At 44.3% G+C, this 51585-nt stretch carries 40 protein-coding genes (1 of these 40 running past the window's edge); 11 read left to right on the plus strand and 29 right to left on the minus strand.

What is annotated here, in order from left to right:
- Nucleotides 1-378 carry the start of a hypothetical protein gene (locus ACFQ21_RS10230; protein ID WP_377578593.1) on the minus strand. It extends 471 nt beyond the left edge of the window, so the window shows 378 of its 849 coding nt (coding positions 1-378); it begins with the start codon at nt 376-378; its stop codon lies beyond the left edge, outside the window.
- A 421-nt stretch (nt 379-799) separates the two neighbouring features.
- Here ACFQ21_RS10230 and ACFQ21_RS10235 point away from each other — a divergent pair, with 421 nt between their 5' ends.
- Both ACFQ21_RS10235 and ACFQ21_RS10240 read left to right on the plus strand, forming a co-directional pair.
- On the plus strand, nt 800-1603 hold the full coding sequence (locus ACFQ21_RS10235; RefSeq protein WP_377578595.1) for a Hachiman antiphage defense system protein HamA: 804 nt from the start codon (nt 800-802) through the stop codon (nt 1601-1603).
- Nucleotides 1590-4550, plus strand: a complete 2961-nt coding sequence (locus ACFQ21_RS10240; protein ID WP_377578597.1) for a DEAD/DEAH box helicase — start codon at nt 1590-1592, stop codon at nt 4548-4550. Before ACFQ21_RS10235 ends, ACFQ21_RS10240 begins: the two co-directional genes overlap by 14 nt.
- Before the next feature lie 60 nt (nt 4551-4610).
- Here ACFQ21_RS10240 and ACFQ21_RS10245 read toward each other — a convergent pair whose 3' ends face one another.
- The 4 genes from ACFQ21_RS10245 to ACFQ21_RS10260 form a co-directional block, all read right to left on the minus strand.
- Nucleotides 4611-5864 (minus strand): hypothetical protein, encoded by a 1254-nt coding sequence (locus ACFQ21_RS10245; RefSeq protein WP_377578599.1) that lies wholly within the window; start codon nt 5862-5864, stop codon nt 4611-4613.
- On the minus strand, nt 5765-7768 hold the full coding sequence (locus ACFQ21_RS10250) for a hypothetical protein (protein WP_377578601.1): 2004 nt from the start codon (nt 7766-7768) through the stop codon (nt 5765-5767). The genes ACFQ21_RS10245 and ACFQ21_RS10250 overlap by 100 nt, the downstream gene beginning before the upstream one ends.
- A gap of 340 nt (nt 7769-8108) precedes the next feature.
- A complete protein-coding gene (locus ACFQ21_RS10255) occupies nt 8109-8630 on the minus strand; it encodes a hypothetical protein (protein ID WP_377578603.1) in 522 nt (173 codons plus the stop codon).
- A gap of 68 nt (nt 8631-8698) precedes the next feature.
- Entirely contained in the window at nt 8699-9184 is a 486-nt protein-coding gene (locus ACFQ21_RS10260; protein WP_377578605.1) for an Lrp/AsnC family transcriptional regulator, read from the minus strand.
- Between the two features lie 128 nt (nt 9185-9312).
- On the opposite strand from ACFQ21_RS10260, the gene ACFQ21_RS10265 reads away from it, so the two are divergent.
- On the plus strand, nt 9313-10680 hold the full coding sequence (locus tag ACFQ21_RS10265; protein WP_377578607.1) for an MFS transporter: 1368 nt from the start codon (nt 9313-9315) through the stop codon (nt 10678-10680).
- Nucleotides 10681-10799: 119 nt separating this feature from the next.
- On the opposite strand, the gene ACFQ21_RS10270 is transcribed toward ACFQ21_RS10265, so the two are convergent.
- The 9 genes from ACFQ21_RS10270 to ACFQ21_RS10310 all read right to left on the minus strand — a co-directional run bounded on the left by ACFQ21_RS10270 (nt 10800) and on the right by ACFQ21_RS10310 (nt 19416).
- Nucleotides 10800-11207 (minus strand): VOC family protein, encoded by a 408-nt coding sequence (locus tag ACFQ21_RS10270; protein ID WP_377578609.1) that lies wholly within the window; start codon nt 11205-11207, stop codon nt 10800-10802.
- 41 nt (nt 11208-11248) lie between these two features.
- Entirely contained in the window at nt 11249-11971 is a 723-nt protein-coding gene (gene pgl / locus ACFQ21_RS10275) for a 6-phosphogluconolactonase (RefSeq protein ID WP_377578611.1), read from the minus strand.
- Complete coding sequence (zwf, locus tag ACFQ21_RS10280) at nt 11971-13500, minus strand: glucose-6-phosphate dehydrogenase (protein ID WP_377578613.1); 1530 nt, start codon at nt 13498-13500, stop codon at nt 11971-11973. The genes pgl and zwf overlap by 1 nt, the downstream gene beginning before the upstream one ends.
- 44 nt (nt 13501-13544) lie before the next feature.
- Complete coding sequence (gene gndA / locus ACFQ21_RS10285) at nt 13545-14960, minus strand: NADP-dependent phosphogluconate dehydrogenase (protein ID WP_377578615.1); 1416 nt, start codon at nt 14958-14960, stop codon at nt 13545-13547.
- Nucleotides 14961-15025: 65 nt separating this feature from the next.
- Nucleotides 15026-15469 (minus strand): RpiB/LacA/LacB family sugar-phosphate isomerase, encoded by a 444-nt coding sequence (locus tag ACFQ21_RS10290; RefSeq protein ID WP_377578617.1) that lies wholly within the window; start codon nt 15467-15469, stop codon nt 15026-15028.
- 772 nt (nt 15470-16241) lie between these two features.
- Nucleotides 16242-16868, minus strand: coding sequence for a class I SAM-dependent methyltransferase (locus tag ACFQ21_RS10295; RefSeq protein WP_377578619.1), 627 nt, complete (start codon nt 16866-16868; stop codon nt 16242-16244).
- A 42-nt stretch (nt 16869-16910) separates the two neighbouring features.
- Nucleotides 16911-17117, minus strand: a complete 207-nt coding sequence (locus ACFQ21_RS10300) for a hypothetical protein (protein WP_377578621.1) — start codon at nt 17115-17117, stop codon at nt 16911-16913.
- Between the two features lie 84 nt (nt 17118-17201).
- Nucleotides 17202-17888, minus strand: coding sequence for a hypothetical protein (locus ACFQ21_RS10305; RefSeq protein ID WP_377578623.1), 687 nt, complete (start codon nt 17886-17888; stop codon nt 17202-17204).
- A 106-nt stretch (nt 17889-17994) separates the two neighbouring features.
- Nucleotides 17995-19416 (minus strand): glycoside hydrolase family 125 protein, encoded by a 1422-nt coding sequence (locus tag ACFQ21_RS10310; protein ID WP_377578625.1) that lies wholly within the window; start codon nt 19414-19416, stop codon nt 17995-17997.
- 282 nt (nt 19417-19698) lie between these two features.
- Here ACFQ21_RS10310 and ACFQ21_RS10315 point away from each other — a divergent pair, with 282 nt between their 5' ends.
- Both ACFQ21_RS10315 and ACFQ21_RS10320 read left to right on the plus strand, forming a co-directional pair.
- Nucleotides 19699-20061: a hypothetical protein gene (locus tag ACFQ21_RS10315; protein ID WP_377578627.1), complete on the plus strand. Its 363-nt coding sequence runs from the start codon at nt 19699-19701 to the stop codon at nt 20059-20061.
- A gap of 203 nt (nt 20062-20264) precedes the next feature.
- Nucleotides 20265-21530, plus strand: coding sequence for an MFS transporter (locus ACFQ21_RS10320; RefSeq protein ID WP_377578629.1), 1266 nt, complete (start codon nt 20265-20267; stop codon nt 21528-21530).
- A 53-nt stretch (nt 21531-21583) separates the two neighbouring features.
- On the opposite strand, the gene ACFQ21_RS10325 is transcribed toward ACFQ21_RS10320, so the two are convergent.
- From ACFQ21_RS10325 to ACFQ21_RS10335, 3 genes are all read right to left on the minus strand, one after another.
- The gene (locus tag ACFQ21_RS10325; protein WP_377578631.1) at nt 21584-22162 is read right to left on the minus strand and encodes a cupin; all 579 of its coding nucleotides are present in this window, start codon (nt 22160-22162) and stop codon (nt 21584-21586) included.
- A gap of 63 nt (nt 22163-22225) precedes the next feature.
- Nucleotides 22226-22462, minus strand: a complete 237-nt coding sequence (locus ACFQ21_RS10330; RefSeq protein ID WP_377578633.1) for a PLD nuclease N-terminal domain-containing protein — start codon at nt 22460-22462, stop codon at nt 22226-22228.
- An 84-nt stretch (nt 22463-22546) separates the two neighbouring features.
- Nucleotides 22547-23407: a DUF4261 domain-containing protein gene (locus ACFQ21_RS10335; RefSeq protein WP_377578635.1), complete on the minus strand. Its 861-nt coding sequence runs from the start codon at nt 23405-23407 to the stop codon at nt 22547-22549.
- Between the two features lie 134 nt (nt 23408-23541).
- Here ACFQ21_RS10335 and ACFQ21_RS10340 point away from each other — a divergent pair, with 134 nt between their 5' ends.
- Entirely contained in the window at nt 23542-23826 is a 285-nt protein-coding gene (locus ACFQ21_RS10340) for a hypothetical protein (protein WP_377578637.1), read from the plus strand.
- 614 nt (nt 23827-24440) lie between these two features.
- Nucleotides 24441-24806: a DUF1987 domain-containing protein gene (locus ACFQ21_RS10345; RefSeq protein ID WP_377578639.1), complete on the plus strand. Its 366-nt coding sequence runs from the start codon at nt 24441-24443 to the stop codon at nt 24804-24806.
- Between the two features lie 46 nt (nt 24807-24852).
- Here ACFQ21_RS10345 and ACFQ21_RS10350 read toward each other — a convergent pair whose 3' ends face one another.
- Nucleotides 24853-25161 carry a GNAT family N-acetyltransferase gene (locus tag ACFQ21_RS10350; protein WP_377578641.1) on the minus strand — a complete coding sequence of 103 codons (309 nt, stop codon included), beginning with the start codon at nt 25159-25161 and terminating at the stop codon, nt 24853-24855.
- 223 nt (nt 25162-25384) lie between these two features.
- Here ACFQ21_RS10350 and ACFQ21_RS10355 point away from each other — a divergent pair, with 223 nt between their 5' ends.
- The 3 genes from ACFQ21_RS10355 to ACFQ21_RS10365 all read left to right on the plus strand — a co-directional run bounded on the left by ACFQ21_RS10355 (nt 25385) and on the right by ACFQ21_RS10365 (nt 28942).
- Nucleotides 25385-27754: an ABC transporter permease gene (locus ACFQ21_RS10355; protein WP_377578643.1), complete on the plus strand. Its 2370-nt coding sequence runs from the start codon at nt 25385-25387 to the stop codon at nt 27752-27754.
- 96 nt (nt 27755-27850) lie between these two features.
- Nucleotides 27851-28318, plus strand: a complete 468-nt coding sequence (locus ACFQ21_RS10360) for a hypothetical protein (protein ID WP_377578645.1) — start codon at nt 27851-27853, stop codon at nt 28316-28318.
- A 267-nt stretch (nt 28319-28585) separates the two neighbouring features.
- A complete protein-coding gene (locus ACFQ21_RS10365; protein ID WP_377578647.1) occupies nt 28586-28942 on the plus strand; it encodes a DUF4180 domain-containing protein in 357 nt (118 codons plus the stop codon).
- Nucleotides 28943-29086: 144 nt separating this feature from the next.
- Here ACFQ21_RS10365 and ACFQ21_RS10370 read toward each other — a convergent pair whose 3' ends face one another.
- The 8 genes from ACFQ21_RS10370 to ACFQ21_RS10405 all read right to left on the minus strand — a co-directional run bounded on the left by ACFQ21_RS10370 (nt 29087) and on the right by ACFQ21_RS10405 (nt 44075).
- Complete coding sequence (locus ACFQ21_RS10370; protein ID WP_377578649.1) at nt 29087-30475, minus strand: glycoside hydrolase family 76 protein; 1389 nt, start codon at nt 30473-30475, stop codon at nt 29087-29089.
- 169 nt (nt 30476-30644) lie between these two features.
- Nucleotides 30645-33632: an MBG domain-containing protein gene (locus ACFQ21_RS10375; RefSeq protein WP_377578651.1), complete on the minus strand. Its 2988-nt coding sequence runs from the start codon at nt 33630-33632 to the stop codon at nt 30645-30647.
- A 401-nt stretch (nt 33633-34033) separates the two neighbouring features.
- Nucleotides 34034-35965, minus strand: a complete 1932-nt coding sequence (locus ACFQ21_RS10380; RefSeq protein WP_377578653.1) for a sialate O-acetylesterase — start codon at nt 35963-35965, stop codon at nt 34034-34036.
- Nucleotides 35966-35975: 10 nt separating this feature from the next.
- Nucleotides 35976-38183 carry a glycoside hydrolase family 97 catalytic domain-containing protein gene (locus ACFQ21_RS10385; RefSeq protein ID WP_377578655.1) on the minus strand — a complete coding sequence of 736 codons (2208 nt, stop codon included), beginning with the start codon at nt 38181-38183 and terminating at the stop codon, nt 35976-35978.
- Between the two features lie 15 nt (nt 38184-38198).
- Nucleotides 38199-39251 (minus strand): aldose epimerase family protein, encoded by a 1053-nt coding sequence (locus ACFQ21_RS10390; protein ID WP_377578657.1) that lies wholly within the window; start codon nt 39249-39251, stop codon nt 38199-38201.
- A gap of 1 nt (nt 39252) precedes the next feature.
- Nucleotides 39253-41604: a glycoside hydrolase family 95 protein gene (locus ACFQ21_RS10395; protein WP_377578659.1), complete on the minus strand. Its 2352-nt coding sequence runs from the start codon at nt 41602-41604 to the stop codon at nt 39253-39255.
- Nucleotides 41605-41726: 122 nt separating this feature from the next.
- Nucleotides 41727-43058, minus strand: a complete 1332-nt coding sequence (locus ACFQ21_RS10400; RefSeq protein WP_377578661.1) for a sugar porter family MFS transporter — start codon at nt 43056-43058, stop codon at nt 41727-41729.
- A 135-nt stretch (nt 43059-43193) separates the two neighbouring features.
- Entirely contained in the window at nt 43194-44075 is an 882-nt protein-coding gene (locus tag ACFQ21_RS10405) for an AraC family transcriptional regulator (RefSeq protein WP_377578663.1), read from the minus strand.
- Between the two features lie 86 nt (nt 44076-44161).
- Here ACFQ21_RS10405 and ACFQ21_RS10410 point away from each other — a divergent pair, with 86 nt between their 5' ends.
- Entirely contained in the window at nt 44162-47506 is a 3345-nt protein-coding gene (locus tag ACFQ21_RS10410; protein WP_377578665.1) for a DUF5107 domain-containing protein, read from the plus strand.
- 61 nt (nt 47507-47567) lie between these two features.
- Here the strand turns inward: ACFQ21_RS10410 and ACFQ21_RS10415 are convergent, their stop codons facing one another.
- The 3 genes from ACFQ21_RS10415 to ACFQ21_RS10425 all read right to left on the minus strand — a co-directional run.
- A complete protein-coding gene (locus ACFQ21_RS10415) occupies nt 47568-48587 on the minus strand; it encodes a LacI family DNA-binding transcriptional regulator (protein WP_377578667.1) in 1020 nt (339 codons plus the stop codon).
- Nucleotides 48588-48684: 97 nt separating this feature from the next.
- On the minus strand, nt 48685-50988 hold the full coding sequence (locus ACFQ21_RS10420; RefSeq protein ID WP_377578669.1) for a T9SS type A sorting domain-containing protein: 2304 nt from the start codon (nt 50986-50988) through the stop codon (nt 48685-48687).
- 123 nt (nt 50989-51111) lie between these two features.
- A partial coding sequence (locus ACFQ21_RS10425; protein ID WP_377578671.1) for a GH36 C-terminal domain-containing protein occupies nt 51112-51585 on the minus strand: 474 nt, incomplete at its 5' end.

The raw sequence follows: 51585 nt of genomic DNA on the forward strand, positions 1-51585 counted from the left end.
TGAGATATTTATAAAAATCCCTAATGGGTAGTTAAGTTTCTCGAACATCAAATCAAGTTTTTCGAAGTCTTCCTTAGCGTCCTTCTCCCCTGCCTTTAACTTTATTTGAATGGCAGCGAAGTTTCCTTCTGTCCGAGACTCGTGAGCATTTTGTTGAAATGGAGTGTGAATAATAATATCAGGCCTTATTCTTATTCCATGAGCTTTAAATCTCTTTTGATATTCTTCTTCAATTACATGTTGGTCTGGAATAATGCCTTTTAAAGTTTGGGCAAGTCGTGCATTTAATTCTCCTTGGAATCCGCGTTCAGTTTCAAAAAATCTTGGGTGAGAAATTGAAGAGAGCGTCTCTTTAAATATGTCGAGGAATTTATTCATAAGTATTTGAGATATAATAAAGATACTTAAACATAACACAAAGTTACGGGGCTTGCGGAATAGAAAGCTGCAAGGGTTCGCTACGCCTGCTCGCAAAAAAATCTCCACCCCCCCCTCCTTCCAGCCCACATTCACGGGTAGTATTTTTTTACGGCAGCCCTTGCACCTTTCTATCCGGTCCCGTGAGCGGGTGTCATGTTTAAATATATATTTCGTGTCAATGTTGGCGGCTGGTGGCTGCTGCTTGGCGTTTGGCGTTCAGGTTCTCCGTTTGCATTTCGCGTGTGGCGTTCAAGCCCACGTGAGTATTTGCTCAGGTTCTTGTGGCTTGAGGTTGCAGTTTCAGAGCTCCCTTTTTAGGGGGCTCTGAGATAGAAGTTCGTATTTTGGTTTAAATTTGAGAAGGTCACACAATAAAAGTATGCGACACGTAAGTTGGCTGGAACAAGTCGAAACCATTGATACCGGGGATCGAAAACGAGTTTTGGTTTTTAGGTACAATCATGTTAATGATAATGATATTCTAGATGAGTGGGCTAAGCATTTTAGAAATCATTATTGCAGCGATACGGAAATTGATAGTGAGGCTTCAGCAACTGGCATGTCAAAGTCAGACTACCTATTGAATATCAAATTTCCTAGCCGTACTGATGCTCCTGGCCCCAGTGTCAGAGCTGGAGACTTTGGCGAGATACTTGTCGCAGATTATCTTCAATTCGTATTAGGCTATGATGTGCCTAGAACGAGATATGAGTTCAAATCAATAAGAAACGAAAGTACCAAAGGAATTGATGTGGTCGGATTTAGGCTGGCAAATCCAAGCGAAATTACAAATGCCGATGAGTTATTCACTTTTGAAGTGAAATGTTCATTGACCTCTAGCAACAATGCAACTCTTCAAAACGCTATTGATGATTCAAAGAAAGACTTTGAAATAAGAAAAGCTGAATCATTGGCTGCAATGAAAATTAGACTTCGAGCACAGAGTAATTTATCCAAAATTGCTTTAGTCGAAAGATTTCAAAATCAGATTGATAGGCCATATCGGCAAAATTCTGGTGCAGCTGCTGTTGTTGCTAATCATGTTTGGTCTCAAGAAATTATAATAAAAGCTACAGCCAAAGAACATCCGAATAGAAGCAGGTTGACTCTAATAGTGATTAAGGGTGATCAATTAATGAATTTAGTTCACAATTTATACGACAGAGCTTGTGATTTCACCTGAAGCCGAAGCAATAAGATTACTTGCTGTAACTCGATCAAAATCCAAGATGTTCGAGTACCATGTCCCTGAAAATAGACATATCCAAGTATCATCATCAGTAAGCAATTTAGTCGACCTAGGGATAGGTATTTTGGGCGACCAAAATTCAGACAACAATGGTGTCCAGCAACCTAACTTATTATTTTCAGCAAGATATTTTGACTCATTAAATGGTTCGCAAATTCAGTCCAATGACGGACCATACTTAAAATTATTGAGTGCCATTGCGTATTACTTGGGGGGCTTTCCTGGCAGTACACATGTGATGCTTAGGGACACTCAATCCCTCAATATTGATGCATCGGGCATCGAGAACTTAATTCTAAGGGTTCTTAGAAAAGACCGCATTGCACTTGATCTGGATCCTGATAATTCGCTAAGTAGTTTCATTTCAATCGCTAATGAAAGTTTCACTCGTTTCCTAGATACTGGAGATACAGAAGAAAATTTGAGAACAACTTTTTCAAAACTTAGGGATGCGGCTTTGCACGATGGGAATGACCGCGAATTGTTTTTAGCGGATGTTCTACAAGTACTCATCGGCAAATACCTGGAGCACTCGATTTGGCTTTCTCTACCATCATTTTCAGGTGCCGAAAAGCAACTATGGTCGCCATATATTTTAAAGCAAAATGCAATAAAAGAATTATGGCCTGCCCAAATGTTGCTTGGGTCAAATGGGGTTTTTAACGGGTCATCAGCGGTTGTTCAAATGCCAACCAGCGCTGGTAAGACTAAATCAGCAGAACTAATTATTCGGAGTGCAATCTTAAAGGGCAGATCAAAAGTTTCAGTAATTGTTGCTCCCTTTAGGGCGCTATGTCAAGAAATATGTAACTCACTTATAGATGAGTTTCAGGGCGAACCTAACGTAAAAGTTAGTCTCGTCTCTGATGTTATGCAGGACGATTTTACTATTGAACTGCAGGAATTATTTTACGTGATAATTCTTACCCCTGAGAAGCTCGATTTTATTCTAAGGCACAACCCTGAGTTTTCAAATTCAATTGGTCTGATAATTTTTGATGAAGCTCATTTGTTTGACGATCCATTTAGAGGACCAAAGTTCGAGATGTTGCTTGCAAGTTTAAAATCAAAACTATCCCCGCAAATCCAGAGAATTTTAATATCAGCTGTAATGCCAAACTCTGAAGAGATAGGTAGTTGGTTTATTGGTGATCAATGTAAAAACGTTATTGCAAGAGATTTACATCCAACTGCAAAAAGCACCGCCTTTGTGAATTGGCTAGGTCAAAATGGCCAATTATCCTTTAGAAATGAAAGTGATGTGAATCGTGAGGATTTTTTCGTTCCGTTTCTGCTGTCGGAGCAGCAGCTTACATTAAAAGGAAGGGAAACAAAGGAACGATTTTTTCCAGTAAAGAATGACCCAGGGTCCATCGCTCTCTCACTTGGTTGCCGACTTGTGCAGAGTGGGTCGGTCGCAATTTTCTGCGGTCGAAAGGATTCAGTTTCTTCTTTGTGTTCGGTTGTCGTTGATGCTTTTGACAGAGATGCTACCATTGCAAATCCGGCTGATTTTGGTGATGAAATTGAACTTTCAAGACTTCAACGATATATAAAAAACACCCTTGGCGATCATCTGGATTATCATAAGGCATCATTACTAGGTATCTTACCACACCACGGAAGTACTCCACAAGGTTTACGGCTTTCCGTTGAGTATGCCCTTCAAAAGGAGCACTCAAAGTTTGTTATTTGTACAAGCACCTTAGCTCAAGGAGTTAATCTTCCGATACGTTACCTAATCGTAACCACTGATAGACAAGGTGAAGATGAAATCAAAACAAGAGATTTTCATAATTTAATTGGAAGAGCGGGAAGAGCGCTGAAGTATACAGAAGGGACAACAATTTTTGCCAATGATAGCATTATTCGAGAGGCATGGCGCCTTAGCCACACCAAAGAGTTGCTAGATCCCTCGAATTCGGAAATGTGCCTAAGTCGTCTCTCAATTCTAGTTGAGCCGCGTCCTGATGATGAAACGCAGGCATCTTTCTATGACCGAAATAGACGGGTGGTTGAAGCTGAGGTTGGTTTATTTCTACTTCAAGTACTAAGTGAAATAAGAGCAAACGAAAGTATCACTGAAAAAGCTAAAATACTTGCCGAGAATACTTTGGCATATTTTCAAGCAGATGTTGAAGGTAAACAAGCTCTGGTCAATTATTTCGTTGATCGAGCACATCAAATTGCCGAGCAGGAGCCATCGGTCGAAAAGAGGGTAATCTTTTCTAAATCTGTTCTGAGCTTATCTGACACTCAAGATGTTCATAACTTTTTAGAGGAAAGAGTTGACGAGATAAACCTAGTTAATAGTGCAGAAGAATTATTGGAACGATTATGGCCGATTATCCATGTCAAGAATGAAGATTTTCCTAAAAAAATTGAAAGTACAAGATTGCTAGCAGCAAGTATTCTTTGGATCAAAGGTTCCGGGTTTGCTGAAATATTTAACCTATTGGAGGATGAAGATTTTTCAAAGGCAACTGCGAAGCGAAAAAGGAGACCGAATGTAGATATTATAGTTTCACTTTGTGAAAATTTGATAGGATTCCGATGTTCACTGGTTGTCGGTTCATGCCTAGAGATTCTTCAACTTTTTGATAGATACAACAGAGAAAAAGACTCAATATTCAAGCAACTCCAAAAGATGCTTCGCTATGGGATTAAGCAAAGGCTTGAAATAAAGCTATACGAGTTGGGTTTCTCAGATCGTAACCTTGTCGTGGAACTAGCTGGAATTATTTCCGATGACCTCGCGGGGTTGGAGCTAAGCGCTTTGCAAAATTCTTTTAGAACGAATCTAGTTTCAATCTCTGAGGTAATTAGTACCAAATATCCAGCATACTTTACTAAGAAACTAAACGATTTTTTAGCCGAATAGCTGAATTGAATACACTAGTCTAACTCACTTGACTCCGATGCCGCTAACTAGTATTTCAAACTATTTCTGAAATCTGTCTTCAATTCTTGCAATTGCCTTAATGGCAGCCTCACCTACTTCAGTATCCGTATATTGTTTGAGTAAAGAAGTATCAAGTAAGTTACCCACTTCCCCCAATCCATAGATAGAGTGAATAAGAATTTTGTTTTTTTCCGGCCACTGAAAGTATTGCTTTTGAATATCTGGACGAGATATTGCATTTCGATAAATCTCCGCAAAATTTTCAGGAAACATAGCACTGACATGCATCACAACATTGCGGTCTTTTGCAAGTTGTGCAATACTTAGGTTATTCGCGTCACGACAAACCATAATTACGCCAGCCGATGCTCCCGCTTCATGATCTAACAATACCTTCCAGGCATTCTCAGTGCTTTGGAATCTTATATCAGAGGTTAAATCTCGTCTGTTCAGCCAATACAAAATTTCAGCATAAGATTTGAGTGCCTTAGAAGGAGCATCTGTTAAGGAAGCATTCGCCAAAACTATACTCTTGCCAAGCCAACCTAATATGACGTGGGCAGCCAAATAGGTTTCGATAGCTTCCTGCGGCATATTTGATTGTTTTGAAGGAAGCTTGCAAAATGGAATATAACTATCGGCTGTCGAAGGGTCCTCAAAGACCGCCAATCTATAGAGTGCAGTTGGCAGGCCGAATACATATTCTCGCACTGCTGCACCCTTAACTGCCATATGATACAATTTTTTGGCATCGACTTCTGAGAGCTCATTAAGTACTTGCCAGTATGCCCCATAATATGGATGGTCAAATGTTCTTTGATGGAACGAGAAGGCTTCATTCTGATTTTTTGGATCATTCTCGTCATTAAAGATGCTTATCAATTCATTTCGAACAACATCTTGATACTGGAGCTCATCGTTTTCGAGTGCGCCAAGCGAATGTAGAGCTTCCATAATTGAAGTCGGCATCAGGAAGTTTTCTTTCTCTATTTCTAGTAGGTTGTTTAGCGCATCGATCAATTCTTCACGCTGCTCTATTGAGTATCCGTCAGAATAATGCGCGGCATCAATCAATGCATTTTTTAGATGATACGGAAAATACTTCCAACGCTCTTTTATCCACACCGATAATACTGGCGCCAATAGAGTTTTCCATGCTTGGTTTCTAAACCTGAACAGCCGGACTAATTCGATCAATAAATACAACTGGCCATTCGTAAGATCATTTGCATCAATCCTTTTTTTACATACTCCAGCAGAAGTGGTGATGGAATTAATTCCATCATACTCCATCCCCCGTTATTAAAATTTTTGGCAATCATTGAGGCTGATGTCTCTATAGAAGAGTAGAAGCGCAGATACGCTTCCTGAAACATATCCGAACGGAGAGAAATTCGTTTTTCAATTGCTTCGGGTCTAAGTCTTGTGAATTCTCGACTCAAAACTTCATCTGTTTGTTGAAAAACTTCAAAAATCTCATGAATACATTTACCATTTACTAAGACAAGTGGAAGAGCATGGATAAAAGTAATTTCCTGTTGGGTCCAAGGGTAGGCTGAGTTTTCATGAATCAAAACCCTAAACATGAATGTTTCTACCGCAGACGGGCCAGGTTTCTTCTCTGCGGTATCAGTGATTTTAAAACTTAGATTGGCGATTTCCATTTTCACCTTGGAGAAAAGTTCAATGCACTTTTGTTGTGCCCATTGCTTGGCATATCCACCGCAATCTCCATCAAGGCATGCCTCAATAACATTGAAATCCTGAGTTGCCGCCAAAACAGAATCGAGTAGCGGATAGTCATCGATTGCTCCTAAAATCAACACACGTTGCTCATTGTGTTTAGGTAAAGACAACGCTTTTATTAACTTTTTCAAATCTCCATTTGCATCCCTGACAACTGCCTCTGCTGCAAAGGCATTGAAAAACAATTCATGGCCAAAGTACACTCGACCTGCGCGATTTACTAGTAGCCCAGAGTCAAACAAGTAACCAGTATTTTGCTGAACCGACATAAGCCGGTCAAAATCACGCGCAGATAAACTAAACGTGATTCGATCGTAAAGAAATTTCGCAACGGATGAAAGTGCGGTTATCCCTAGTTGAGTGTTCTTACCAAGTCGATGACGAGCATAAAGATCAAATATTTCAAAGCGACTAGCTTCAAGGGAGATTACACTTGCGACTTCACCGATCAGCTTGGCCTCCAATCCAGTTTTAACAGCTGCAAGCAGAGCATCAGTACGGTCAAGATTAGGCAAGCTCGAGTTTCGCCTGGCAATTTCTTTTTTTATATCTATACTTGGCGCGGGAACTTCAATTTCTAAGAAGTTGAGTTCATCAAGCCCCTTAACAGAGTGCTGCGTTGTAATAATTACCCGTGCCTGATGTCGGTTTACGAACGCTAAAATCCAAAGATTAAGTTTCACAGCAAGGTTAGGCGGGCATTCATTGTATCCGTCAATGATTAACACAATCTTTTTTTCAAGAACCGTGCAGGCTTCGTCTACTTCCCTTAAAGTAAGTGTTGTCAGACTCGATCTTTTTTCAACATCCTGATCAATCTGATTTACGAATTGAATCGCTTCGATTAAAAGCGGGACATTTCCTTGTTGCACAATTTTCATTGCAACAGCTTTAGCGAATAAACTCTTGCCTCGGCCCGATCCACCAACAATTTGAATGTTATTCTCTAACAGTTCAGCAATTCTTTCGTTGGTTATGAGGACTGGTTCATGATTTATAATGTAATCGCCCGTGACAAATAATTTTGTTGACTCCTCGTACGCATAGATAATTTCAGCACTGTGCTTTTGAATAATTAAATGAGCCTTTTCTTGACTCATCCTTGCATTTTGTAGCTCATTATTGTTCTCGTGTGCCCTCTTGATTCGTTTAAGTTCCTGAGCAGAGTAAGTAACCTCCTGTTGATCTATTTTATCATGGCAGTTTGCGCAAACCAGAATAAGATTGTCATATTTGTTTAACTCCTTTTTTGTTGGTCCAGGCATTCCACGCGGACCATCAATGGATATAGCATTGATGTGAGCAATTTTAGCAATACTTACTACTTTGCCTCCCTCCGAGTGAGGAAGTTCTATTATAGTACACTGACATAGGGCGCAGCGATTCCCTGATCTTGCAAAAAGAGCTTTTACGGTTGTTTGAGGGATGGAAGGGCGTAGCGATCCTGACATCTTTATCTAATTTCCCTTTCAATTTAGCAGGTTTGTCCAATTAGCTTTCGTTTTTTTTGTTCTGAAGGCTCTTTAGCGCAACAGCAACACACATTGTGCAGGCCACACATGCCAACGCGAAAACCAAAGCCTACCCAAAGAGTGTCGCTGCCCCAGCCCGGTGGTGAATGATGAAGATTGAGTTATTGAAAGCCAACGCTAAAAAACTTTCTATGAAGATTCCGGTAAGCCCGGATGCCTAAGCTATGTTAACATAACGCTCGCCATTATATAACTAAAGCCCCACTAAATTCCTGCACAGCTCAACCATCCCATCTATTTGTATCTCGCATCAACCAAGTTAATCCCAATCACCCCAGGAGTCACCGCCATCACCATCGTCAAGGCCAGTTGTTGCTACTGGAAGTTTTGCATAGAGGCCGGCACTCTGATGTTTTTGGCCACGGAAAAAGCGCATCCTATAATCTAAACCTAAGTAGTAATTGATCCAAGCCGTACCCTGAAGCCCAAGTTTCGCGCCATCGCCTCCACCAACCTGTAATACCGGGCCCACAGAAATACCCGCGACACCAATGCCGGTTTGCAGCTCTGAGTAAAATCTTGTTGTTTTTCTTCGATCGAATTCAATTCCGAAATCGACACTGTGAGGGAATTGGGAGACATTCCAGTATGCTCCCTCTATGGCGAAAGACACGGTTGGCTTTCCACGCCCAAAGTTCGCATGCAGCATAGGGCCAACCGTCCAAATCTCTTGCGCCAGAACATTCGAATTAACAATGAATAACAAGGCGGTAATAATTAGTATTTTACGAGAGACCATTTGGCTGTGATCTACAGCATCTATACCCACTTTATACTTCATTTTTTGATTAAGATAGTATTCTTCATAAGCGTCAACACACACATTGTAACCCCTCGCAAGGTCTAATTTTACAGTATCTGATGCGTCTGCTTTAAAATATCCATTACAAAAATGCTTTTGAATTGGCCAATGCCTTTTACGCCACTGAGTTCGTTGACGTAAAAGTCGCGGTAGCTTTTCATGCTGCTGGCAACAATCTTGAGCATGAAATCAAATTCGCCTGATACGTTATAGCATTCAATTACTTCCGGAAATTTTGTAACGGCTTCGATAAACTCTTTACCAGTCTTTTTGTTGTGAACGTTCAGCGAAACGTAGCAGATAACCATGATACCTTTATTCACGAGTTCGTTGTTCAGCAGCGCTACATATTGACGGATCACACCGCTGTTCTCGAGTCGCTTGATGCGCTCGTGGATTGGTGTCGCGCTCAGGTGTACACGCGATGCTATGTCGCGCACCGTAAGCTTGGCATCTTCCTGTAGCAACCGTAGTATCTGTATATCCGTTGCATCCAGTTTAACCTCGTCTGTAGTGTCTTGTTCTTTTTTCATATTTCTGGAGAGTGATCGTCAAGCATTCTGTTCTTTAAAATTAATAAAAACAATAGGAATATCCTGAAAATACCACAATCCTCGGAAGGTCTGTTCTGTTATATTAATTTTGACCGAACATCGGAATTATGGACAGTCGTAAGAAAATAATCCTCCTGGTGGCATGTACAGCCGTTTTATTTGAAGCGCTCGATATAGCGATCATCAATCTTGCCATGCCGCTTGTACGTGCTGATTTTGGTTTGGACAACAGCACGGTGCAATGGCTTCAGACAGTATATATACTTTCGTATGGTGGCTTTATGATTGTTGGTGGTAAACTCGCTGATCTTGCCGGCCGAAAGAAAATCTTTATGATTGGAGCCGCGCTGTTTTTGACCACATCGCTGGGAGCTGCGCTGTCATTTACCTTTGAGCAACTTATGATGTTCCGACTGGTGCAAGGTATTGGCGCTGCCTTTGTTATGCCGTCTGCACTCTCTATCATCACGCACACTTTTGAAGAAGGTCCTGCGCGCAGCAAAGCCATTGGTATATTCAGCGCGTTTGCGGCAATTGGTTCCGGTACGGGGCTTTCTGTCGGAGGAATTATTGCTACGTATAGCGGATGGCAAGGTGTATTTTTTATTAACGTGCCAGTGATCGCAATTACCTTGTGTATAGGATACATCTATATACCGGCAGATGCACGTGTGCAGCAAAAGAATCGTGCTGATATATTTTCGGCCGTAATACTCACACTGGGTATTATGCTACTCTCCTACTTCGTACATGAACTGATGCATTTTGGTGACTATCCGGTTATGATGACCGCCATGCTGCTGTGCATTATTGCAGCGATGTATATCTTCATCTCCCGGAATCAAAAACGTAAAGATCCGCTGATCGACTTTTCAATCTTTCGTTCTGCCCTCCCCTTGCAGGGAAATATAGCGTCTGTTTTTCTGGGGGCTTTCTTTACCAGTTATCTTTTTATACTGTCACTCGTGCTTCAGCAGAATATGCAGTATGACACCGCAACGGCCGGGCTATTGCTTTTACCTTTCAGTATACTTTCGGTGATGGTGGGAAAATTCCTGATACCGGTGCTCGTTCGCAAGATGCCTGTTCAGCAATCATCGCTATTGGGAATGAGTACGATGTTGCTCGGAGGTATATTATTGATTGTTGTTCTGACGACAGGCTATCCGCTGATTATTCTGCTGCTTTCGGTAGCGTGTGTTACGGGCATTGGCATTGCTGTGACCTACACAAGTCTTACCGTTATGGCGATGCATGGTATACCGCAGCAACATCATGGGCTGGCATCCAGTGTGGCAACTACGGCTTATTTCTTTGGTGGTGGTTTGGGGCTTTCGATTCTCGGGCCCTTTCTCGAACTCAGTGTAAGTGAAGGGTCTATAAATATACTCCCGGCTATATGCCTCACGTTGTTTGCCGCTGCGGGTGTGATGTATTTACTTTTGAATAAGCGTGCTGTAGCTATAGCAGCGTGATGAAACCCAATTGCACAGACCCCACAAAGGAGACCACAAAGTTCGCCGAAGAGATTTCCGTCACATGCAACCTGGATTAACGATTAAATGATAACTGATAACCCTTAACGAGGCCAACACTAATCCGCCCGATTCTTCGGACAAACGATCTCCCAAAGGTGCCCGTCAGGATCTTTAAAGTAGCCGGTATATCCCCACGCTTCTTCTTTTGCAGGACTGGGTATAGATCCGCCTGTATTCAACGCTCCCTCTAATATAGAATCAACTTCTTCCTTGCTATCAACAGCGCAGGAAAGTATACATTCTACCGAACTATGAGACAGGTGGGGCTCCGCCTGTGCCAATGTAGAGAACGATGCGAATTGATTTCGTTCGATCAGGAATAAAGAAAGTCCTCCGTCTAACTCAATCGCGATGATGCCTTCATTGATGCCCGGTGTGGGCAAGCCAAGACCATCGCGATAAAAAGTCAGTGATCGTTGCAGATCACTGACGGGTAATGATATTACATTTATTTTGGGTTGCATGCTTAAACTATATATTGAGGGTTACAGATATAGTATAAATGTTATTTGCGTATCCGGCCGGCAGCGGCTTCATCGAGGAACCAGTGTAAGGAACCTCCGTTTGGACGGATCAGTTGCGCAGGATATTCCTGTATATTCTGCCCTCCCTCCAGCACATGCTGAACAGCTTCAGCTTTCGATGGCCCATATACCAGGAATGCAATGGTTGCAGCCTGATTAATGCAGGGAGCTGTAAGCGTTATGCGATTCATTTTTACTTTATCGATATATAGCGCCTTTACCAGCGAATCCTTCTCCTGCAATACACTGGTATGTGGAAAGAGAGATGCCGTGTGTGCATCATCCCCGAGTCCTAGTAACACAAGATCAAATCGTACAAGACTATTAACAAAATAGCCTTGCAGATCTTTCTCATAATCCAAGGCAGCTTCTTCCGGAACGAGCTCTGTTTTCATACGGAAGATTTGTCCGGGAGAGATTTGTAATGCATCGAAGAGCGCTTTCTTTGCCATCAGAAAATTACTATCTGGATGATCAGCCGGGACATAGCGTTCGTCTCCAAAGAAGAAGAATACTTTAGTCCAGTCGATTTGCTTTCGATATCGATCAGACGCCAGCAACTCAAACAGCTTTTTAGGAGAACTTCCGCCCGAGAGCACAAATGAAAATCTTCCCTGTTGCTGAATCGCTTCGTTTGCCTTGGTTACAACAAAATCAGCGAGTGCAGTTAACAGTGTATCTGCATCGGTATATATATGCTTCATTATTTCTTTCGATCGTTCTTTAGCGGAAGAGTAAACCAATGGAAACCATCCTGCGCGATTAATGCTTCAGCAGTTTCCGGTCCCCATGAATCGGCAGAGTAATTTGGAAAGCTGAGACTTTTCTTTCCACCCCATGCATTCAATATAGGCATGAGTAGATCCCAGGCAGCTTCTACCTGGTCGCCACGCATAAAGAGTGTCTGATCTCCCAGCATGGTGTCCAGTAACAATGTTTCGTATGCTTCCGGGGTATCGCCGGTATAGGTACCGTTGTAATCGAATATCATATCCACCGGATTCAGCGTCATATCGAGTCCCGGACGTTTGGCCTGAACCTGCAAACGAACACTCATCTCCGGCTGTATACTGATGATCAAACGGTTTTGCTGCCATCCTTCAATGGCTTCAGACGGGAATATCATGTGCGGCACATCTTTGAACTGAATGGTGATAACGGATGATGACTGATGCATGCGTTTACCCGTGCGCAGGTAAAACGGAACACCATGCCAGCGCCAGTTGTCGACAAAGAATTTTATCGCTGCAAATGTTTCTGTATTTGAGTTTGGATTTACGCCTTGCTCCTCGCGGTAGCCCAGCACTTCTTTACCTTCAATCCAGCCCTTGTTATACTGACCGCGAACAGCATTCTTCTTAATGTCTTCCGGACTGAATTTACGCATCGAATGCAAAACGTCTACTTTACAATCGCGTACTTTATCGGCTTCAAAACTTACCGGTGGTTCCATCGCTACGAGGCAAAGCAATTGAAGTATATGATTCTGGATCATATCACGCAAAGCTCCTGCATCATCGTAATAACCACCACGACTACCCATACCGAGCTGTTCGGTTACCGAGATCTGCACGTGGTCGATATAGTTCCGATTCCACAGCGGTTCAAAGACTGAGTTGGCAAATCGAAAAGCCATAATATTTTGTACAGTCTCCTTGCCTAAGTAATGATCGATGCGGTATATCTGTTGCTCGGAGAATACACTTCCCAATAATTGATTGAGTTTACGCGCAGACTCGAGATCATGTCCGAACGGTTTTTCAATCACGATGCGTGATCGTGTCGTGTCTTCGGCCAGTTTATGCTTCGCTATATTTTCAGCAATCGTGCTAAAGAAACGTGGCGCTACCGCGAGGTAGTAAATCACGTTTGGATCCGTACCGGCCTCTTCACGAAAAGCTGCTATACGTCTCGATTGTTCCTCATACGTTTTGGTATCGTTGATATCGGATACCTGGAAGAACACATGCTGAACGAAAGCATTCCATTTTTCAGGCTGCGGCTTTCCGCTTCTCGAGAACTGGTTTATATCCTTCAATAATACTTCGCGGAATTGATCATCGGTAAACGCGGTGCGTCCCATGGCCACAATGGAAAAGTGACTCGGCATCCAGCCATCTACAAAAAGATTGTAGAGAGCCGGCACGAGTTTACGCGAGGTAAGATCACCGGTGCCACCGAAGATGAAAAATATAGCGGGCTGTGCCTTGATAGAATCTGTTGTTGCGCTCATTAACGATACGTTGGTGTTGTACTGTATATATAGGTGTTAAGCGTTTATTTGGCGAACCATTGAGTATGGAATACCCCCTCTTTGCCAATGAGCTCGTAGGTGTGCGCACCGAAGTAATCGCGTTGTGCCTGAATCAGGTTCAATGGCATGCGCTCGCTGCGGAATGCATCAAAGTAACTCAGCGATGCTGTGTACGCTGGTATCGCTATGCCGGCAGCGGTTGCTGCTGATACAACGGTACGCATACCCGCCAAAGCTCCGTTTACTTTCTGGGCTATACCTGCATCCAGCAACAAGTGTGGCAAGGTTGTACTTTTCTTGTACGCCTGGTATATATCTTCCAGGAATGTGGAACGGATGATACAGCCACCACGCCAGATCAGCGCGATCTCGTCCATCTTCAGGTTATAGCCATACTCCGCAGAAGCCTGCGATAACAAGTGCATACCTTGTGCATAAGCAATGACGGTGCTGAAATATAGTGCCTGCTCAAGTGATTGAATGAACTGTGCCTCGTCAACATTCAGCTTCAGTGAACCACTTTTATAAAGTGCTGATGCATCAGTACGCAGCTTTTTATACTTTGACAAGTCGCGCATGGATACCGCTGTATCGATCGTTGGGATCGGCAATTGTAAATCCATCGCTACCTGCGATGTCCATTTGCCGGTTCCTTTTGAGCGTGCTTCGTCTTTGATATCATTCAGTAACAGGTGATCAGCACCTGGTTCTTTGAATGCAAATATATCGCGCGTGATCTCCACGAGAAATGACTGCAATCTACCTTCGTTCCACTGACGGAATGTTGAATGAATTTTATCGCCTGGCAGTTCGAGTCCTTTTTGCATTACTTCGTACGTTTCTGCGAGAAGCTGCATCAAGCCATACTCGATACCGTTGTGTACCATCTTTACAAAGTGACCGGCTGACCCGGGACCTATATACGTAACGCAAGGATCGCCTTTTACTTTTGCAGCGATAGCTTCAAATATAGGTTGAACAACTTTATAGGCATCCGGATTACCACCCGGCATCATACTCGGACCTTTGCGTGCACCTTCTTCACCACCTGAAACGCCCATTCCGAAAAAGTGAAGTCCTTTGCTCTTCAGTTCTTCTGCCCGGCGATTTGTATCTGTAAAGTGTGAGTTACCTCCGTCAATAATCAGGTCACCGGCATCCAGCAACGGGGCGATCTCCGCTATAGCGCTATCAACAATTTTTCCGGCCGGTACCAGCAGCATTACCGCGCGTGGCTTCTGCAGGTTATCAACAAACTCTTTCAACGATGTAAATCCCTTTACATCACCTTTTACAGCTTCTTTACCCAGCATGGATACTTTGACAGGATCTTTATCGTAACCAGCCACTTTAAATCCGTGGTCTGCCATGTTCAAAAGAAGATTGCGGCCCATGGTGCCAAGACCGACCATGCCCAAGAGATAAGAATTATCTTGCATTGTTATAGAAATAAAATATTATGTGATACAGATTTATATACGTATGATTTATACAGTTCAGTTCGCTACTTCTCCAGTTGCTTTACTTTGTTAAGCCTGCGCTGATGGCGCTCGGCAGCGGTAAATTTAGCTTTCAGAAAAGTGTTTACAAGTTCTTTCGCCATTTCATCGCCGGTAACGCGGCCACCCAGGCATAGCAGGTTCATATCATCGTCTTCAACACCCTGGTGTGCCGAGAAGTGATCGTGTATCAATGCCGCCCGAACTCCGGGTACTTTATTTACAGCGATGGATGCTCCTACACCACTGCCACACACTGCTATACCACGCTCTACTTCACCGGTAGCAACTGACTTCGCCAGAGGAATAACAAAGTCCGGATAATCATCGGTGTCATCACGCTCGGTGGCGCCAAAGTCTTTGACCTCATGTTGTTGCGCCTGCAGAAATTTTTTAATCACTTCCTTTAGTGCAAAACCTCCGTGGTCCGCAGCGATGCCTATTTTCATTTTGAGTTTGTCATTGGTTTGGAGTCACAAATATTGCGGGTTTTAAATTAAGCAAAGGTTTGGATTCCATCATTATAGTTGGAATTTTTGTAAAAATATAGCCGCTTTGGTACGTAGTATTGGAACTATTTGCAATACGACTGATACCCTGCACAACACGCTATATTTCCAAATCAGACAAGAAAAAATGTGAATATGACACGTGCGTGGTGGTGTCTATAACCTCACTTCGAGCGTGGGCTTTGAGTTCATGTGCCTTACTCACTGCGAGAAAGTCCTGCGTTGAAGCAATGTGAGCATCACGTAAGTATATATTTCATACGTTGCTGTGCTTTGAAGGAAAGCCTTGGGGTTTCTCGCGGGTAAAGTACATTTCCAGGGAAGAATGGCTCGCTTGAAATGACGACTATAGATAAAGAAGTTTAGCAAGCGGGTTTCTTGCAGGAGGGGCGAATTCTATTGGAAATATGGCTCGGCCGACATGATGATTACTTTGTTTAGGCAAGCACTTGATCAGATCTGATGGTTCCACACGATCGAGTATCCTCCCTTCGCGCCTGATCACGGCATATACTTGTGGAGAATGACGTGACGCTCGTTTCCTGTCGTAACGATCGAACAGCCATATCCTGCCATCCTTCTTGTATATAACTATATCGTTGTGATGCAGTTGACTCATTTTGCTGATGACGTACTCAATATTGATCCAATTTATTCTGTAGTATCTACCGAACTATACATACTCGCTTGAAATACGCGAATGAATGATCCATCAGTTCTTCCGGAAAAGTATGGTCAGGATGCGCGGTATGGAATTCCGGTCATCGTCATCGAAGTATTCATCGAAACTGGAAACGGTAAGTCCATGAGTACGAGCGGCCTGAATAAAATCAGATACATGGTGATTGAAGCACGGAACTATATGTGTACCCGCTTCGGTATCAAACCTAGCCTTCGATCCGGAGTATTGTTTAAAGGGATGGAGTTCGCCTATATACAGGTACCCCCCGGACTGTAGTACACGTGCCGCTTTTTCGAAGATTGGCTCCAGGTGCTCGATATGCTCCAGCACCAGGCTGAACACTACCAGGTTGTACACGCCTTCTGCAAATACCCACTCCGTTGTAATATCGGCTTGCCGGAAGGTTACGCGATCGGTTTGTACCTTTGCCTTCGCTTTGGCAAGCATCTCTTCCGAAAGATAAACGGCGGTAATGTGTTTTGCTTTTTCAGTCAGCCATCGTGTATTCTTTCCTGTGCCACAACCTATTTCGAGGCAGCGGTCAACGTCAATCGCGTGAAGCGTTTTCCGAAGCGATTTCGCTTCCAGATCACGCGTCTTGTTTTGATTGGTATCGTATTGTGATGCCCACGCGTTGTAAGCTTGCTGTACATTCATAGCGTTAATCTTTTGGCCTCAGCTTTATGCTACCTGGTATACTTACTTATCCGATAAACCTCTTCCTACATTTCCATCCCCTACTCCTTCGTCTTCATCTTCATCCGTATCGCTATATTCAAGTGAATTGTCATCCTCATCCGGCAAGCCTGAAAGTTCTTCGTGCTGTAGGGACTCCAGATTCTCTTCGAATGGTTTTGCTTCCTGATCTTTCTCTGTACCCTTTCCTTTTCCTTTAGCATCCGTCATAACCCTACCTGTTTACAGAATAAAACTACCGGGTATATTTATACTTTCCAAAAGTACACAAGCGCGATTATGCTTTGACGGGCACTAGTCTTTCAACGGTTCAAAGTGTTTATCGAGAATCTCAATCACTTCCCGCTTGAAGAGTTGCTTGCTTCCCTCGATCACATCCAGGTGGTTAACTTCAATGAAGTGAAGCATCTGTCCGTAATCTGTGCGCTTGGTAAAGAAGTAATCGCGAAGCTCATCAATAATGTAATGCATCTTGTCGCGCTCGTTCAGTTCTTCATAGTACTGACCTTTAACAAAGTTTTTCAAACCAACCTCGGTGAGAATTTTACTGATAAGCATCTGCCGGGTATTTTGTACGAGGTTGATGTGATCGATGCGGTATGTTTCCAGCGGATCGAACTCAAGCTGTACTTCACTCAAACACAATTGTATATACTGATCAATCTCGGCAAAGAATATAGCCGAATCTATATGACTGTTTTCCTTTTCAAGAACCTGCTGAAATGCAGAACGATAACGCTCCAGATTTATACCGGCATGTTGCAGTTCAATCAGTTTACTTTTAATCTGCAACGCTTTCTGTGGCGATACTTTCGCATTGAAACGGTGCTGGATATATTCTTCCAGACCTTTCTCTGCCAGCAACCTTGCGATGAGACTTTTACGTGCATCCTGCAAAATCTCACGCACTTGCAGAGGCACCAGGTTCATGTCCCAATCCTCTATTTTCCGTACTCCGTTGAATGTTTTTACCGTTCTCATACCTCTAATTATTTTAGATATACAAACGTATAAAAACTAATTTAATTAGTAAATAAAAAGCTGCATTAATTTAACAATGCAGCTTTGAATGATGAATTGCGTGTTATCAGGCCAGCAGGTGCGGCTTCTGTTTATAGACTGTCCATACAAATTCACCGAAGATCGTGTTTGCCCATGCAAACCACTTGCGCGTAAATTTCTGCGGATCATCTTTGTGAAACGATTCGTGCATGAAGCCTGTACCACCATGTGTGGCTTTCAGCGTATGAAGACAATCTTTAATCTCCTGGTCGTTTGTGCTGGTAAGACCTTTCATGATTATACTCAATGGCCAGATCATATCGATACCGGCATGTGGTCCTCCTATACCCGATGCAGCCTTTCCTTTAAAGAAGAAAGGATTGTCGTCTGAAAAGAGGAACTTGCGCGTGTTCTGATATATAGGATCATCCGCTTTTACGGCGCCCAAATATGGTAATGAAAGAAGGCTCGGTATATTGGCATCGTCCATCAGATTATAGCTTCCCATACCGTTCACTTCGAACGCATATATCTTGCCATAGGTGGCATGTTCTACAATGCTATATTTCTGCAACGCATCGGATACCTCCTGTCCAAGCTGTGCCAACTCATCTGACAATGCTTTGTCTTTCGAGATAGCGAGTATCATTTCAGATGCCTGCTTCAAACTTACTACTGCAAAGAAATTGGACGGTATCAGGAATGGAAATATAGTAGCATCATCGCTTGGGCGGAACATTGAACAGATCAGTCCAACCGGCTTCACAGGATATCCATACCCTGCCAATGGCACACCATCAGTTGCCCATGCTGTTGTACGCTGGAAGGTATAGGGGCCAGGACCGTTTTTACGTTGCTGCTCTTTGAACACTTTCAACGTAGCCTGTATACCTGACTTCCACGCGGCACCAAACGGTGTTGTGTCTTTGGTCATTGTCCAATAGTGATACGCGAGTCGGATCGGGTAACACAATGAATCGATCTCCCACTTGCGTTCATGTATACCCGGCTGCATGGCCGTGATATCATCTTTCCACTCACTTACTTTTGCATTGTCGTCATAGAATGCGTTAGCATACGGATCTTTCAAAATGCATTGTGTCTGACGATGGATAACACCGGCAATCAGGTTCTGCAGTTCCGCATCTGACTTCATGAACGGCAAGTACGGCCATATCTGTGCTGTACTGTCGCGAAGCCACATCGCATCTATATCTCCGGTGATAATATAGGTATCCGGATTCGTGCCTTTCGATTTTACGAATACGGTGGTGTCCAATGTATTCGGGAAACAGTTTTCAAACAACCAGCCGAGTTCTTCGTCCTTTACTTTTGTTTTGAATTCTTTAATGGCACCTTCCACAGACTTGCTTGAAAAGTGACGCTCTCCGACTGTGGGACGTTTTGAAATATACTTTGACTGCTCATCTGCCATAACCGATGGCACGTTTATCATTAAACCTGCGCTCACCAATCCGGCACGTTGCAAAAATTCTAGTCTGTTCATTTCTATAGGTATTTCAGTGTTGTTATGATGGATGCTCATTCACGAAAATCAATCAACCTCGTTGAGCCGGGGCAAAATAGAATATCACTGTAAGAAAAACAAAGTTGCACGCTCCGTTTTTACGCGAATGGATATTCGTGCCTTCGTGCGAACGCACATCTTACCTTGTGTGATGCGCACACTGCAATGAAAGAATATTGTCCACATGCTTCCTCATGTTCCAAAGTTTATCGCGCTGCTTCTGCCGGCATAATTTTATCCGTGCATAGCATTAAAAAAGCCATGAAAAAAATAACATCATTTTTAATCGGCATGTTTTTCATAAGCATGGCGGTTCATGCACAGTCAAACGACAGCACACGTTCACAAAATTCATCATCCGAAAGACGACAGCAGCCCAGCAATCAATTCAAGCAGCAGGACTATACACTTATTCAAACAGCTGATATACCGGAGTCGCTGCGCAAAACTTTACAGAACAATGAATACGCTGGCTGGGAAACCGGCAAGGTATATGAAAGTAAAAATAAAGATGGTTATTGGGTGCGCATTTCAACCGGCAGTGATGTACAGAATTTCTTTTTCGACAAGAACGGACGCTCCATCAATGCAAAAGGTCCGGGCGTAGGTAAATCTCCGGAATAAAGATTGCACTATCATATAACACATATAACATTGTAAAGCTGAATTGTCTCTCGTATACAATTCAGCTTTCTTTTTATAGATCTTGTTTCTCCTTCAACCTATATTCAATAATTACTTGGACGGACTCAATCACTACCTGAAAAAAGAATAAGTTTGCCATCTCGCCATACCCGAATAGAAAATCAGCCGAGCATGAACGAAGTATGAAGATTACTTTCCTTAAAGCATTTCAGAGTTGGAACTACCGTTTATACTTTGCGGGACAGTCTGTATCGCTGATCGGTACCTGGATGCAGCGCACTTCGGTATACTGGCTGATCTACGAAATGACGCAGTCTTCCTTTATGCTCGGGGTTGCTGTCTTCGCTGCGCAGTTCCCGTCCTTCCTGTTCTCGATTGCCGGAGGTGTAATTGCCGACCGCTATAATCGTTACCACGTATTGCTGCTAACCCAAATCGCTTCGCTGATACAAGCAGTACTGCTCACAACACTCGTGCTACTGGACAGTTATGACGTGTGGCACATCCTTACCCTGAGTGTGCTGCTCGGCATCATCAACGCATTTGATGTACCGGCACGACAAGCACTGGTATATGACATGGTAGACAACAAGGAACATTTACCGAATGCTATAGCGCTGAACTCCTCCATGGTACACACGGCACGACTCATTGGTCCTGCTATAGCCGGGTTAGTGTTGCAGCAATATGGAGCCGCTATATGTTTTCTGATTAACGGTCTAAGTTTTATAGCAGTGCTCACATCGCTGCTGTTTATGAAGCTTCCGCCTTATAAACCGCGCGAACATACCAGCAACGCTATTACCGATTTAAAGGAAGGTTTCGGCTATCTGAAAAATACACCTTCTATCAGCATGGTGATGATGATGCTCGCCTGCATGAGCCTGGTGGCGCTGCCCTATATTACCCTACTGCCTATATATGCAAAAGAGATCTTCAACGGAGAAGCTTCTGTGTTCGGATACCTGAATAGTTTTATAGGACTCGGTGCTGTAAGCGGAGCTTTTTACCTGGCATCGCTCAAGGCCGGATCAAACCTGAAGAAAGTATTATTCTTTAACACGCTTGTTTTTGGTTTGGGATTGATCGTGTTCTCGCATCTTACCAGTTTGCCCATTGCCTTGTTTGTTATAGCGGTAACAGGTTTTGGTATGATGTCGCAGACTACCATTAGCAATACCTTGATCCAGACAACGGTAACGCCCGCCATGCGCGGACGTGTGCTGAGTTATTATGCCATGGCCTTTTTTGGCATGCAGCCGATTGGAGGTTTGCTGATCGGTACGCTCTCGCACTATGTAGGTGCTCCCAATACTATATTGATTGAAGGATTGGCAACGTTGCTGATCGCGTTGATATTCTTTCCATTCCTTCGCAGAGACTTACTGAAACGCCGACACCGAATGAAACTGGAACAGCTTGAGGAAAGATCAATTGAGACAACGTAGCGGGTTGTATATATAGCCAGGGTAACGTACATATACTTTCACGGTAGCAGACTTTACTTCCAATGTAAACTCAATCCTTTATCTTTTCCATAGATCGGATCGAGCGATGGCAACGGTACCGCTGCTATATTTCGAATTGCCTGTGGACGATCGTCCGGAGCGCCACGTTTTATATCGTAATCACGCCCGTCTGGGTAAGCACCTACTACACCGAAATTATCTTTATCACCAAGGTTCTTGTGACCTACACCGGCCGGGATAATAAGAATGTCACCCACCTGTACATTTACCTTTTGTCCTTTTTCACCGCCCAGGTGTAACAGGGCCGAGCCGCTATATATACCCAGTACCTCGTGTGTGATGCTGTGATAGTGATGATAAGAAAACACCCCGTTGCGCCAGGAGTTAGTCCAGTTGTTAGCTGCAAACGTATCTTCGAGCCAGCGCGCCCCGTTTTTATCACGCTCAGCAAAAGCATTTCTGTATACGATTAACGGGTACCGGCTGTTGGGTATAGAACCGTCATCGGTAAAATGTAGTAATTCAGGTTGTACAATGTGTGCTGCCATAGCTTTGCCCTTTACACCCAGAAGGGATATAGCAGCAAGTGATAAAAATTCGTTCCTGTTCATAGCATGTATAGTTTTACACCACGATGCGCTGCAGGACAATCTCTTAAAATAAATATCCTGCCATTACGATCCTACCGCTTTACTGCGGCCCACGACCAAATACAATATCGAACCAACAAACGGAATAAAGATGATGACAAGTGCCCAGATAATTTTAGTAGCACTGTCGCTGAAGTCTCTTTTTACCAGGTCGATAATCGCCCACAACCAAAGTATTCCGGGCAATACCATGAATATAGATAATGGTAAAATCTCCGAAGCACCAATGCCTCCCAAATACAACAAAACGTTCTCTTCCATAGGTATTAGGTTATAATATAAAGGTAATGTTCCGCAGATACCTGCTGAAATTAAACACCGGCTTATTCTACCAATTAACCTATATTATGTCGCAGAGGGCTTCACATCGATCACCGAACGCTTCGGGTCAACGGCCGCACCGCTGTAAATACACTTCCAGCGCGAGCCTTGCTCAATGCCCTCAACCGTATTGCCATCTTCGATAACCGAGCCATAATCATATATATACTGGGCATAAGAATATAGCAGACCGGCAATCTGCCCGGGGTCTTTCTCCGAGAACTGAATTTGAAAATCCGGTAATCCCAACGCATGCATACCAATGCTATCCATCAGCATTCCGCTTCCCGTTACATTATATAGGCGTACATTAAGCAAGGCATATAGATTTTCGAAACCATGCTCCTCGATTTGCTTCAGGTATTCTGCAGGATCAATGAGTTTATCGCTGGATGTGAAATATAGCGCCTGGGGTTTCATCGCTTTCACTACTGCGGAAAGAAACTTCTGGAAGTAAATAACGCGGTCGCGATACGGTAATGGAAGTGCCATCAGGTCTGTTACCATCAGCTCGTGGGTACATGTAGCGCCTACCTCTTGTGCGGCATGCCAATGCCACGCCTGGCGATATGCGTGGGTGAGTGTATCCTGACTAAAAGGTTTCTCTGGTTTAAATATAGTGCCCTGGGCAGGAAGGTCTCCCTCGGTATAGTGCACCATATAGTTTCGAAAAAAATACTGACGCGACCGGTCGCTATCTTTACCCGAAATGTCAGTTGACGAAAATAATGGAAAATTTCTCACAAGCTCCTGTTCAAGTATAGCATCTTGCCATACGGGTTCTTTATCAAACAAAAGCTTTACCATAAGCATCTGCATCTCGTTGGCAATCATCGCCTTCTCTTCTGCTATATTCTTTTTTTTACCCCAGTTGAACAGTGGCATACTATATTGATTTAATGGAACCTTGTAGTAATTCTTACATCGCCCCTTGATAATGGTCGAAAAGTTACCAAAGTATAATCAGTTATTACCTAACTTTCAAAATCATTTAATACTGACTAAATATTAGCAGAAGCATGAGTAAATCCAGAAAAACAGTTGCCGAAAATCATGGTCAGAAAGTAACATCGAAAGAGCTGGCAACTATCAAGAGACTGATTAAGGAGCATACACCTACTGCCGACATCGCGAAAGCTGTGGGACGTTCACTGGCCGCTTTACGAAAAATTACTTTCCGTGCAGGATTATCGTTGCGCAACAGGGTGGCTACTGTAAAGAAAGCAGTAAAGCCATCGGGCGCCAAAAAAACTAGCAAAAAGTCAGCACGTAAATCCAAGCGTGGCCCTATATTAATTCATTAAGCCTTACCGCTTTACATGTAGTATATACACGACACTCCGCAGCCCGTTGGGTGAGACGATGTTTGTATAGGGTTATCCATAACCTATAATACTGGTAGATATTCTTTAACATGTAATGTGAGTATTTGATTCTTCCCTTCGGTTAACGCTGCCGGGATGTAGTGCCGTATTGCCTTTCAACCTGTTGTTTCAGGCTATATTTCCTCCTTGTGTTGAATACGAACCTGATACGGTGTATCTGTTTACGGAGGTATAACTATTTCATTTGCATGGTTTCGTGCGGATCGCAATGAAAGCCTATAACTTCATAATCCATACTGCGCAGCAAAAGCAGAAGGTGTACACCTATTTCCCAAAAAAACTCTCGTGCAGGTTGCAACATCTGTACAGCGATATATACCTTATTTTTCGCACCCCGATTTTTCCGGTAGCATTGCAATTCTGTGTTTGCACTTCATAAAAAATGTTCAAATAAAAATATCGTCACCATCAGAAGTTTAACGTTTGCTCTTTGACGTTGATCCTAAACTGCCTTTCCGATTAGCAAACATTTTGTACATTTTCCGGGAAGTTGAAAAGTGATAGAAACGAAAATTAAGAAAGGAATGCAGGCTATGAAAAATTTATTCCTGGAAGAGACACAGGATACGCCCCGCGTGACGTTGAACAAGAGTGATCAGGTTTTCGAAATATCCGGCAGGTCACTACCTGAAGATGCAGTTGAATTTTATTCCCCTGTGCTGGATTGGATTCATGAATATTCACAGGAGCCTAACCCTGCAACTGATTTTGCTTTTAAACTCGAGTATTTCAATACAGCATCTTCCAAACTCATACTCGATATGATGATGGCCCTGAAGGATGTAAAGGGTGTAAAGATACTCTGGTACTTTTACGAAGACGATGAAAGCATTGATGATGCCGGTAAAGAATATGCCGAGCAGGTAAATATTCCCTTCGAATTCAAAACCATACACTAACCGATATATAGGCAAGCATCACACAAAAGAAAGTACGAAGCAAGTTCTACTTCGTGTGATGCCAGTCTTTATTCCAGATGTCGGCATATTGATCAGGATGCCGCTCAAACTCCGCATGTACGTACGGACAGAGTGCAATTACTTTCAATTTATGATCGCGCGCGTACTGCACCATGTTCTTTAGCAGTTGACCGGCAACACCTTGCCCGCGAAGTTTATCCGACACTTCGGTGTGGAACACGGTGAGGTTTCCTTTATGTATACTGATCACCATTTCAGCGAGCTGCTCCTCACCTTCTTTAATAAAAAATGAACCGCGTCCCTGGTCATTTAACTGCAGTTGTATTGTATGCATACGTTTAGATTTCCTTTTCGTCAGTTTAGTAGTTCATAGTCCGTTCGGTATAGCCTTGCCGTTGCGCATTGCCTGAACCGTCCGTTGGCGGACTTTATTGTTCATGTGCGAATCAGGAGAATCACGGCTATAGTCCTATTTTGAACTGAAAAATCAGTATTTTTCCTATGGCATTCTTCTTGTCGCGTACCGGTCAGACACACGGAACCAAAACCACTGCGTAATGTTACAAAACTATCTGCTCATTGCTATACGCAATCTTCAGCGCCAACTCTCCTACTCGCTCATCAACATCATCGGCTTCGCGATAGGCATTGCGTGCAGCCTTGTTATCTTCATGTATATCTACGGTGAGTGGAGTTACGATCGTCACTATACCAATGCAGATCGTATTTACAAAGTGGGTGTGTCGTTCTTTAACATGGGCGGGTTTGCCGTTGGACCAGAAGCTCTGGGAGAATTTCTTCCGAAAGAATATGAAGGGATAGAATCCTTTACACGTGTAGCCCGCAGCAACGATGAGCTGATCACCCGAAACGATCAGTCTTTCTATGACCTGGTATACTATACCGACTCCGCGTTCTTTACGGTCTTCTCGTATGAGTTTATCCAGGGCGATCCGCGTCAGGCACTTCGGCATCCGGCCAGTGTCGTAATCACCGAAAGTGTTGCTCAGAAATATTTTCAGGATGGTGACCCCATGGGTAAAGCAATTGTACTGGGCAAGGATAAAAAAACATTTACGGTTACCGGTCTTGTAAAAGATGATAAACGAAGCTCACAACTAAAGGCATCGATATGGGCCTCGAACGAAAATATGCTCACGCACCAGTTTAACTGGCCGTCAGCCTCTATGTATAACTATATATTGCTGAAAGAAAATCAACGTCAGCAGGACCTCGAAAAAGCACTCGACCGCTTGTTAGAGAAACAGGTATATCCGCAAGCCATGGGTGTGCCCGAGAATATATCTTTCGAAGCCTATAAGGAACATCCGAATGCTGTGAAGTTTTACGTTCATGCATTAACCGATGTACACCTGCAGTCCAAACTCAACTATGAAATTTCTCCTACCGGGAATGAAGCCAACCTCTATATATTTGGAGCGATCTCGGTTTTCATTCTCGTTCTTGCCTCTGTAAATTTTGTGAACCTTACCACCGCGCGTGCTGCGAGGCGCGCCAAAGAAGTTGGCATACGCAAAGTAGTTGGCTCTACGCGTAATAAACTGATAACACAATTTCTGCTGGAGTCAATCGTCATGACAACCGTAGCGACACTCCTATCGCTGGCGCTGGCACAAATATCACTGGATGTATTCCGATTTATTACCGGGGAAACCTTGCTGAATACACTGCTGTTCAATTACTGGAATATACTATTGGTATTTGCCTTTGCTTTGCTGGTAGGTATACTTTCGGGTATATATCCTGCGCTCTACCTTACTTCGTTTAAACCGGTAAGGGTGTTGAAAGGAAATGTATCCGGCAGCAGCGGTGGTTTTCGAAATATACTGGTAATTGTCCAATTCTCCGTTTCCATGGGACTAATGATCTGCGCAGCAGTAGTAATGAGACAGATGGATTTCATGCAGACAAAAGATCTGGGCTTTAACCAGCAAAGTGTTGTTACCATCGACCAGATACCCAAGCTTGGTTCCAGCACCGAAGCTTTTAAAAATATACTTTCGCAACAAGCTGAAGTTACCGCGGTAAGTCTGCACAGCGGAGAGCCCGGCACCAAAGCGGTTATATCATACGCCACCTATCAGACTCCCACGATGCCGGATGCTATTACCCTGAACACGTATTATGCAGACGCACACTATCTCGACCTGATGCATTTTCAATTGATACAGGGCAGAGATTTCGATCACGAAAATGCTTCTGACTCTGCCGCTATCATTCTCAATGAAGCAGCCGTAGCAGAACTCGGACTTGAAAATCCGATCGGTGCTGTTATTAATAAAGAGTTAACAGTCATTGGTGTGGTGCGCGATTTTCATTGGGAATCCTTGCGTGCATCTATAGCGCCAGCGATAATTCGTCCGGGTAATGAATATTTGCAAATGGGCTTTCGCCTGAAAGGTAATGCCAGCGGTTTCCTGAAGAAAGCTGAGACTGCCTGGAAGCAATTCGCTCCCGGCGAAGTAATGCAATATCATTTCCTCGATGAAAACTTCGGACAGATCTTGCAGAAAGAAAAAGTATTGGGTAAAGCTATCGGTTTCTTTACAGCACTGGCCATCTTTATATCATGTCTCGGCTTATATGGACTGTCGGCTTATACAGCAGAACAACGCACCAAGGAAATTGGTATACGCAAAGTTCTGGGGGCATCTACTACGCATGTAGTGTCGATGCTAAACAAAAAGTTTGCACGGCTCATTCTCACATCTGTATTGATCGCGATTCCAGGTTCTTGGTATATCATGGGTAAATGGATTGAAGGATTTGCTTACAAGGCACAGTTGCCGCTGTGGCTATACCTGGCCCCGGTTGCATTGGCATTTGGCATTGCCTTGATCACGGTAAGCTTTCATTCTATAAAAGCTGCATTAATCAACCCGGTTGATACCCTGAAATACGAATAATGCGTTTGTGAGACGTAACAAAAGAACTACTATACAGGCACGATTGTTTTGCTATAGTACGTGTAAACATGAGTACGTGTAAACATGAGCACCTGTATGCAGGAAATCACCAAGACGCTTCACTTACCCCTCGGAAAGAACAGGGTATATACTTTGTTTGTTGACCGCTTCAACGAGTGGTGGCCCAAAGAATATACCTGGTCGCAGGACAAACTTGACGAGATCAAACTCGATGCCCGTGAAAACGGATTATGTTCCGAGACTGGTCCCAACGGCTTTCGGTGCGACTGGGCTACGATCATAAAAATTGAGCGGGACAACATGCTGTTACTGAAATGGCAGATCAGTCCACAACGGGTGCCCGTACCCGATCCGGATAAAGCAAGCGATGTGTTGATACAATTCAGGGAAGACGTTCACGGCTCCACTACCTTCATCCTGCAGCACAGTAACTTTGAAAAGCATGGACATGGTGCCGAAGAATATGTACGCGCCATGAACGCAGAGCATGGCTGGGACTATATATTAAGTCGCTTCTCAGATTTCGTAACGTTGAATCGATAATATCGAAAGCTGCCCGAAGCTTCTTTCTGGTAAGTGAAACCTTCTTTCCTTGTTCTCGTATGAACTTCGTATTATAACGGAGATCATGAAGACAAATCCCTGTATATATCCTGCGATCGCACACACCTGTTTAACAGCGTGTGATGATTGCTCTATATTTCACGGGGGATAACTATATATCGCAGCACGACAGTAATCAAAAAGCCCCGGAGTTATACCGGGGCTTTTTTTATAACTATACAACTACAGTCCATATCCAATTTTAGTATGACAACTGCATTTAAAGTACACACCATTCGAAACAAGGAGATTGTTGAGATACAGGACAACGCACTGATAATTGAGACACCACAGCAATTTCTGCAGCTCATGCTCAACCTGCCTTCTGATAAAGTTATACTTATCAAAGAGAACCTGCACGAATCCTTCTTCGACCTGCGAAGCGGACTTGCCGGTGATATATTGCAAAAAGTAAGCAATTATGTTTTACACCTCGGTATTGTTGGAGACTTCTCGATCTATGAAAGCAAAAGTCTGCACGCCTTTATTTATGAGAGTAATAAATCAAACCGTGTTGTATTTACCAGCACCGTTGAAGATGCACTGAACCGGTTAAGCCAATAAACAAAAAAATGTCATTGGCCATCTATAGCGCGGCCAATGGCATTTCCGAAAATTTACCCATTGGTAGGTTTACTCAAACAAACTTGACATAGTATCGACTAATAACGCTTCGTACGTTGAAGCCAACCTGCCTACCATTGGCCTTTACTTGTGTAATGGTGTAGCTGCAGCACTGATTACCAGCGAAGATATAGTATCATTCCAGGAGGCACCTACATAGCTGGTGTTGGCGGTAAAGGTTGTGCTTGTCCCTGAGAAATTATCGTTTACATATACCGTTACTGTATAGCCCTTGGGTACCGTCAAAGAACTGATGTCATTATCGAGGATACCCATCGCATTCAATTGCGCTTTGGTATATCTACCGGGGACGAGTGCTGCCGTATAGCCTCCGTAATTATAGTCTTTGAAGAAAAACGCTTTATCAAAATTGGAAGCTAACTCCATTATCATGATGCCACTGAGTTGCGTGGAGTAGTCCGTAACTGTTTCGGCTGTTACGTTCCAGTCTTTATTTACAAGCCAGTTGGTTTTATTGATAGCTACTGTGTTTACCTTCTGGGCTGTCGACTTCAAAGCGTTTATATACCGATCGCGTGTTGCAGGTGGTATATTTCCTTCGCGTGCCAACTGATCCAGGTATCGCAGAAATATACCTTTGAACAGACCGCCATCACCATCACCGGTCTCATTAGCCCATAGTACACCGTTATATAAACGATTGGTCATGGCATACTCGGCGGTTTTCACGGCATCATCGAGATATACCTGTTCTCCTGTGACTTTATATAGTTCGAGTCCCGCACCGATCCAAGTCCCTACGTTATAAGAGAATATCCAGTCTTTATTGGTGTGATTTGTTGAATCATTATAACTGTCCCAAACCGCTCCGTTCACCGGATCGATTAACGCACCCTTCATCCAGGTGTATATATCTTTCGCCGTTTGCAGGTCCTGGGCATTTCCATTTATGCGATAGAGTCGTGTAGCAAAAATGATAGCCGGCCCGTTGGTGCAGGCATTGAACGAATGCGGTGCATCCTTGTTCCATTGCAACGCACCGCCTCGCCCGGCATGTTGTCCTGTCTTCATATCCTGCCAGAGTGCCTGCAGGGCAGTCATATACTCGGCATCATTTGTATTCTGGTAAGCACGTAAACTGGCAATGGCAAGCCAGGCCATGTCATCGTAATAATGGGTTGGATATAGTCCTCCATTTTTATCTTTTGTACCCAGCAACAGGTTTTTCATTCGCTGCTTATATACATCGTTTCGCGTGCGCAGATACGCATCGAGCAGAACATCCATACCGTGTGCCTGCCACCAATAATTGAAGAATGTATTGCCTGCATTGTTGTGCAGGTAGTATTTGCCGTCAGATGATAGAAATGTGCGGTGCGTGTTGGCTTGCAACGCATCGGCTACTGGCGTATAGATGGAATGCTGCGAAAAACTCTGATAGCTCGCTATTAATAACAGGAAGTAAAATACATACGCGTGATGCCTCCGTCCGGTACTTTTCCTTTTCTCCATAGAATGAATGATTGTTAAAGGCTTTTCGTCTTAAGACAGGGTTGGTCGGTATATTCCTAAATATCGCAGTAAATTAACGTCACTTCGAGCGTGCGCTTGGGGATCATGTCTCTTACTCACCGCGAGAAGCCCGTGTTGGGGCAACGTAAGCGTAAACTAAATATAAACGCTAGTATTTCATTAGTTTTAAGGTGAGTGTTGCTTCGTCTGGGGAAAGGATTTGTACGATATATATACCGGGTGCGTGATCTTCGAGATTCAGCTTGTACGTGCCTCTCGCTGTGCCCTGATGAATAACGCGTCCGTAGGCATCCGTAACAACTATATCGGCATTGTATTTTTTCGCGAATGCCAGTGTGGTCTCTCCATTGGTTGGATTCGGAGATAACGTTATACTCTTTTCGATGCCATCGCCAATCGCGGTTATGGTGTTAATGATGAGGATGCCGGTGGCTTGTCCTTCATAGTTATCATCCTGCACCGTGGCCGTAACGCTGTATTCACCGGCCGCACTGGGAACAGTAGCCGAACCGTTGTACAGGATCTCCACCGGCAAACCTTCCGGCTCCGTTGATACCACGATCGATTTAGCTTCACCGGTAAAGGTTTGTTCCAGTGAAGATAGGGTTACCGTTGCAGATGCTTTCTGGGACATGATCGGTTTGATTAATGCCATACCCTCACCGCAGCCATTTTCGCCACGTACTTCAATAGAACCCTGCGCTGTACCGTTTGTTGCTTTAACACGGATGCTGGAAGTATTATTACCTTCTACAATTTCAAATCCTTCCGGAACAGACCACCTATAGCTATAGGCCTGCGGCATGGATTCAACTGAAAACGTAGCAGTCTCATTAAACGGAACCACAGAAAGCCAGTCGCCCGAAGGCACAGGGGCTGCCAACGGACTTACAGTGAGTATGATTGACTCTTCATCGTATAGCGCAGGCGAACCTGAATCGGTAGCACGAATGGTGATCTGGTATTGTCCTTCCTGTCCTGGTCCAGGTATCCACCAGAAATCTCCGTGTTCAGGATCAAATATAGCACCTGCCGGCACAATGCCTTGCAGTGAATATGTAATCTGATCTGCCGGCGTATCCAGATCGAACGCAGAAGCATGAATGCTATAGGACGTACCACATCCTCCTGAATTGCCAATCATCATAAGCGGTGCTAATATCGGAGCTGTATTCACTTCGGTTACTTCAACAACAAATGATACCTCGCTATATTTTGAAGGCGTGCCATTATCTGTTACACGTACCTTCACATCATAGCTTCCGGGACCATGTTCTTCCATCGGCCACCAGCTGAATAAACCGGAAGTAAAGTCTATATATGCATAAGCCGGACCCTGCTCAAGCGAATAGGTCAGCTCCTGACCGGCATCCGGATCCATAGCCTGAATTGCAAAAGTTATAGCAGTGCCTTCATCAACAACTTTGTTGCCCGGTGGCGTTATAACTGGTGCACCATTCTCGCGGGTTACGGTAACGGTATACTTTCGCGTACTGCCATTCTCTGCGGTTACATCAATCACAATGCTATTACTACCGACCTGGAGTGCTATCGGTGTGGATGCGGAACCACTGGTTACTTCAGTCCCATTTACTTTTACAACAGAACCTGCTTCTTTCGCAACCGGTGTAACCGTTATTGATGACGTGGCATTCGTTACCGTTGCTGTATACTGCAACGTAGTTGAATTGAATGTCGGTGACAAGGTTCCTGAACTCAATGATATACCCGTGAGTCCCGCAGTAACGTTCTGCAGCTTCGCGATAAAACCAACTTCATTGTTATAGTCAAACGTCAGGCTGCCAAATCTGGCGGTGCCTCCGTTGGACACCCAACCGGTAGCATATACGTTGTCATTTTTATCGACACCTAAATATACATGGTCATGAATGAAGGCATGTGAATTCTGTGTCCACTCGGTTGCACCGGACGCATCTATTTTATGTACATAGCGCAGTGCGTTGATGCCATTACCACCCAGTCCCACATATATATTTTCCCTGGCGCTCACGTTCAGTGTGTACTCATCATCAAAGGCTGTCATCAATCTTGCCCAGCTATATTCACCGGAGGTTATATCCATTTTAGCCAGGAAACCTTCTTCTCCATAATAGTACGTGTCATTCGGTTTCGTACTCTTTACCTCGATGCTACCGAAAGTAATGGATGGACTATACAGATACTCAAATGATCCCAGCACATATAGCTTTCTGTTCCTGATCAATAGTTTCGAACTCAAATACGTAAGCTGCGTCCTGGCAGACCTTACCGTAAGCAGTGCTCCGGTGGTGCGATCATATTCCGTCAGAAACGTTTCGTATACTCCTATAGAATGTGTCTCACCCGCGAATGTTATCTGCTGTGGTTTGTCCCATTGGCTCACGATCCATAGATTCTCTTTATCGGTAAGAAGCTGTATGTTGCCTGAATTGGCTCCTTCGGGTTTATATGCATATTTATTCTTCCACTGCAATTGTCCCGAAGCATCATAGCATCGCACAGTATCGTTATCGTTATATGTGTTGGAGGTATTCGCATAGGTATCCAGCAATTTGCCGATTACAAAAATATTCCCCTCCTGGTTTACCTGTAGCGTATGACCATACTCATCACTATAACCGGTATAAAATTTCTTCATGGCAACCGTACCGGCAGGCGAATACCTGCAAATGAATTTTGAACTAGGCGTACTCCCTGTCCAATCCAACGCCAGCGATTCTCCATTGCCAAAGTTTACCTTGCCGGTGCTATAGCTATATGCATTACTCATGGCACCGGTTACATAGGTATTACCGTCTTTATCCACGAAGATGGTATATACATTCAGTTCACTGCTTGTGGGTGTAATGGCATTGGACCATACTACATTACCAGCGTTATCAAACTTGGCTACAAAGTATTGCTCGTATGAATTGAAGGAACCGCTATAGGTTTTATCGCCCAGCACCAGCCTGCCCATAAACCAGCCTGTAACGTATGTATTCCCGTTGTCATCCGTAGCGGCACTCAGTACCGAACACTGATCATACGAATTACCAAAACCAATTTTTCTAAGCCATTGCCATTCCTGAGCGGTGGCGCTATAGGCGGTTAAGAACAGAACGACTATAATCAGTCGAACAGATATATTTTTCATAGGGGGCTAAGTATCCGAGCTATAGTTCAATCTAACCTGGTAGCTATCATTCTGCTCGCAATTTCTCTGACTCTTCGGGGATAACTTTACTGCAGAGGTTTAGACGAATATGGTTCAAATGTAAAAGTAATTCTCCATGTCGCCAGCATCTTCAGGCCGTAGATATACGGCAAAACTTACATGTCCTGATATGGACAGTAGTGTCTCATGGTTTCCGAATAGAACAAGTAAGACCTTTCGTAACAAACGCCAGCATGCAACGACATATGTACACGTCTAAACATTCACACCAGAAAACATCGATAATGGGGCTAAAAATGTCATCCATAGCCCATCTGTCCAAATTGTCCTGAATCGCAATCCCTGAAAAATATAGTCGAAACCAATATTAGTTCAGGCCATTATTTCCAGTTATCGGTGCGGAAAGGAGATGCAGGAAGTCCTTCCTTGTTGTACAGGTTCGCGTCATCAGGGTTATTCCCCCAGGCATAGCGAACCGCTACCGGGTTCTTTATATCCGGGTGGTATACGATTACGTTATTACCTTCCACATACGCCTTAGCCCAGGCAAATTTCTGATCTTCTCCTGCTATAGCAAAGGCTTTGAGGTAGCCGTATTTATCTTTAACCTGAAGGCCGCTGCCGGTATTTTCGAACGTAAGCACTAGTTTGTTATCAACCTTCTGCATGGATTTATATACCGGTCCGGAGGACACAACGTTCTGGTTATACGCCACTTTAAGCGCAGATAATGCAAGTCTCAAACCTACATCCTGCTTGTTGCGCGGATGTATATCATTAGCCTCGCCGATATCGATGATAACGGCTTGCCCGGTAGCAGGAACGGATAACGTCATACTCTGTGCTTCGCGAAGAGCCGCCCAGTCACTTGAGACAGGAAGAGAATCAGGAGCCATAAAGTTAGCAAGCTGCACCCAGAAGAATGGGAATTGCTTATTCCACTTGGTGCGCCAGTTGTTGATCAACTCGGGAAACAGTTTCTGATATCTGGCTGCTTCCCAGGTGTTGGCTTCACCCTGGTACCAGATCACGCCTTTGATCGGCATCGGTATAATCGGTGCGATCATCGCGTTGTATAGTTGTGAAGGATATGCATTCGGCCCGGTAGCCTGAAGTCCATACTGTGTGTTGAGTACAGAAATTTTATACTGCCACTCACCGGTAAGGTCAATGTGCTTATTATTCACTTCGAGATTCAACTTTTCCGAAGCGCCATATATACCGCCACCACCGGCACCATCGTATACCTTTACGGTCAATACATTTTTTCCGGGTTGCAGTACATTACCTGCTATTGTATAATGGCGATCGATATTCCAGCCGTTCATACCTCCTACCTGTTTTCCATTGAGGTACGTTTCGTCTGCATCATCAATGGGCCCGAGGTGAAGTACCGCTGCTTTACCTATATCTTCAGCACTTACCGTAAATTCTTTTCTGAACCATACGATACCATCAGCATCACCGATCTCGGTTTGTTCCCATAGTTTCGGCAGTGTTATTTTCTTCCAGCCATCCGTATTGGCTGACTCATACCATTTTTCAAGTTTACCTTTTTCATTCGCGACAGCGTCTGCAAATTTACGCTGCTTCTCCGGCACCCCTTTCGCAGCTTCACGAAGCGCTGCCATATCAAGTTTCTTGTATTCATCTTTACCCGACATGATGTCCCAACTCATCCAGGTTTGAATGTTGGTTCCACCCCAGGAGCTGTTCACAAGTCCAATCGGTATATTCAGATCTGCATTCAGTTTGCGTCCAAAGAAATAGGCTACAGCCGAAAAATCTCCGAGTGTATTCGGAGTACATTCCTGCCACTGTCCACCGGCAAGATCTTTCTGAGCATCAAAGCTCATCGCTTTCGGAACGGTAAACAATCGTATCTGCGGATGATTGGCATTCGCGATCTCCTCTCTGGCATGGTTGGTATCTTTAATGGTCCATTCCATATTGGACTGTCCACTTCCAACCCATACATCTCCTATCAGTATATTTCGAAGCGTGATGGTATTCTTTCCTTTCACAACCAGTTCGTACGGACCACCGTGCGGCATGGCCTTCAATGAAACTGTCCAACTACCATTCTTGTCGGCCTTTGTCTTGGCAGTCGCACCATTGAACGTAACGGTAACAGACTCTGATGCTTTTGCCCAGCCCCATACACGAATCGGTTCGTTACGCTGCAGCACCATATTATCGGAAAATATTTTCGGAAGCGTGATCTCGGCATGAAGGGAGAACACTATACAGGATAATACAAAAGCAACAAAGATGCGGGTGCGTAAAGAAAATGTAGTACGGGTTGTTTTCACAGCAAAAAAGTTACTTTATAAATTTAGCGTGGTAGAAGTTCGATGCGCTGGTGCCGTATGCTACATATAGTCCGCTGGCCATGCCTGCTATATCGATCTTTACCGGGCGCTGTGAAGGTACAATCTCTTTTTGATATTGAACACGTCCTGACATATCAATTATATAAATTGTATTCAGGCTCTCTGATGACTCTACCGTCAATTCGGTATGCTGTGTATTCTGTGAGACCTTGAAATTGCGTGGCTTCTCTCCTTCCGATGTACCGGTTACTAGATCACGAATGCGGATCACCAGTCCTCCTTCGGGAGACAGCCGGAAATTCAATTTACTCTGGTTGTTAACGGTAACAACCTCCTGGGTATACGCTTTGGCATTGGTATCCGACTGATCATTGTCGCGCAGGATCTCCGCCATCCGTTCAACGCCATCGGGCAGAAAGGCAAAATCAATTTCAATATTCCTTCCTTCATGATTCGTCATGGCGCCTACATACCATTCGTCTCCGCGCTGTCGTGCCACAACAGCATACTCACCCAGCATGGCTTCGAGCGGTATAGTCTTGTCCCATGTAGTGGGTACTGCTGACAGGAACTTTGTAACGTTAATATACTTTCTGTACTCGGTCGGAGAATCGCACAGGTAGCCCAGGGGTTGGTCGAATATAACATACATCGCCAACTCATGCGAACGTGTCCCCATCGTATTGGGTATACCGGTAGGGATCGGTGTAAATTGTGAACGGTGTACATTACGCATCGAGCCCGGAGTATAATCCAACGGTCCGGCTAACATGCGGATGAACGGAAATTGCAAATGATAGTCCGCATTCGGTGTATCATCCCACTTGGCACACTCGGCACCGCGTACGGCTTCCATGTTCAAAATGTTCGGATAGGTACGTTGCAAGCCTGTGGGTTTTCCGCATCCGTGAAAGAGGACTATAAGCTCCTGTTCGGCACATGCCTTTGCCAGTTGTTCGAACCAGTTGATGGCAACCTGGTCATCGCGTTCAATCAAATCGATCTTTACACCGGCAGCTCCCATAGTCTTGAACTGCGCAAGTCTTGCAGGATTAACCACGGGAAGATTAATGAAGTCCCACACAATGACTTTTACATTTTTACTCGCGGCATACTGGCATACCTGCGTTGCATAGCTCATGTTCCAGCCTGCATCCATGGTGATATACTCCAGTTTGTTTTCGGCTGCAAAGTCGATATAGAATTTATAGAGTTGCAGGCTGAGGTTGTTGAGCCCTGACGGGAAGAGCGTTGTCTCCAGAATAGCATCATGCCACCACTCCCACGCAGATTTACCGGGCTTGATCCACGAAGTATTGCTGATGACAGAAGGCGTGGCAAGTTTGAAGATGAGCTCGTTGTTCAGGAGATCAACATCTTTTTGTGAGACAATAACGACACGCCACGGATACGTTCGGGTACCTTTTGTTTTGGCGAGATAATCTTCGCGAGTCAGCACGCGGTGGTAAGCATATACATCATCCGGATCGGAAACCGTTTTAGGATATTGCGCCCATTTACCTTTCACTCCATTCTGTCCATTTCGTTCCAGGTACATACCAGGATAATCAAACAGATCTGCCTCGGCAATCACCAGGCGTATACCGGTTTGTTCATAGGAGAACAATGTTGGTGTAACTGAAAATTTACTGGTGGCTATAGCTGCGAGTGAAGTATAGGTTGAATAGGCGCGCTCCCACGAACGCATTTGCGGATCAGCTTCCGGGAATACAACACTCGGCACGGAAGTAAAATTAAACGAAGCTTCCTCCGACAGCACATTGACATCGCCAGACATGGAAGTAACAAAGCGATACGCAACGCCCTCGTCATACGCACGGAAGATCAAGGCATATTGTCCGGTAAAATTTACCGTGAGCTCATTAAAATGATCCGTAACCGTAGTCGATTTTCCATAGGGACGCGTGATGGTTTCGTTAACACTGCGGGTACTTGTAGATTGAACTGTTCCATTCTTACCCGGAGATATTCCATTGCTCAGTGTCAGTGATATGAGCGATGGTGCCACAAGCTGCTCGCTGCGGAGTACCACATCATACTTAACATCAGTGCCCACATGCACGTTTATCTTTAGCAACCCATTGGGCGATGTAACGGTATATTCCTGTGCACTTGCATGGCCCGTATACAGACCTATAAGTATCAACAGGGAACGAAAACATCTTTGTATATTCATAGTTTTACAATTAATCTACACTGTAGCCACGCTGAACTGGTATATAATTTTCTGTTCGTAGCGCTCGCCAGGATTCAATACGGTGGAAGGAAAATGCGCATGGTTAGGACTATCCGGAAAATACTGACACTCCAGGCATATACCTTCAAACGGCTTATAGGCATTCGCATGATGTGTCTGTGAAATACCCGACAGAAAATCTCCGCTATATACCTGCACTCCGGGATACGAAGTATATACTTCCAGCACGCGTCCGCTTTCAGGATCGCTCAGGCGGCACCTTATAATATCCTTTTGGTTATTGTCACGGAAGATATAGTAGTGATTCAGTCCCTGCCTGTTATCAACATTTGGGACAATCTTGTCACCTAATCGCGTTTCGTCTTCAAAGGAATATTTACCGGCCGGCAGAATCGCACCGGTCGGTATATACGAACTGGTTGTCTCCAGTATAGAAGACGAATCGATCTGCAACCGGTGATCGAGAATTGTATAGCGACACGCGGAAAGATTGAAATACGCGTGATTGGTAAAATTCAACACGGTTGTCTGATCCGTAGTGGCTTCGTAACCAATCTGCAATTGCTGATCATCGTTCCAGGTATAGCTTACTCTCAATTGGACATTCCCCGGAAAGCCTCCTTCACCATCTGCACTGGAAAGTGTAAATGTTATACCGTTGTCCTGCAGCGTGTAATCAAAAACCTGTGCGTGAAATCCCTGATAGCCGCCGTGATTGGTATTTTGGTAATCGTTTCGATCCAATGTATATGCCTTGCCGCTCAGCGTAAACTGTGCACCACCGATCCGATTAGCAAACCGGCCGACTGTACTGCCTATATAGCATTGATCGCACAGGTAACCCTCCAGCAAAGGAAATCCCAATACAACATTCTCTTTAACACCCTTTGTATCCGGCACAACCACAGAGACGAGAGTCGCACCATAATTGGTTAACTCTACATACGAACCTTCTGCATTTACTAACCGAAACAGGTATACATCTTTACCGGCATGACTTCCCCATGAGACACGGGATATATTTTTAGCAAGATGTTCTGTCTCCATGTTATTGCTTCTGAGATATTATCTCCTGTACCTTTCCTGCGATTTTGATCTTTACTTTTTCAGGTTTTGCAGAAGCAACTTTGTAGTTTGTAATCACTCCGTCCTTCCATTCGAAGTCTGCGATAAAATTACCACGTGCTTTCAGTCCGGTAACTCTGCCTGACTTTTTCCAGGCATCTGGTATAGCGGGTATAAATTCTATGTAGCCATCATGACTCTGCAAGAGCATCTCTGCTATACCCGCTGTACCACCGAAGTTTCCATCGATCTGGAACGGAGGTCCTGCTGATAACATATTCGGATAGGTACCACCACCGCCACCGTAGTTGATGTGCGTATCATAAGTAGGCAGTAACAATTCTCTCAAAAGTTTATAGGCACGATTGCCTTCGCGTAATCTTGCCCAGAACAAAAGCTTATAGGCCTTTGACCATCCCGGGCTATCATCACCGCGCACTTCAAGTGTTTTTCTGCAAGCTTCTGCAAAAGCTGGTGTACGATCCGGTGTAATGAGCGATGCCGGATATAGTCCGTAGAGATGAGAAATGTGGCGATGCTTCTTATCAGCTTCCGGATATTCTTCAAGCCATTCCATGAGTCTTCCATCCGAAGCAATCTGTCCTGCAGGAGGCAGCTTCAATAGTTTTTTACGAAGTGCTTCCCTGAACTCAGCGTCAGTGTTCAGTAATTCACTCGCAGTAATAACATTAGTAAAGAGCTCACGCGTGATCTGGTTATCGATGGTTGGCCCCATGCATACATTTACATGTTTACCACTTGGCATCACAAATGAATTCTCCGGTGATACTGAGGGTGCTGTTACGAGCCATTGGTGCTTCGGCTCTTCTACCAGTACACTGCTATAGAATTGTGCAGAACCTTTAAGTATAGGGTATATTTGTTTGAGATAGGCTATATCTTTTGTGAACGCATAGTGTTCCCACAAATTATTGCACAGCCAGCCGGAGCCTGACGTTGTTGATCCCCACGAAGCATCTTCACCCGGCTCGGTATAGCCCCATATATTCGTGATCACGTGCGCAACCCAGCCTTCTGCATTATAGTATGCCTTCGCAGTTCGTTCACCCGAAGGAACCATGCCGCTCACAAGATCAGCCAGCGGCAAATTCAGTTCAGACAGATTGGACACTTCTACCGGCCAGTGGTTCATTTGTACATTAACATCCAAGTGGTAATCACCATTCCACGGAGTCTGTACCTGGTTCGCCCAGAGTCCTTGTAAGTTTGGAGGAAGTAATCCAACGCGTGTACTACTAATGGTGAGGTAGCGACCAAACTGGTAAAATAACACGGGTATACCGTTATCATTCTCCGGATTTTTATAGAATGCTTCGAGTCGTTTATCCGTTGGTAATTTTTCATTGACACTCGCACCGAGATCAACACTTACACGATCGAATAATTTCCTATAATTAACTATATGTTCTTTCTTCAGCGTGGTATAGGGTTTACCGGTCGCACGCTTCAACGTTTCTGCATTTTGCTCCTGGAAACCCGCATTTCTGAAATCCGTGGCAGCCGCTATATATAGTATAATTTCCGTAGCACCTTTCACAACAATCGATTTGTCGGTTAATGTTATCGTACCATCTTTCACAACCGGCTTAACAAGAACTTCGTAACGCATGCCTTTACCATCCGTTCCATTGTTGAGTTGTCCGGACATACGCAGTACATCTTTGTACACCGATGTTATGAATCGCTCCGGACGATCTAATGAAATGGTCCCGGTAAGAGCTCCTTTTTTTCCAGCAGTAAATTTCACTACGTCCACATCATCAGCGAAACTGGTAAAGTACTCGCGGGTATAGGCTATATTGTTTACGGTAAACGAAGTGCTGGCGAGCGCATCGTTGAGTGACAGGTTTCGGTTATAGTTTGTAAACGCAGGTTCGCGTGTACCCGACCCGTTGTAGCTAAACTCCACCTGCAAGTTGCCAAGCACCTGGTAACAACCGAAAGGGACATTGGCACCGCTACCTCTCCCCGAGCCTTCGCCCTCGCACACAAATGATTTGTTGATGAGTGCCTCTGCTTCATCATTCTTACCCTGCATCAGCAAACTTCGAATAGCGGGTAAATGTTCGTGTGCGGTATATTTGTTAGCATCCTGCGGTGAACCCGACCAGAGAGTGATATCGTTGAGTACAATGGTTTCTTTATGAACTCCACCATCGGGCATCATTCCCAACCGGCCGTTTCCAAGGGGAAGAGTCGCCTCCCACATCGCAGCCGGTTTGTCATACCATAACTTCAGGGTTTGCGCATAGCCACACGTTGTGCCGAGAAACACGATACAGCTTGCCAGTGACACTAAAAACGTTCGTTTCATTTTTTGCATGCAGATTAGTTAGTTTGATCGAAGTTGCGTTTACAACACGCGTGCAAAAATTCTGCATTTTTAGGATAGATTGAAACAGTGACCATCGTTCGTGACATCGTTATTTTGATGAATCAGTGACGAATGATTTCGGTTTCGAATTGTTCCAGGGTTTTGCCCTTTGTTTCCGGAGCAAATTTCAGCAGGATGATAAAGTATATAAAGCATATACCGGAGAACAGGAAGAACGTCTGCGGTGCATCCAGTAATTCGATCAGTACCGGGAAGCCATACGCCAGCGCAAAGCACGCAACCCACAGACTACACGTTGCTACAGATACAGCTATCCCCCTGATCTTCGAAGGAAATATCTCGGAGATCAACACCCATGTTACCGGTGCGAGCGTAGCAGCATACGTTGCTATAAAGGCCAGTACAAAGAAGGTAAGTATATATCCTTCAAAAATGTTAAAGTAGTAGCAAATACCAACCAGTAACAACCATAGCGCCATAAGCGATGAACCGGCCAGCATGAGTTTCTTGCGCCCGAGTTTATCTACAAGCTGCATGGCGACAAGGGTAAAGATGAGGTTGATCGCTCCGATCATGATCTGCTGAAAAAGCTGATCCTGTACATTCATGCCGGCCTTCTCAAAAATGATAGGCGCGTAGAAGAATATAGCGTTCGCTCCCGAGATCTGTTGGAAGACGGCCATGGCAATGCCAAGCATCACAATAAATGTTATACCCGGACGAATCAAATCCGTAAGTTTACCTTTCACATCATTACTCATCCGGGTTTGAATACCACGAATCTCTTCTTCTACTTCGCGCTCGCTGCCGTTCAGTTTTTGTAAAACCACCCGCGCATCATCGATCCGTTTTTTATTGATAAGCCATCGCGGACTTTCCGGCACAAGGAATACGCTTACAAAAAATACCACGGCAGGTATAGCTCCTGACGTAAACATCCAACGCCAGTTGTTCTCGAAATCTGCCAGCAGGTAATTGGAGAAGTATGCGAGTAAAATTCCGATCACTACAGTGAGTTGATTAACCGAAACCATGCGTCCGCGTATCGGGGCGGGGCTTACTTCCGCTATATATAGAGGCGAAAGCATGGAGGCAGCACCGACACCTATACCGGCAATAATACGCCAGAGAATGAGCATGCTATAACTACTCGCCCACCCCATGAAAACAGATGAGAGCATAAATATACCAGACGCTATGATCAACGGAAATTTTCTTCCGAAGCGATCCGCGCAGTATCCGGTGATCAATGTACCTATGATGCATCCTACATATAGCGAACTGCCGGTCCAGCCTAGTTCAGCTTCTGTGAGATTATAGTACGGTTGTATAAAAGGAATGGTACCCGAGAAAATGGCGATGTCGAATCCGAACAACAAACCGCCAAAGGCTGCAATGAGACTGATTAACAGGATATAGGATTTATTCGCCATTCAGAAATCGTTTCTACAAATCTGTAATGAAAATTCAACCGTTTGAATGGAGAATTGAACGATAATGATGGACTTTCTTATGATTCCTCCAACCCGCGGCAGTTTTCATTTTTTCTATGGAAAATAGAGCTTTGACTACTCTTTTTTACTCCGGTATTCCATCGGAGAAACCCCCATTATTTTGGTGAATAACCTCGAAAAATAGTACGGATCTTCGATGCCCAGCTTCAATGCAATCTCGTTGATGCGCAGGGTCGTGAACAACAGGTATTGACACGCGCGCTGGATTTTTAAATGATTGAAATATATAATGGGCGAATAGCCTGTCTTCTTTCTGAATATACTGGAGTAATGCGACACCGATAAATTTACCGATGCTGCCAACTGCTCAAGTGTCAATGATTTATCCAGGTGGTCCTGCATATATGTAATGGAAACATCCACCTGGTCTTTCTCTGCGTGTAGCCCGGACGTGAATTTGTCTGCGAACGACAACGAGGCGAGAAAATACTGAAAGCTTATGCTGGAATAAAGGAGGTTATCCAGACTATAGCCACCTTCCAGGTTTTTATACATGGAATCAAACACGCGAATGCGTTCTTCCAGGAAGATTGTATAGTTCACAAAACTCTTTGCCTGTTTGGACAGTACCGATGAAAAATATATACTTTGTGATCCCTTGAAGTGCATCCAATATATAGTCCATGGATTTTCTTCATCTGCACCATATTTGTGTGCCATGTTTGCCGGAATGATGAGGTAGTGATTGGGATTGACTTCAAAGCGTCCTGCCGGAATTTCAAGCCAGCCCTTTCCTTCTATACAATAGATGAGAATATTCTGCGATATACCCGAAGGTCTTTCCCGATAATGATATTGGGCCCGCGGATAGAAGCCCACATCCGTTATGAACAACGCATTGACAGGCGCTGTATGCTGACATACCTCGAGTATCTTTTTGGGGAGCACAATTGCCTTTTGTCCTTCGAATCCTTCCTGTTTACGAATTGAATTCATACCATAACATTGTCCATCAAAAGCGAAAATTAGTCCATCGAAGCATAATTCCAAGCATTCTACTTTTACAAAAAACAATCGTTTTAATGGGAACCAACAGTCGTGTACAAGTTTGGGAAGAGAAAATCACTATTCCCACCTATGGGATCGGTAAACCAGAAAAAAATCCAATCTTCCTGGAAAACAGAGTCTACCAGGGAAGCAGTGGCGTTGTATATCCGCACCCGGTAATTGAAAAGATACTGGATGATAAAGAAGACAAAGTATACCACGCGTTGTTTCTCGAGAACGCCTATCTCAAAATCATGATTCTGCCGGAACTGGGTGGAAGAATTCAAATGGCCTTTGATAAAATCCGGAATCGTCACTTTATATACTATAACCAGGTGATCAAACCTGCACTTGTCGGGCTAACAGGTCCGTGGATCTCCGGTGGTATAGAATTCAACTGGCCGCAACATCACCGTCCGAGTACATTTGATCCGATCGATTATACTATTGAAGAACATAGCGATGGCAGCAGAACCATTTGGGTCAGTGAAGTGGAGCGTATGTTCCGGACAAAAGGAATGGCTGGCTTCAGACTATATCCGGATAAAGCTTACCTGGAGATCAACGCAAAACTATATAACCGCACGCCTTTCCCGCAGACATTTCTGTGGTGGGCTAACCCGGCCGTAAAGGTAAATGATGACTACCAATCGGTATTTCCTCCTGATGTAAACGCTGTGTTTGACCATGGTAAACGCGATGTATCTGAATTTCCAATCGCGAAAGGCATATACTATAAAGTTGATTACTCGAAAGGTGTAGATATATCGCGCTATAAAAATATACCGGTGCCCACGTCCTATATGGCTATCAAGTCTAAATATGATTTCATGGGCGGGTATGAGCACGACACGAAAGGCGGTTTATTACACGTTGCCAATCATCATGTATCGCCCGGCAAAAAACAATGGACGTGGGGCAAAGGTGAATTCGGTTTTGCTTGGGACAGAAATCTTACCGATGAAGACGGTCCCTATATCGAACTGATGACAGGTGTATTTACGGACAATCAACCGGACTTCTCATGGATACAGCCGTTTGAAGAGCGAACCTTTACACAATACTTCATGCCCTATAGCGAGCTGGGGGTTGTAAAGAATGCTACCAAAGATGCTTTTGTTAATCTGGAGATCAGCGGAAGTACCATCGATATAAAACTATACACTACTGCATCGCATCAACAGGCGCGTGTAATTCTATTGTACAACGAGCAAGAAATCTGGACAGACTATATTTCCATTGCTCCGGAGACACCGTACAGCAATGTTATAACCAAAGAGATCAATCAACCCGAGAAACTGAAAGTCTTGTTAGTAAGTGCGGCAGGAAATATACTCGTGCAATATCAACCCGAAGCTGCTAAAACAAAAGATATACCTGCCTCGGCAAAACCTGCACTTGAGCCTGCTGCAATTACAAGTACAGAACAACTGTTTCTGACCGGTTTGCATATCGAACAATATCGCCACGCTACATTTAAAGCTACCGATTATTACCGGGAAGCCCTGAGACGCGAGCCCGGTGATGCACGCTGCAACAATGCAATGGGCCTCTGGCTATTGAAGCGCGCTAAATTCAGCGAAGCAGAAAAGTATTTTAACACGGCCATTCAAACACTCACGGAACGCAATCCGAATCCGTATGACGGTGAGCCTTACTTTAACCTTGGGTTATGTCTCAATTACCTTGAGCGTTACGATGAAGCCTTTGATGCCTGGTATAAATGTACCTGGAATGTAGCCTGGCAGGATGCTGCGTATTTAAACCTGGCGCGTATAGCCTGTCGCAGGAACAATTTTGAAGAAGCGCTCGACCTGATGAATAAATCACTCAACCGAAATTATAACAGTGCGGTAGCGCGACACCTCAAGACCGTTATCCTGCGAAAACTGAATCGTGTAACCGAAGCGTTGCAACTGGCAGAAGAATCTCTCCTGCTGGATAAGTTCAATGTAGGATGTATATATGAACAACACCTTCTATATACTGCACTGACGCAGAAAGATAAAGCGGATGAACGCCTGCAACATGTACATAAAATAGCAAGACACTATGTACACAACTATATCGAGTATGCACTCGACTATGCACACGCAGGTCTTTATTCAGAAGCAGGAAGCCTGCTTGCAAGCCTCGATACGAACCGGGACGTATACCCGATTGTATATTACCTGCTGGGATACTTTGAAACGAAGAATGGTGATTTAAAAGTGGCCAATAGTTACTATCAACGTGCAGCACAATCTAAAGCAGACTATTGTTTCCCGAACCGCATTGAGGAAGCCGTTGCGTTACAGGCTGCAATCGTACGTCATGGTGCCGATGCAAAAGCTCCGTATTACCTCGGTAATTTCTGGTATGCGAATCGTCAATATAGTGACGCTATAGTTGCATGGGAACAGTCGAGGAATCTCGATCCCTCCTTCCCGACTGTACACCGTAACCTGGCGTTAGCATATCATAACAAGCGCTCTGATGCATCTGCAGCATTGCAAAGTCTGGAGAAAGCGTTTTCGCTCGATACAACGGATGCGCGTGTACTGATGGAACTCGATCAGCTTTATAAAAAGCTGAACAAGTCTCATTCGGAACGACTGGCTTTGCTCGAACAATATATAGCGCTCACAGAAAGTCGTGATGATCTATACCTGGAACGAATTACGCTCTATAATCTAACGGGCGATCATGCGAAAGCATTGGCATTGATCTCCTCGCGCAAGTTTCACCCGTGGGAAGGTGGAGAAGGCAAAGTTGTAGGACAATACCTGGTATGCCTGCTGGAACTTGCTAAAGCAGCTATCGCTGAAGGACAAGCCGGACAGGCACTCGATTACCTGGAGCGCGCACAAAATTACCCGTATAACCTGGGTGAAGGAAAACTCTATGGTGCGCAAGAAAACGATATATTCCACCTGACGGGCTGTGCCTTGCAATTGTCCGGAAATATAGCAAAAGCCAAAACATTCTTCGAAAAAGCAACGGTAGGGCTAAGCGAACCGGTGCAAGCCATTTACTACAACGATCAACAACCGGATAAGATCTTTTACCAGGGACTAGCCTGGAATAAACTCGGACAACCGGAAAAAGCACAAGCTATATTTAACCGGTTGATTTCATTTGGCAAACAACATCTGAACGACACCATCAAGATTGACTACTTTGCTGTATCGCTACCCGATCTGCTGGTTTTTGATCAAGACCTGAACCTGCGAAATAAAGTACATTGTCATTACCTGATGGCACTGGGATACCTTGGATTAAACCACGACCAGGTACATGATGCTGAAAAGAATTTTGACTTTGTGCTAACGCATGATGTAAATCACCTCGGTGCCTTTATTCACCGAAACATGATTACACAACCTTTATTGGTCTCGTAAATATACCGTATAGTTTCAGCAGCTTATAAAGGTGACTATTTATGGTTGCCTTTATTTTTGCCTATATAATTCGGGTAGAGTTCCGAATTAAAAGCTCGGTAGCCAGCACTTTCGTAACCGGTTTGAAGTCGTCCTTCTGGTCCATCTGCTCGAGAAACAACGCAGCGGCTACACGACCGATTTCGTCAGCTGGCTGAGACACGGTGGTGAGTGAAGGTTCAATAAATTGTGAAACCGGCTCATCGGTAAAACCGATAATCGATATATCATCCGGTATACGAATGTTCCTGCTCTTGAATACTTGCATGACCTGTATGGCTACCGGGTCGTTGAGACAAAGTATAGCATCGGGCCGCTTATTACCGGAGAGTAACTGATCAGCCGCACTCATTACATCATTTTTTAAATCGTGGCAGTGAAAGACAAAATCATCATCGAGAGCTATACCGTTTCGCTGAAGAGCATCGGTGTATCCTTTGAGGCGCTGGTTGCTGATATACAGATGTTCCGGCCCTCCTATATAGGCTATATTTCGGCAACCGGTCTGTATGAGGTATTCTGTAGCTTTTGAAGCGCCATCATGATCATCGACAATTACTTTGTTGGCGTGTACCGACTCCGTAACGCGATCAAACAACACCACCGGTATGCGCTTGTCCAGCAATGCCTGCAAGTGATCGTACGAATCCGTCTCACTGGATAACGATATCAGAAGTCCATCGACACGGTTCGCAACCAGCATTTGTATATTGGACTGCTCTATCTCCAGCGACTCCAGCGACTGACAGATCATCACACCGTAGTTGTGGGTCGCTGCATACTCCTGTATACCGCTGATCACCGAAGAGAAAAAATGCAGATTGATCTGCGGCACCACAACCCCCAGGGTATTGGTTCGCTTGATGCGCAGATTCTGTGCAACACGATTGGGTTGATAGTGTAACTTCTCCGCGAGCTCCAGTACATGTTTCTTTTTCTCAGGATCTACATTCGAAGCATTGCGCAACGCACGCGACACAGTAGAAATGGAAACGCCAAGCTTTAGTGCTAAATCCCGAATCGTTACCTGTGCATTTTTCATATCATCATCAAATCAACACGAAACCAAACCTATATTTCAAAATAAGTAAGCACCACCAGGCGTAGACCCGGTAGTGCCGTACAACGAACCCCGGAATTTATTCCTTCACCACTTTAAATATCCGGCTGTTGCCATCAGCATTTACGACCGAGATAAAGTATATACCTTTGGCGTAAGCTGCCAGTTTCAATTCATATTCACGTACCTTCAGATTCTTCTTTTCCAACAGAACATCTCCATTAGAAGCCAGCAGTCTGCATGAACGAATGGTCTTTTCATTTCTGATCTTCACCACATCGTTTGTCGGGTTGGGATAGAGCACAGTAGTATCATTGCCCGCTTCAGGCTCCGAAGATGTAACGGTGCCCGGGGTAAATCTGAAAATAAAAGCGTCTCTTGCAGGAGCCGTTATTTTCAATGAAGACCCCGTTAGCGCCTGCGGCATATTTCTGAATAACTCCCGTATCGTATAATCACCTGCCGGTATACCCAGTCGTGCAAGACTGAGGTCCATTGCTTTCTGCTCGCCATAGTTTATCACCGCTACATAATAGGTGTCACCGATTTTATTGACGAACGCTTCACTGGCGCTCTGGGCAGCATTACCCTCTATGGGTGTGAAGGCTACACCATTTTTGGCAATGGTCAGTATATCTTCTTTCTGTAACAGATCTTTCGCACGATCAGTCCATTGTCCTGTTGTGGCAAAATCATCACCCGTGATCAAGGTCCCATTAATTACACCGGAAGCTAAACGCGCACGGTTCTCCCCCAGTGATTTGTTGCTGAACACCAAATGATCGGCATCTATGAAATTATAGATATGCGTTTGCCACCAGCCATACGTTGTGCTGTTCAGAGTATATTCGGTTGCACCTATATCTGAATACGCATCGCAGGCAATTCTTCGCGAATGCGCATAGCGGCCCGTTGCCAGGCTCGGTGATATCGCTACATATACCAGCATTTTACTGTCCAGTTTATCAACGAGGTATTCCATTCCTTTACGGAACGCCTGCATCCCGGTAGTTACGGTTGGATCATAAAAATCATCCGCTTCAATCGCAGCGTGCCCGATGAAGTCAATCTTGATCATTTCAAATCCACACGCTTTGAATTTATTGATGAGTAACTCAATGCGTTTCTGTGTTGCGGGGTGTGTCGGGTCCATGGCACGCGCACCATCCAGGTCATGATAGGCACCGTTTACTTTGGTCCATACATCCTGGTAATTATAGGCACCATTGGTTCCTTCTACGGATCTGCTGGTCTTTCCCCAATCCACAAAAGGCGCCCAATATATACCGGGTTTCAGTCCGCGTTCCTTGCAATAATTTACAAAGGCAATCAGTTGTGTAAAATCACCTTCAATACCACCGCTCACCATATTGTCCCAATACGAATCGAGATCGATATAGGCTGTCTCACCATTTCTGAATTTCGGCAGGCTCGCAGAGAAGAACTGCGCCACAGCCTTGGCTTTATCAAGATTCAGCTTGTCTTGTATAGCGCCCCAACTATTCCATCCAAACGGAACCGGGTTTGTCCAATCAAATATATACCTTGGTTCTGCGATAGCATTTGCCTTACCATAGTCATCCAATCCGGTGCGCCAGTCATCATATACACCTATAAATACCTTCGGCGATTTAACAGAATCACCAGACAGTGTACCGTGTGCTATACCATCGCGCGTTACATTCTTCTCAGCATAACCACCCCACACCGTTAATTCACTTAATACATTATTGGTACCCGTTGTACGCACACCAGTCTTCCAAACCATGTGCTCTACAGAACCAACTATCAAACCTGCACGACTATTATTTTCATAGTAGGCCGTTACCTCTGAACTTGTATTGGTAAGCGTTGAGCTTAGTGATTTTGATTGATAGCGTATAAACGTATCGTTGTCAAACGGAACAAACAAAACCCGGTTATCCCCGGTCGCCTGTATATTTACCTGCTCCGATACAAATGGCGCCATATAATTGGTGCTGATGTTGGCACCGCGTACGATCACTTCGGTAAGCAGGTAATTCTTTCCTTCATACGCATAAAAGATCTGCTGCATCTCAGGTAAACCTGCCGCTGTTAACGTAACCTTCATTTTCTTACCGGTACCAAAGGCATCCGTTGTATCTTTTGTTGTTACGGTGCGTAACGTATAGCTCTTGCTATTGAGTGTCACTCCCCCGCTCACTACGACTGCATAAGCATTTGAGACAATTATGTTGTCCTGAACGGATACATTCGCTGTACCGGTTTGTACATTATATACCAGTTTACTGTTTGCTCCGAATGTGAGCGTCTGTGCTGTTACCGAAACAGACGAAAGCATAACAATCATGAACAGGCCTATCAGGCCGGTATATCTATAGTTTCGTTTCTGTGGCTTCATTGTTACAAGCATTTTTACATCATTTTATTTTAAACTATATCTCTTCCTGCGTAATCCGGATAAAAAGCTTCCATGCAGATATTGCTTTTATATCTGAATCATGCTTCTCCGGTAAATATTTACCTAGCGAACTTCTTCGATCACCAGCACTACGCTTTTTCTTGCATTGTTAACATCGGGATTAAAACCGACTTTCATCAGGAAATCTCCGGAATAGATCTGCTCCGGATTGATTGACGATTGTGTGCCGGGATATAGATTCGTCTCCCGTATTTTATAGCGCTTGCCTGCGTCCAGACCCTTCAGTTTTACCGGAAGTATGCTGCCTTCACCATAGCGGTTCTTCACCAGGTAGTTGAACAGCACAGCCTTTCGCTTGTCGTTCTGCACATATAGTAAAGATGCTATACTTTGCTCTTTCGGATCAGCCAAACGATACAGATCGCCCTCCCATATAACAGGCTTGAGTGCGTTGTAATTTTGTATAGCCTCCTGGCAGAACTTCAGATCTTTCTCCGGCAGATCATGCACTACGATGTCAAAGCCAAGTTTACCCATCATTGCAACATCTACTCTGAACTTCAAAGGCTGCTTGCC

The organism is Ohtaekwangia kribbensis, from assembly GCF_042676245.1.
In the GTDB taxonomy this organism is placed as follows: domain Bacteria; phylum Bacteroidota; class Bacteroidia; order Cytophagales; family Cyclobacteriaceae; genus Ohtaekwangia; species Ohtaekwangia kribbensis.

Excerpts from the sequence above, each read along its gene's own strand:
- ACFQ21_RS10235 (WP_377578595.1), top strand. The coding sequence starts at position 800 with ATGCGACACGTAAGTTGGCTGGAACAAGTCGAAACCATTGATACCGGG.
- ACFQ21_RS10245 (WP_377578599.1), bottom strand. The coding sequence starts at position 5,864 with ATGGAGTATGATGGAATTAATTCCATCACCACTTCTGCTGGAGTATGT.
- ACFQ21_RS10250 (WP_377578601.1), bottom strand. The coding sequence starts at position 7,768 with ATGTCAGGATCGCTACGCCCTTCCATCCCTCAAACAACCGTAAAAGCT.
- ACFQ21_RS10255 (WP_377578603.1), bottom strand. The coding sequence starts at position 8,630 with ATGAAGTATAAAGTGGGTATAGATGCTGTAGATCACAGCCAAATGGTC.
- ACFQ21_RS10260 (WP_377578605.1), bottom strand. The coding sequence starts at position 9,184 with ATGAAAAAAGAACAAGACACTACAGACGAGGTTAAACTGGATGCAACG.
- ACFQ21_RS10265 (WP_377578607.1), top strand. The coding sequence starts at position 9,313 with ATGGACAGTCGTAAGAAAATAATCCTCCTGGTGGCATGTACAGCCGTT.
- ACFQ21_RS10270 (WP_377578609.1), bottom strand. The coding sequence starts at position 11,207 with ATGCAACCCAAAATAAATGTAATATCATTACCCGTCAGTGATCTGCAA.
- pgl (WP_377578611.1), bottom strand. The coding sequence starts at position 11,971 with ATGAAGCATATATATACCGATGCAGATACACTGTTAACTGCACTCGCT.
- zwf (WP_377578613.1), bottom strand. The coding sequence starts at position 13,500 with ATGAGCGCAACAACAGATTCTATCAAGGCACAGCCCGCTATATTTTTC.
- gndA (WP_377578615.1), bottom strand. The coding sequence starts at position 14,960 with ATGCAAGATAATTCTTATCTCTTGGGCATGGTCGGTCTTGGCACCATG.
- ACFQ21_RS10290 (WP_377578617.1), bottom strand. The coding sequence starts at position 15,469 with ATGAAAATAGGCATCGCTGCGGACCACGGAGGTTTTGCACTAAAGGAA.
- ACFQ21_RS10295 (WP_377578619.1), bottom strand. The coding sequence starts at position 16,868 with ATGAATGTACAGCAAGCTTACAACGCGTGGGCATCACAATACGATACC.
- ACFQ21_RS10300 (WP_377578621.1), bottom strand. The coding sequence starts at position 17,117 with ATGACGGATGCTAAAGGAAAAGGAAAGGGTACAGAGAAAGATCAGGAA.
- ACFQ21_RS10305 (WP_377578623.1), bottom strand. The coding sequence starts at position 17,888 with ATGAGAACGGTAAAAACATTCAACGGAGTACGGAAAATAGAGGATTGG.
- ACFQ21_RS10310 (WP_377578625.1), bottom strand. The coding sequence starts at position 19,416 with ATGAACAGACTAGAATTTTTGCAACGTGCCGGATTGGTGAGCGCAGGT.
- ACFQ21_RS10315 (WP_377578627.1), top strand. The coding sequence starts at position 19,699 with ATGAAAAAAATAACATCATTTTTAATCGGCATGTTTTTCATAAGCATG.
- ACFQ21_RS10320 (WP_377578629.1), top strand. The coding sequence starts at position 20,265 with ATGAAGATTACTTTCCTTAAAGCATTTCAGAGTTGGAACTACCGTTTA.
- ACFQ21_RS10325 (WP_377578631.1), bottom strand. The coding sequence starts at position 22,162 with ATGAACAGGAACGAATTTTTATCACTTGCTGCTATATCCCTTCTGGGT.
- ACFQ21_RS10330 (WP_377578633.1), bottom strand. The coding sequence starts at position 22,462 with ATGGAAGAGAACGTTTTGTTGTATTTGGGAGGCATTGGTGCTTCGGAG.
- ACFQ21_RS10335 (WP_377578635.1), bottom strand. The coding sequence starts at position 23,407 with ATGCCACTGTTCAACTGGGGTAAAAAAAAGAATATAGCAGAAGAGAAG.
- ACFQ21_RS10340 (WP_377578637.1), top strand. The coding sequence starts at position 23,542 with ATGAGTAAATCCAGAAAAACAGTTGCCGAAAATCATGGTCAGAAAGTA.
- ACFQ21_RS10345 (WP_377578639.1), top strand. The coding sequence starts at position 24,441 with ATGAAAAATTTATTCCTGGAAGAGACACAGGATACGCCCCGCGTGACG.
- ACFQ21_RS10350 (WP_377578641.1), bottom strand. The coding sequence starts at position 25,161 with ATGCATACAATACAACTGCAGTTAAATGACCAGGGACGCGGTTCATTT.
- ACFQ21_RS10355 (WP_377578643.1), top strand. The coding sequence starts at position 25,385 with ATGTTACAAAACTATCTGCTCATTGCTATACGCAATCTTCAGCGCCAA.
- ACFQ21_RS10360 (WP_377578645.1), top strand. The coding sequence starts at position 27,851 with ATGCAGGAAATCACCAAGACGCTTCACTTACCCCTCGGAAAGAACAGG.
- ACFQ21_RS10365 (WP_377578647.1), top strand. The coding sequence starts at position 28,586 with ATGACAACTGCATTTAAAGTACACACCATTCGAAACAAGGAGATTGTT.
- ACFQ21_RS10370 (WP_377578649.1), bottom strand. The coding sequence starts at position 30,475 with ATGGAGAAAAGGAAAAGTACCGGACGGAGGCATCACGCGTATGTATTT.
- ACFQ21_RS10375 (WP_377578651.1), bottom strand. The coding sequence starts at position 33,632 with ATGAAAAATATATCTGTTCGACTGATTATAGTCGTTCTGTTCTTAACC.
- ACFQ21_RS10385 (WP_377578655.1), bottom strand. The coding sequence starts at position 38,183 with ATGAATATACAAAGATGTTTTCGTTCCCTGTTGATACTTATAGGTCTG.
- ACFQ21_RS10390 (WP_377578657.1), bottom strand. The coding sequence starts at position 39,251 with ATGGAGACAGAACATCTTGCTAAAAATATATCCCGTGTCTCATGGGGA.
- ACFQ21_RS10395 (WP_377578659.1), bottom strand. The coding sequence starts at position 41,604 with ATGAAACGAACGTTTTTAGTGTCACTGGCAAGCTGTATCGTGTTTCTC.
- ACFQ21_RS10400 (WP_377578661.1), bottom strand. The coding sequence starts at position 43,058 with ATGGCGAATAAATCCTATATCCTGTTAATCAGTCTCATTGCAGCCTTT.
- ACFQ21_RS10405 (WP_377578663.1), bottom strand. The coding sequence starts at position 44,075 with ATGAATTCAATTCGTAAACAGGAAGGATTCGAAGGACAAAAGGCAATT.
- ACFQ21_RS10410 (WP_377578665.1), top strand. The coding sequence starts at position 44,162 with ATGGGAACCAACAGTCGTGTACAAGTTTGGGAAGAGAAAATCACTATT.
- ACFQ21_RS10415 (WP_377578667.1), bottom strand. The coding sequence starts at position 48,587 with ATGAAAAATGCACAGGTAACGATTCGGGATTTAGCACTAAAGCTTGGC.
- ACFQ21_RS10420 (WP_377578669.1), bottom strand. The coding sequence starts at position 50,988 with ATGAAGCCACAGAAACGAAACTATAGATATACCGGCCTGATAGGCCTG.